Source organism: Sphingobacterium olei, from assembly GCF_005048855.1.
In the GTDB taxonomy this organism is placed as follows: Bacteria; Bacteroidota; Bacteroidia; order Sphingobacteriales; family Sphingobacteriaceae; genus Sphingobacterium; species Sphingobacterium olei.
This window is the reverse complement of the sequence record NZ_SUME01000004.1, coordinates 1-57671: the sequence shown is the minus strand read 5'-3', so window position 1 is coordinate 57671 and position 57671 is coordinate 1. Positions and strand designations below refer to the sequence as shown.

34 protein-coding genes (1 of these 34 running past the window's edge) are annotated in these 57671 nt (G+C 43.1%); 10 read left to right on the top strand and 24 right to left on the bottom strand.

Annotated features, from left to right (window positions below):
• Positions 1 to 133, top strand: the 3' portion of a protein-coding gene (locus tag FAZ15_RS10335) for a helix-turn-helix domain-containing protein (protein ID WP_136901245.1). It extends 671 nt beyond the left edge of the window; the window shows 133 of its 804 coding nt (coding positions 672–804); the start codon falls outside the window, past its left edge; it ends in the stop codon at positions 131 to 133.
• 4 nt (positions 134 to 137) lie between these two features.
• Here FAZ15_RS10335 and FAZ15_RS10330 read toward each other — a convergent pair whose 3' ends face one another.
• The 6 genes from FAZ15_RS10330 to cobA all read right to left on the bottom strand — a co-directional run bounded on the left by FAZ15_RS10330 (position 138) and on the right by cobA (position 7717).
• On the bottom strand, positions 138 to 2960 hold the full coding sequence (locus FAZ15_RS10330) for a hypothetical protein (protein ID WP_136901244.1): 2823 nt from the start codon (positions 2958 to 2960) through the stop codon (positions 138 to 140).
• An 18-nt stretch (positions 2961 to 2978) separates the two neighbouring features.
• Positions 2979 to 4061, bottom strand: coding sequence for a hypothetical protein (locus tag FAZ15_RS10325; protein ID WP_136901243.1), 1083 nt, complete (start codon positions 4059 to 4061; stop codon positions 2979 to 2981).
• Positions 4045 to 4863 (bottom strand): fimbrial biogenesis chaperone, encoded by an 819-nt coding sequence (locus FAZ15_RS10320; RefSeq protein ID WP_136901242.1) that lies wholly within the window; start codon positions 4861 to 4863, stop codon positions 4045 to 4047. Before FAZ15_RS10320 ends, FAZ15_RS10325 begins: the two co-directional genes overlap by 17 nt.
• An 88-nt stretch (positions 4864 to 4951) precedes the next feature.
• Complete coding sequence (locus FAZ15_RS10315) at positions 4952 to 5548, bottom strand: hypothetical protein (RefSeq protein ID WP_136901241.1); 597 nt, start codon at positions 5546 to 5548, stop codon at positions 4952 to 4954.
• A gap of 505 nt (positions 5549 to 6053) precedes the next feature.
• Complete coding sequence (locus FAZ15_RS10310; protein ID WP_136901240.1) at positions 6054 to 6590, bottom strand: hypothetical protein; 537 nt, start codon at positions 6588 to 6590, stop codon at positions 6054 to 6056.
• 347 nt (positions 6591 to 6937) lie between these two features.
• Positions 6938 to 7717 carry a uroporphyrinogen-III C-methyltransferase gene (cobA, locus tag FAZ15_RS10305; protein WP_136901239.1) on the bottom strand — a complete coding sequence of 260 codons (780 nt, stop codon included), beginning with the start codon at positions 7715 to 7717 and terminating at the stop codon, positions 6938 to 6940.
• Positions 7718 to 7946: 229 nt separating this feature from the next.
• On the opposite strand from cobA, the gene nirB reads away from it, so the two are divergent.
• The 3 genes from nirB (at position 7947) to FAZ15_RS10290 (ending at position 11355) form a co-directional block, all read left to right on the top strand.
• Positions 7947 to 10472 (top strand): nitrite reductase large subunit NirB, encoded by a 2526-nt coding sequence (nirB, locus tag FAZ15_RS10300; RefSeq protein WP_136901238.1) that lies wholly within the window; start codon positions 7947 to 7949, stop codon positions 10470 to 10472.
• A 22-nt stretch (positions 10473 to 10494) separates the two neighbouring features.
• The gene (nirD, locus tag FAZ15_RS10295; RefSeq protein ID WP_136901237.1) at positions 10495 to 10839 is read left to right on the top strand and encodes a nitrite reductase small subunit NirD; all 345 of its coding nucleotides are present in this window, start codon (positions 10495 to 10497) and stop codon (positions 10837 to 10839) included.
• A 111-nt stretch (positions 10840 to 10950) separates the two neighbouring features.
• Positions 10951 to 11355, top strand: a complete 405-nt coding sequence (locus FAZ15_RS10290; protein ID WP_238387216.1) for a hypothetical protein — start codon at positions 10951 to 10953, stop codon at positions 11353 to 11355.
• Between the two features lie 22 nt (positions 11356 to 11377).
• Here the strand turns inward: FAZ15_RS10290 and FAZ15_RS10285 are convergent, their stop codons facing one another.
• From FAZ15_RS10285 to FAZ15_RS10270, 4 genes are all read right to left on the bottom strand, one after another.
• The gene (locus FAZ15_RS10285) at positions 11378 to 12994 is read right to left on the bottom strand and encodes a beta-N-acetylhexosaminidase (protein ID WP_136901236.1); all 1617 of its coding nucleotides are present in this window, start codon (positions 12992 to 12994) and stop codon (positions 11378 to 11380) included.
• Between the two features lie 149 nt (positions 12995 to 13143).
• On the bottom strand, positions 13144 to 14607 hold the full coding sequence (locus FAZ15_RS10280) for an efflux transporter outer membrane subunit (RefSeq protein ID WP_136901235.1): 1464 nt from the start codon (positions 14605 to 14607) through the stop codon (positions 13144 to 13146).
• The gene (locus FAZ15_RS10275; RefSeq protein ID WP_136901234.1) at positions 14594 to 17770 is read right to left on the bottom strand and encodes an efflux RND transporter permease subunit; all 3177 of its coding nucleotides are present in this window, start codon (positions 17768 to 17770) and stop codon (positions 14594 to 14596) included. Before FAZ15_RS10275 ends, FAZ15_RS10280 begins: the two co-directional genes overlap by 14 nt.
• A 53-nt stretch (positions 17771 to 17823) precedes the next feature.
• Positions 17824 to 19005 (bottom strand): efflux RND transporter periplasmic adaptor subunit, encoded by a 1182-nt coding sequence (locus FAZ15_RS10270; protein ID WP_238387215.1) that lies wholly within the window; start codon positions 19003 to 19005, stop codon positions 17824 to 17826.
• A gap of 362 nt (positions 19006 to 19367) precedes the next feature.
• Between FAZ15_RS10270 and FAZ15_RS10265 the strand changes: the two genes are divergently transcribed.
• From FAZ15_RS10265 to FAZ15_RS10245, 5 genes are all read left to right on the top strand, one after another.
• Positions 19368 to 20045, top strand: a complete 678-nt coding sequence (locus FAZ15_RS10265) for a response regulator transcription factor (protein ID WP_136901233.1) — start codon at positions 19368 to 19370, stop codon at positions 20043 to 20045.
• 2 nt (positions 20046 to 20047) lie between these two features.
• Complete coding sequence (locus FAZ15_RS10260; RefSeq protein ID WP_202912369.1) at positions 20048 to 21382, top strand: sensor histidine kinase; 1335 nt, start codon at positions 20048 to 20050, stop codon at positions 21380 to 21382.
• 69 nt (positions 21383 to 21451) lie between these two features.
• Positions 21452 to 22726, top strand: coding sequence for a TolC family protein (locus tag FAZ15_RS10255; RefSeq protein ID WP_136901232.1), 1275 nt, complete (start codon positions 21452 to 21454; stop codon positions 22724 to 22726).
• A 3-nt stretch (positions 22727 to 22729) separates the two neighbouring features.
• Entirely contained in the window at positions 22730 to 23839 is a 1110-nt protein-coding gene (locus FAZ15_RS10250) for an efflux RND transporter periplasmic adaptor subunit (RefSeq protein ID WP_136901231.1), read from the top strand.
• An 11-nt stretch (positions 23840 to 23850) separates the two neighbouring features.
• Entirely contained in the window at positions 23851 to 26958 is a 3108-nt protein-coding gene (locus tag FAZ15_RS10245) for an efflux RND transporter permease subunit (RefSeq protein ID WP_136901230.1), read from the top strand.
• A 25-nt stretch (positions 26959 to 26983) separates the two neighbouring features.
• Here the strand turns inward: FAZ15_RS10245 and FAZ15_RS10240 are convergent, their stop codons facing one another.
• The 8 genes from FAZ15_RS10240 to FAZ15_RS10205 all read right to left on the bottom strand — a co-directional run bounded on the left by FAZ15_RS10240 (position 26984) and on the right by FAZ15_RS10205 (position 39903).
• Positions 26984 to 28942, bottom strand: coding sequence for a family 20 glycosylhydrolase (locus FAZ15_RS10240; protein ID WP_136901229.1), 1959 nt, complete (start codon positions 28940 to 28942; stop codon positions 26984 to 26986).
• Between the two features lie 7 nt (positions 28943 to 28949).
• Positions 28950 to 30110, bottom strand: coding sequence for a sialidase family protein (locus FAZ15_RS10235; RefSeq protein WP_136901228.1), 1161 nt, complete (start codon positions 30108 to 30110; stop codon positions 28950 to 28952).
• A 5-nt stretch (positions 30111 to 30115) separates the two neighbouring features.
• Positions 30116 to 31300 carry an AGE family epimerase/isomerase gene (locus FAZ15_RS10230; RefSeq protein WP_136901227.1) on the bottom strand — a complete coding sequence of 395 codons (1185 nt, stop codon included), beginning with the start codon at positions 31298 to 31300 and terminating at the stop codon, positions 30116 to 30118.
• Positions 31301 to 31400: 100 nt separating this feature from the next.
• Positions 31401 to 32630 (bottom strand): MFS transporter, encoded by a 1230-nt coding sequence (locus FAZ15_RS10225; RefSeq protein WP_136901226.1) that lies wholly within the window; start codon positions 32628 to 32630, stop codon positions 31401 to 31403.
• A gap of 20 nt (positions 32631 to 32650) precedes the next feature.
• The gene (locus FAZ15_RS10220; protein WP_162304919.1) at positions 32651 to 33748 is read right to left on the bottom strand and encodes a Kelch repeat-containing protein; all 1098 of its coding nucleotides are present in this window, start codon (positions 33746 to 33748) and stop codon (positions 32651 to 32653) included.
• A 43-nt stretch (positions 33749 to 33791) separates the two neighbouring features.
• Positions 33792 to 34715, bottom strand: coding sequence for a dihydrodipicolinate synthase family protein (locus FAZ15_RS10215; RefSeq protein ID WP_136901224.1), 924 nt, complete (start codon positions 34713 to 34715; stop codon positions 33792 to 33794).
• A gap of 230 nt (positions 34716 to 34945) precedes the next feature.
• A complete protein-coding gene (locus tag FAZ15_RS10210) occupies positions 34946 to 36499 on the bottom strand; it encodes a RagB/SusD family nutrient uptake outer membrane protein (protein ID WP_136901223.1) in 1554 nt (517 codons plus the stop codon).
• Positions 36500 to 36519: 20 nt separating this feature from the next.
• The gene (locus FAZ15_RS10205; RefSeq protein ID WP_136901222.1) at positions 36520 to 39903 is read right to left on the bottom strand and encodes a SusC/RagA family TonB-linked outer membrane protein; all 3384 of its coding nucleotides are present in this window, start codon (positions 39901 to 39903) and stop codon (positions 36520 to 36522) included.
• A 126-nt stretch (positions 39904 to 40029) separates the two neighbouring features.
• Between FAZ15_RS10205 and FAZ15_RS10200 the strand changes: the two genes are divergently transcribed.
• Positions 40030 to 40743 (top strand): FadR/GntR family transcriptional regulator, encoded by a 714-nt coding sequence (locus FAZ15_RS10200; protein ID WP_136901221.1) that lies wholly within the window; start codon positions 40030 to 40032, stop codon positions 40741 to 40743.
• 119 nt (positions 40744 to 40862) lie between these two features.
• On the opposite strand, the gene FAZ15_RS10195 is transcribed toward FAZ15_RS10200, so the two are convergent.
• The 6 genes from FAZ15_RS10195 to FAZ15_RS22480 form a co-directional block, all read right to left on the bottom strand.
• Entirely contained in the window at positions 40863 to 42818 is a 1956-nt protein-coding gene (locus tag FAZ15_RS10195; RefSeq protein WP_136901220.1) for an OmpA family protein, read from the bottom strand.
• A gap of 69 nt (positions 42819 to 42887) precedes the next feature.
• Entirely contained in the window at positions 42888 to 43898 is a 1011-nt protein-coding gene (locus tag FAZ15_RS10190) for a PorP/SprF family type IX secretion system membrane protein (RefSeq protein ID WP_136901219.1), read from the bottom strand.
• Between the two features lie 102 nt (positions 43899 to 44000).
• A complete protein-coding gene (locus FAZ15_RS10185) occupies positions 44001 to 45593 on the bottom strand; it encodes a T9SS type B sorting domain-containing protein (RefSeq protein ID WP_136901218.1) in 1593 nt (530 codons plus the stop codon).
• A 111-nt stretch (positions 45594 to 45704) separates the two neighbouring features.
• The gene (locus tag FAZ15_RS10180; RefSeq protein WP_202912368.1) at positions 45705 to 46205 is read right to left on the bottom strand and encodes a hypothetical protein; all 501 of its coding nucleotides are present in this window, start codon (positions 46203 to 46205) and stop codon (positions 45705 to 45707) included.
• A gap of 58 nt (positions 46206 to 46263) precedes the next feature.
• Positions 46264 to 55032, bottom strand: a complete 8769-nt coding sequence (locus FAZ15_RS10175) for an RCC1 domain-containing protein (RefSeq protein WP_136901217.1) — start codon at positions 55030 to 55032, stop codon at positions 46264 to 46266.
• Positions 55033 to 55152: 120 nt separating this feature from the next.
• A partial coding sequence (locus FAZ15_RS22480) for a hypothetical protein (protein WP_202912367.1) occupies positions 55153 to 57671 on the bottom strand: 2519 nt, incomplete at its 5' end.

The following is a 57671-nucleotide window of genomic DNA, read 5'->3' as shown; positions in this document are numbered from 1 at the left end:
TGATTTGTCTATAAAGGAGATTTCCTATCAATTGGGTTTTGAAGAGGATAATAATTTTAGCGCGTTTTTTAAAAAGCATACCGGTCGTACACCCCGTGCCTATCGAGACGATGCTATTCAAGGCACAGTATGATGTATTAAGGCTTAGTCCCGAAGCGTTTTACTTCTATTTTTTTCGATTTTACGTTGAGCTGAAATACGTCTAGTATAAGCGTCTTTCCAATCTCGACTTTACCTGAACGAGCATTATCTTCGATAAATATATTTTCAGGAAAGTTCGCATTATCTAAATAAAATGTATAATCACCCTGTGGAAGACTAAGCTGGAATTCACCTTTTTGATCCGTATGCGCTTCGAAGGTCTTGTCATTCTGATTCTTGGCAACCACTTTATAGATATCAAGTTCTAGATTCGTGCTTAAGCTGAGATTCGCATCATATTCAAGGCTTACACGCCCCTTCGCAGTACCTACTTTTTGTAAAGGGATTTCAATTTCCATAGAATTCCGGTTCATCAACAGCAACTTTGATATCGCCTGATAACCACTGTACAACGGAAAGAACAAGGTATACTCACCATATGGCATTTTTTTGAACGATGCATTTCCACGACGATCCGTTACAAAAAGGATCTCTCGCACCATAAAACCATACCCTGTAGCCGCCTCATCACCCTCATCAAAGATATTATTACTGTTGTTGTCGTAAAAGCAAAACACCTTGAGATTTCCCGTTTTTATAGCCGGACGATCCAGATTCTGACTTTTTAAGTTCTGGCGAAAACCTACACACAGATTGGTAAAATCATAATTATACCCTGTCACACCTTTAGTATAACTATATTGAAATACCCCCGTCAGCAACGTATTTTTAAGCACACGGTAGCTTGTATTGATATTTGTATTGTACGAATTACCAAAATCGGAACTTAAATTACTCATAATATTAGCATTCCACGCCAATTTCTTCTGTAAGATATTTCCACCGTAAGAGGCACCAAACGAAAGCCTATTGCCGACAGGACGGTCAAGTAACAGACTGTTCAACACTTCATAGGCTTGAAAAGCTCCCTTTTGATACGAGCCGAACAAACCCAGCGCGCCATAATTATATGAAAAATTTCCCCTCAGCACAAATTCATCCTGTGTATAATCTCTAATTGAGATGAGTCCCGTTTCCATCGTGAGAAACATATTGTGCTTGAAGTTCTTGGAGCGCATATTAGCCGAACTCAGCAATTGCCAAGAATGTGTAGATACATCAAGAATGCCGCTTTGTGAAAAGTAGCTACCATTTTCCTGGTTATAATTAGGCTGTACGCTGAGACTTACAAAAGTTGATATGGGCATATTGAGGCTCGCATCTAATCTCGAGGTGCTGTTGCTATAGGATGCAAAACGCGAGTTTAGGTATTCCGGTTCGTAACGTGAATAAAAATAACCCATTCCATAATTGAGCTTTTTTATGCTTCGATTTACACGTTGCGACAGCTGCAAGGCACCTCTTCGATTTCCGGTATAATAGGCCGTACTGAAAAAATTGTCACTGGAATATGTCCAACGTCTTGAACGTCCATTTAATTTTACACCCATTGCTGCCGAAGGTTGAACACCGTCGCCACTCTCTAATTCGCCCCAATAGCGATTCACACCACCTGCTAAAAAGCCTCTTATTTGTATCTTATCGGCCAATTCTTGCCTTAGCAGATCAAAAGTATTGGTCCATAAAATGCTTTCGGTACTGTCCATTTTGTTATTGTCGTAGTAAGCCTGTCCTTCATAACGCTTACGTTCAGATTGTTGGTCGCCCAACACCAATCGTGTAAAGGCCGTAAATCCAGGGTTGCTAATACCGTAAAATCCCAGCAAGTCATTAGATTTCTCTACAATCCCTGCCTCCAATACGTCATATTTTATGCTATCCCGAAAAGCCACTTTTACACCACGTCCATACAGTGGTGCGTCGAGGCTTTCCTGCAGATTGCCTAAAGTTACCGTGGTATTCTTTCGTTCATATTCCACAAAGGTGCTATTGACATTGGGTCTACTTGCCAGATCGCTCATCTGATTAACATAGGCACTATAACGGATTTTCCCCTCATGCGTACGGTATTCACCCTCAGAACGCAAGTAATACATACGTTGTTCTTCTAAAAGATTATTAACTTGTAGATCAATATAATTTCTGGAATAGACGGCAGCATTATTATCGAAATTAAACATCCGTTGATAGTTGCGGTTAGACGCAATATTGGAAAAAAGAATCGTAAAATTTCCAAAAACATCGCTATTTTCATACATGGCACTGACTCTTACAGTGTACTGTGGAAGATCTAGCATGTATTTTTCAACGACAAACCCTACTTGTATAAGTGAATCCTTTCCCGAGGGCAGCAACATTGATATGGATTGAAAATCCCTGTCGCCCACCCGGTCGGGCGAAGAGAGTAGTAAGCGGATCTGTTCGTCCGTCGTACCACTATTTATGACCCGCATCCGCACATATACCGAATCGCCTATTTGACGAAGATACTGCATTTCCGAGTTATTCTGAATAACCACTGAACGTTTCTCCGGCACCTCGATATCAACCATCTTTTGCATAAGAATCTCTCCTCGATGATCGATTAACTTTACCGGAAATGTTCGACCTTTCAAGGTATACAAGGCATTACTCCGCAGTTTGACAGAAAGAAAACGTTTTTTACCGGCCGAGATATGTACGGTCACCTGCGTACCGCTTAGGCTGTTGAGCTCTTGGGGCAGATCAAGCTGTATGATACCTTCAAAATCTGTAGAGCCATTATTTTGCAACTGAATATCGAGTGTATTGATACCAGCATTTAATACGACAAAAGAGTCCAGCTGCATCTGCACATCCTGATTTACCTGCGCTATGGAAGAGCTGCATAGGCCAAAAAAGAGCACAAATGAAATAACCGAAAGAACAAATAGTTTCATGACTTTGTTTGTAGCAGGTTATTTAGGTATCAAAAGATACAACAGCGAGACAGAATAATTGCCCGGTTTGGCCGATAAAATCTGGGGCTGTGTAAGACTAGCCTTATAGTGCAGGTTAAAATGCTGTGCCGTTTTATTGTTATCCGAGGTTCCCGAGAGTAACACCCGTTCATCCGTAGAAAGCGTAACATTAGAATTGGAGGTAATCCCTTTTGCGCCGTGTCCAGCAGTTAATTGCGTCGATAATATGGAAAGTGGCAGTTCGCCTCCTTCTGCACGCACAAGTTCTGTATCCAGTGATTTCACCCGAAGCTCAAAATTGGTCTTCGAATTCACTTTGACTGCATTGTCAAAAGATAAAGACACCCCGTCGGTATAATCCTGAAGCGTAAAGAAACGCAATATAGCATTTGTAGCCGGGGCACCTATCTGTAAACTATATTCCGGTTCCACATCAACAAGGTGGCCATCCGTTAATGTGGGAAAAATTTGAACTTGATAGTCAATTGCTCGCGTTCCCAAAACATTTCTATCTTTATCATATAAGGTATAAATCAAAGGAATGCGATATTGAATATATCCCCATTGATTCGCGCTCTGATAATTTTCAAGATATTTCCCTTGCGCAATCTTGATTGTGCCATACAAAAAAATCTGCGTCGAATGATTGCCATAGGATTGCAAGGCCGTATTGGATCGATCGATCAACATCACCTCGTTGGCATTTTGCAATAGAATATCATTCCGGCTTGCACCAATCGTTTGGAGGTTGATATTCGGATTTCCATTATCATTTGTCCAACGAAAGCTGATTTTATCCAATGGAAATGTCTGTCCATTTCTGCTTGGTGCCGCTTCAACAATCGATACTGGCTGCAATAGCCGCACCGACAGCGACCAGTTTGGAACATTCACATTCAGTCCACTCCAGTCAAATTGGAAAGTATTCGCTCGCTCGCCCCCTTCTTTTCCTAAATAGGACGTAATCTGATAAAATGATTCCGTAGCATGCGGGTTGAATGCAATTTGTCCGTAAAGAGATGACTTTGTCATCAATAATAGAACAAAAAATGCAACAGCTATTTTATTCAGCTGGATCATAATCAAACTCTAATTCCGCAGCTTTGACCATATCCTCTTCACCATAGAAAAGCATAACCGATACTAGGTAGTTTCCCTTTGTAAGTTCCTTCGGTACTTGGATATATTGTTTACGTTTATCACCTGGAAGACAATAGAAAGCCATATTATCCAATACTATTTTCTGACCCGTTTCCTGATTAATAAATTCAGCTCGAACTTTTCCCTCCATCCAAATGTTACCGGTAACATCAAATGCGAGCTCTAAAAAGTCTCCTACACTATCCACATGCATATGTTTTAGATTAGTTATCTCCAGATCTGCTTTATCCTTGCCATTAAAACGGTGATAGATCTTTATCCCCGAACGGACTGCAATTTTTATGTTAGCACCCTCTTTATCCACACCTTGTCTCGGATTAAGCTGCGTCACAAAAAGCATGCTTGTATGTACGGGAACAGAATCTGTATAAGAAACCGTTTGCGGAACGGCTAGATTAACATTTAATCTTTTCGTTTCTCCTGGCTTTAGTGAAAAAAAAGGTTCCGAAATGGAGATCCAGGATGCGCCACTATTTGTAAAAGTACCTATTGGAGCCATTTCATTATCTCCATAAAGTGTATAACGCCAGTCTTCAAGAGAAACCGAAAGGTCTAAGGTATAATCTTTGCTCGGATTCGTCACATCTACCGTTTGGATCTGATTTTCGCCTGCATTCGATACAAAAAAGAGTCTTGGAGGCCCGACTGTTATGCCGGTTTGAGCATATCCAAAAAAGGTGTATAGAATTATAGTAAAAAGGAGAGATAGACGAATATTCATAGTATTACAAACTTACTTGTTTCTTATAAAAAAAGCAAGTGCTTAAGATATAAGCACTTGCTTCCCTTTTAACTTCTTTAAGTAGTTATTATGGAGTTGTTATTGTATATACCACATCAGTCGTGTACTTTACAGCCTGCTTACCATTGTTATCAAGATAAGTAGAAATTTGTTCCGCACTAAGTGCTGCCGACTTATAGGTTACATCTATTAATTGTCCTGTAGTAGAAGTCGACGCACCAGCTGTGTTAGTACCTACTAAAATCATTTCCTGACTGTTGCTAAGTAGATCTCTTACGTTTTTAGCGGCACTACTATTTAAGGCAATAGTCACTAATGTACCGTCAAAACCACCCTGAGCTCCACCACCGGTTACACGTGATAAATTTTGGCCGGTTCCATTGAAAGCTTGTGCAGAAATTTTAAAACCAGATCCGATAGACGTAGCTTTTAAGTGTCCTGCAATCGACTTTGAAACTCCTGCTGCGTAATCCGCGGCTGTCTTATATTCTAAGTTCACCACGTCAGCATAACCTGCAATTGCACCTTGGTCATGTGTACCGATTTCTAATGATAGCACTGGATTCAAAATTACATTTAATTGAACTTTTGTAGAAGCAGTTTGTGCATTAACTCCAATAATTGTTGCAAAAAATAATACGATTGCAATTGATAAATTTTTCATGTTTTTTATTTGTTTAATTTTTTAGTTTTTCTATTTCTAACAAGCAATATTCCGATTGATTGTTGAGCAAAAGTACAGCGGAAAAACACACCAGAAATATGAAATTGCGCCCAAAAAATATAAAAATGTTCAAACATCTAATCCGTTTTGCGGTAACGAGACAATTTTTAGAGAAGAGATAATTGTTAAAAACAAAAAAAACACAACTAGAAGAGGTTTAAACTATGTTTTTTAAGATTATGAATGCATAAAAAGAGTATTATTTATTGCTCTTTTCGGATGTAGTGCTTTAGCTACAGATACAAAAATACGGCTCTATTTTCGTTAGAAAATATTTTTTCAAGATCCATTTTGTTACTTAAGACCCAAATAAAACAGCTAAAAAGCACTCAGAATACAACCGGAAGAATCCACTTACCTTGTACAAAGATCAAGATAAGGTAGACATACGGAAGTTGCCAACAAGGTTATCTATGGCAGAGCGATAGGGATTGCGATAGGGATTTTACTTAGGCTCTAAACTGTACAATACGTCATTTGAAAAAACAACGGTTTTATTTTCCTCGGCGTATTTTAAAAATTCATTACTTCCCGGACCTTGATAAGAAACATCAAACGTTGTATTAAAAGAAGGCGCAGTACTGGAAATCAAATTATGATTAGCAATCCCGAGAGCCACGGCAGGCGAAAACGTAAGATTTAGACCGGGATTTGCTGAGGAGGATGTAGCAGCCACCTTAATATTAGGAAGAGATATATTCTCATTATTTCCTCCACCGATCTGTGCAAAATCCTGATTAGCTAGTTTTACATTAAGCACATAAGCGCTTGTACTAAATACAGTAAGATGTTCCTTTTGAACAACTTTCACACCATTCCTATAATCTTCAACGGTATTATAAGAAAGCGTTGTTACAGCTTGTGAAGGATTAACGACCAGATGATTCACATGGTTTAACACCACGTTTAAGCGAACGGAATTACTTTGGGCATATAACGCAGTAATAGACGATAATACTAAAAATATAATTATCCTTCTCATAGCTCAATTTTTTTTCTGTATTAAGCTGCTTCTGTATTCGTCGGATTTCTGACGAACACGATCCTATACTTTTATAATACACCAATAAATCTAACAAAAAAACACGAAAGAACGAAATCATAAACGTAAAAATCAGATCTACATCATAGAATCCTACAAAAATACGTATAAATCAACTTATGAAACATCATTTGAGGCGTATAAATTTGATCCGTACCACGTATAAAAGCAAAAGGAGATGACGCTTCTTTCCAAAACACATGGTCACTATTAATATCTTCTGAAAGAGAAAAATTTCAAATAACGGCCCCGGGCTACGCACTTCGACGACGAGCTTTTCCTTGTCGTTAATACATGTTACACTGAAAGCTATCGACAAAGTTATAACGATGCGCCGCATAAAGCCTCACGACCTCACCAATTACAATAATAGCCGGATGCGACAACCCACTACCTCTTGCTGCATTGAGTAAATCACCCACCTTACACACCACCTCTCGCTGAGTAGACAGGGTCGCATGTTGTATTATTGCCGCAGATGTATCACCTTTTCCACACATCACATAGGTACGAGCTATTTCATCCAGCTTTTTCATCCCCATATATATAACTACGGTAGAATTACTCTGTATCGCTAGCTGAAGATCTGACGAAAGTCGCCCGTCTTTTTTTGTACCGGTAAGCGCCCAAATACCATCACTTACCCCACGATGTGTTAGCGGTATATGGTGAAACCCCGTGCCCTGCATACTACTTATACCTGGAACATACCGTACCTCAATGCCCAATCTTTCCGCAAAAAGCAGCTCTTCAAAACCCCGACCAAATATATACGGGTCGCCTCCCTTAAGCCGTACTACAGCACCATATTCTCGACAGTAGTGTGCAATCAGCGTATGGATATCCTCTTGAGGGGTAAAATCAGCATATGGCTCTTTACCTACATATACTTTTAAGCAAGAATCCGGCACAATTGAGAGCATTTCATGATTAACAAGATGATCAAAAAGCAATACTTCCGCCTTTCGAAGCATTTTATACGCTTTTATTGTCAAAAGATCAGGATCTCCTGGACCTGCACCTATCAAATACAGAATATTTCTTAAATTTTTTGTCTTAGCACCCATAATCAAAAAAAAATTATTAAAAATTCAAAAAAATATATTCATTTAATTGAAAAATATAAATAAAAATACACAAATATGATATTAACATACCACATGCATTAAAAAACAAACCAAAAATATCAAAATATATGATAAAAATCATAAAAAATGTTTGTAATATTCAAAATATTACTAATTTAGCAGTGTTAAACATTGAAAATTTCGATGAAAGAAACACAAAACTTCAATTATGGCAACAAAAACAATAATTATAATAGGAAACGGGATGGTAGGAAACAAGTTTTGCGAAAAACTACTTGAAAAATCAACCGATTTTAAATTAATTATATTCAGTGATGAGCCATATAGAGCTTATGACCGGGTACATCTCAGTGATTACATCAACAAAAAGCCTCTGGAGGAACTATATATGTGTTCCGAAGATTGGTATTCATCAAAAAACATAAGTCTTCATCTCAATGATCCTATTGTTCATCTTGACGTGACCAAGCAATACGTTGAATCGGGAAGAGGCATTAAATTAAACTATGATTATTTAGTTTTTGCTACCGGATCTTCCGCATTTGTCCCCAATATACCCGGCATTGAAAAAGAAGGTGTTTTCGTATACCGCACGATTGAAGATCTTGATCTAATTAAAGCATATGCTGGCGGGGTACAAAAAGGAGCTGTAATAGGCGGTGGTTTATTAGGTCTCGAAGCAGCAAAAGCGTTAATGGATCTCGGTATTTCAAAAACTAGCGTCATTGAGTTTGCGCCTCGTTTGATGCCGAGACAAATAGACCAAGCCGCCAGCACGGTTCTCCAGCAGAAATTATCTGCGCTGGGACTAGAAACCCTCTTGAGTAAAGCAACCGCTTCTATCGAAGGAGATCAAAAAATACAGCATTTACATTTTACCGACGGAACTATATTAGAGGCTGATATGCTTGTGATCTCCGCCGGTATTCGGCCCCGCGACGAACTGGCGTTAAAAAGTGGAATCGTAGTTGGTCCCCGTGGCGGTATTGTCGTCAATAAACACATGCAGACCAGTGAACCTAATATCTTTGCTATTGGTGAATGTGCACTCTTCGAAGAAATGATCTACGGACTGGTAGCGCCAGGTTATGAAATGGCAGAAGTGGCAGCCACTACCATATGTGAAGGCGACAAATCATTTAAGGGTTTTGACATGAGTACCAAACTGAAGCTTATCGGTGTAGACGTAGCCAGCTTTGGCGATCCCTTCATTGAGGAACCCTATGCGCGAACCATCGTATTTGAAGATAAAAATAAAGGTATATATAAGCGTCTTAATTTAAGTCCGGATGGCAAACATTTACTTGGTGGCATGCTCATCGGCGAAGCCAATAGCTACAACATGCTATTACAAACGGTGAACAACCGCTTGGTACTGCCTGAAAACCCAGAAGATCTGGTATTTGGTGAGCGCAGTGCTTCAGGACAAAGCGCATCGACGGGTATTGCAGCGTTACCCGATGATGCATTAATATGTAGCTGCGAGGGAATAACAAAAGCACAAATCTGCCATGCAGTAACCGAACAAAACTGTGAAAATGCCGATGCCGTTAAAAAATGTACCAAAGCCGGTTCGGGCTGCGGCGGATGTGTGCCAATGGTCAAAGATTTGGTGACCATGACCTTAAAACAACAGGGTAAATATATTCGAAATGTAATCTGCGAGCATTTTCAATTGAGCAGGCAAGAACTTTACGATCTTGTCAAAATACACGAACTTAAAACATATGACGAAATCTTAGACGGCCTAGGTAAAGGAGATGGCTGCGAAGTCTGTAAACCTCTCGTTTCTTCCTTGTTAGCAAGTACATGGAATGAAATGATCCTCCAAAAAGGCAACGACACCGCCCAAGACAGCAATGACAGGTTTTTAGCCAATATCCAAAAAGGTGGAACCTACTCTGTAGTTCCGCGTATTCCTGGAGGCGAAATTCGCCCCGACAAGCTTATCGTGATTGGGCAAGTCGCCCAAAAATATGGACTATACACAAAAATAACCGGCGGCCAGCGCATTGATATGTTTGGCGCACATCTCAATGATCTTCCATTTATCTGGGAGGAATTGATTGAGGCAGGCTTCGAAAGCGGCCATGCTTACGGCAAGGCCCTACGAACCGTAAAAAGCTGCGTGGGGAGCACATGGTGTCGATTTGGGTTACATGATAGTGTGTCTTTCGCCATCCGCATCGAAGAACGTTACCGTGGCATACGCGCGCCGCACAAATTCAAATCTGCGGTAAGCGGCTGCATCCGCGAATGTGCAGAAGCTCAAAGTAAAGATTTCGGTATCATCGCGACCGAGAAAGGCTGGAATCTATATGTTTGCGGTAACGGTGGCAGCAAGCCACAGCACGCATTATTATTAGCAAGTGATATAGACAGCGAAACCTGCATACGCTATTTGGATAGGTTCCTTATGTTTTACATCCGCACAGCGGATCCGCTTACCCGTACCGCCACTTGGCTTAATAAAATGGACGGAGGTATCGATTATTTACGGAATGTCATTGTGAATGATAGCTTGGATATGGCACAACAATGGGAAGAAGAAATGGAGAAACTGATACTTGCATACACTTGCGAATGGAAGGCAGCAATCGAAACTCCGCAGATTCGCAAACGCTTTTCTCACTTTGTGAATGTACCAGATGAAAAAGACACTTCCGTCCGGTTTGAAGAAATGCGAGGACAGAAAAAGGCAGCAGACTGGAATACCCCATCCATCACATCCTAAAATTATACTAAAAACAAATACTATGAAAACATTAACCAACACCAAATGGTTGACAGCCTGTCATGTCGACGATGCAGTAGAGAACGGCGGCGTCTGTATAAAACATGAGGACCAACAAATAGCACTTTTTTATTTTACCCGCAGGAATGAGTGGTTTGCCACACAGAACGAATGCCCACATAAGAGACAAATGATCCTGAGCAGGGGTATGATCGGTTCACTCGGCGAAGAGCCCAAAGTAGCCTGTCCGTTTCATAAGAAAACCTTTTCCCTTCGCACGGGAGAATGTCTCTCTGGTGACGAATGCGCTATAAAGACCTTCCCTGTAAAAGTTGAAGACGGTCTAGTGTATATCGGTGTAGAATAAATAACCGAGCTTGCTAACTCACAACATAAATGCGAAGCATTCATGAATTCAATTGAATACAAGTATAAATGAATCACCGAGCTTACGAGCTCACGAAGTAATTCTATACCGATGAAAGTTACATACCAGATTTATATCCTGATCATCTTGATCTGCTCACTTTTTTCCAAAGACGGAAATGCCCAGACTACAAAGTTAAAAGCATCACTATTCGAGGGCATACTCGTTGGAGGATATACCGATGGAGGTGCGTATATCAATTGCACAGGTCCAGCCGTCAAATACGTAGTCAAAAAAATACCTATAATGGCGGGACTGTTACCTTCATTAAAAATAAAAAAGGATCAAGCCCAAGACGGGGCTACACACAATTCAATAATCACACCCACATTAGGCTTTGGTTTAACAGCATGCTATAAGCACTTGGTTGTTCAGCTTCCGGCATTTTATTCCGCAAAAACAAGTACATCGGATGGCCTATGGAAATTAGGAGCTGGAATAGGCTATAAGTTTTAGAAAAGCACGGTATTTCCCATCTTTAATCGGGGTTATCTAAATATTTTTTTTTAAAAATTTCTACTTTGGGTTCACTGTGGATTTTATTAAATGGATCATAATAGTAGATACGGTCGGCCTTATATAGCTGCATATGTTTCGCTAAAACCTGTTGAAAATCTCCAAAATTCTTACGGTCATTTTTTGTCCAAGCTGTTTCAGCCAAAGCCGCAATACGTGGAAACACCATGTAGTCTAGCTTATCAGCTGTCGCAACACGTTCTGTCCACAAATTTGCCTGTACACCCAATATTTGGCCCGTATACTGTTCCTTGATTTTTAACTGATCCATATCATAGTTATAAACGCTTTCAAGCGGATTAAATGCACTCCCCCATTTTCTACCATAGCGATCCTTTTCATCTTGTACAAAATCAAAATAAAAAGGAAGACGCGGACAGATCACAGTGGCATATCCATTCTTCAGTGCCAGTTCCAGCTGGGGAATTTTATCATGTCTCCACCAGTACTGGATTGTTTTATCCTTCGGAAGGCCTGCATCCGCCATTTCGTCCCACACCACTAATTTGGCTCCCATATGGTATACCGAGTCTGCCATACGTCGCATGAAATGCGTTTCCACCTCTTTATTTGTTTTGTAGTTATACGTTAATTTCATCTTTTGGATACTCGTATCTGCATTCCATGCCTCACTTCCAAAGGAAACTTCGTCCCCACCCAAGTGCAGCATATTAGAAGGAAAAAGCACGTTTGTTTCCTTCAATATGTTAGTTAGGTATTCATACGTACCTTCTTTAGCCGGATGGAATGTAAAATCGGGGTGATCTTTCGTTCCACCACCACTAAACTGCGGATATGCCCGATTCGCTGCTGTCGCATGGCCAGGCATATCTATCTCGGGAATCACGGTTATGAATCGTTCGGCAGCATAGGCGACAATTTCCCGAATATCCTCCTGTTTGTAATATTGTGCGGGGGTTAGTGGATTCGTATACGAACCCACACCACCTACCAATGTCAAGAACGGATATTGTTTGATCTCGATCCGCCAGGCAGGTTCATCTGTAAGGTGCCAGTGAAATTTATTCAGCTTATAAAACGCCATCCAATCCAGGAGCTGCTTTACCTTCTCTTTACCAAAGAAGTGACGCGATTCATCCAACATAAAACCGCGCCAACCATACGCTGGAAAATCCACTATTTTCAGGTTTGGTATCTTTAATCCGGCTGGGGTTTCGTAAAAGGCCATTAACTGAAGAAGGCTATTTACACCGTTAAAATACCCATTCGGATGATTTGCTACGATCGTAATTTTGTTATCCGAAATATAGAGTTCATATGCCTCTACATGTATCCCTTTAGCTGCTTTCAGCTGCTTAAAGACGATCTGCGCCACTTTATCCTTATTTATCGTACTATAGATTTGATATTTATCCGCCAATGCATGCCGTAAATATTGAACCGTTGCCATTTCTACCTCACTATTAGTAGAAAGATTCATTACCTTCCCGATAAACAGACTATCTTTCAGAACCGTCACCTGTTGAGGTTGAGGGATAATACCGATATGTTGCGCAAATAGCGATTGTCCTGCGATGAATAGCATCGGTACAAAACTGAATACATTTCTTAACTTCATTACTACACGTTTATTTTACGAGTTTGCCCGCTCGTTTAAATTGATCATTGCTTTTCTTATTCTAAAGATAAAGAATAATAGTTTGTATTGAATTCGGACAATCGTTTGCTCAATTTCCGAAAACGATGTAGTAATGGTGTTTTTGTTCGTTATTTCCAGCCACCGCCCAATGCGCGATATAAATCCACATGCGACTGTACATGTTGCTGACGGAGTTCTACCAGATCCAAATCACTGCTCAAGGCGCTGCTTTGTGCAGTAATTACTTCGAGATAACTGGCATATCCACTCTTAAAGAGCAAAGTTGCATTTCTAACCGCTAGTTGCGAATTTTCAACCCGTCTTCTGGCATATTCTAGCTCCTCACGTTGCTTTTCGATCGTAACAACCGCATTGGACACTTCGTTGACCGCTTCTACTACTGTCTGTTGCAGATCAATTTCCATTTTATCACGCTCCAACCGTGCAATTTCATAGCGTGTCTTCAGCGTCCTATTTCTGAAAATAGGAGTAGTAATATCTCCAGCAATACCTCCCAATAATGCTCCTGGTATATTGAACCAGTTTTTAGGTAACATCGCATTAATTCCCATAGATCCTCCGATATTCAAGGCGGGATAACGCATAGCCTGTTGTATATTAGCATGTGCATTCGCCGCGATCAACTGAAACTCTGCAGAACGAACATCTGGACGATTCCGTATTACATCTAACGGTGTCGCCAATGTAAACATCATATTTTCGGCAAACGCCTGCGTAAAACCAGCTTCTCTAGGTATAGAATCTGGCATTTGACCAGCCAAAACACGCAACGCATTTTCTTGCACAAAAATCTCTCTCTCCAATTGCGGCACTAAAGATGCCGCCAACAAACGCTGAGATTCCGTTTGTTGAATCGCCAAAGCCGTAATCTCTCCTGCATCATATTGGAGCTCTATCATGCGTAAGGTACTATCATTGAGTCTTACGTTACGCTTTGCTACTTCAATTTTCGCATCGAGCATTAGTAAATTGAAATAACCTTTCGCTACGTTAGCAATCAAGCTGGTTTGCACAGCATTTTTTGCCTCAAAAGTATCAAGGTATTCTGCCAGTAGCTGATCTTGTCTGTTACTAATCTTTCCCCAGATGTCTAATTCCCAACTAAAACTTATCTCCGATCCAAACTGGGAAACAGACATAAACATATCCTTCGGCGCATCTTTTTGTTCGGTATTGTACCATTTCGTAGATGGTCCCGAGTTAAAGTCGGAAGAACGCCATTGCCTGTTGGCGCTTCCTATTGTCGCATCGACTGTAGGCAGATAATTTGCTCGATTTTGTCGCAATTGTCGATTTGCAATTTCAAGATTGAGCAGTGCCGTCTTCATGTCATTATTGTGCACTAAAGCCGAATCGATCAACTCCTTTAAGATCGGATCTTGGAAGAACGCGTTCCATTGTATCGTACCCGTATGCGCAGTATCTACTACACCGTTTATCGTATCTCCTCTAAATTCATCCGGCAGGGCCAAATCAGGTCGGACATACTGTTGCCCTACCTTACAACCTGTAACAAATCCAAGGACTACAACCATCGCAATCCACCTCGATTTTGATTTATTCACTTTCATAATCCCCTTCTTTGTTAAACTTATCACTAACCTTTTCATCCAGTGTTTTGAATACGACAAACAATACCGGAATTACAAAGACACCTAAGATTACGCCGACCAACATACCTCCGGCGGCACTGAAACTGATAGAATGATTACCGATAGCAGACGGCCCAACCGTCCACATCAAGGGAATCAATCCAGCGACAAAAGCAAAACTGGTCATTAAAATGGGACGCAGACGTAATTTAGCACCTGTAATTGCTGCATCCACGATACTTAAGCCTTTATTTCTTTCCTGAACTGCAAATTCGACAATCAGTATCGCATTTTTCGCCAACAGCCCGATCAGCATAATCAATCCCACCTGTACATAGATATTGTTTTGTAAGCCCACCAGGGCTATAGCGCCATATACCCCTACCAAACCCACAGGAATAGACAATAATACGGCCCACGGCAAAATATAACTTTCATATTGAGCCGCCAGCAGAAAATACACAAAAAGGATACTCATAGCAAAGATTAATATCGTTTGCGAACTTGATTGGCTCTCTTCAAAACTCATCCCTGTCCACTCGAATCCATAATTTCCAGGAAGCTGCTCTTCGGCCAAACGTTGAATCGCCTCCATGGCATCTCCGGTACTGTAACCATCTGCAGGAGCAGCGTTAACCGCAATAGCGTTGTAGAGATTGTACCTTGTTATTGTTTCAGGACCTATAGCTTTTTCCAACGAAAGTAAGGTATTTACCGGCACCATCTCTCCCGATTTGTTACGCACAAAAATCGAATTGAATGATTCCGGATCCTTGCGGTAATCAAAATCAGACTGTACGTATACCCTATACTGGCGTCCAAATCGACTAAAATCGCCTGCCTGCACCCGCGCAAAATAGGTCCGGATAGTCGACATCAGATCTCTGATATCAACTCCCAGTGTTTTTGCTTTTACGGCATCGATATCCACGGTATATTGCGGGAAATTTGCTTTAAAAGTAGTATAAGCATTACCTATCTCCGGGAGTTCATTAAGCTGGCTGATAAAGGTATCTGCAATAGTCGTGAAGTTACGGATATCTCCATCCAGCCTATCTTGCAGAACCAGCTCTATTCCTGCAAAATCACCAAAACCTTGTACCGTAGGTCTCGGGAATACGGTAAACTTTGCCTCATGTAATTGCAATAAATCGTTTCGGATTGTATCCATGAATGCATTGATATTTGTGATACCTTTCCGATCAGCATGCGGAGCAAGATTGATATAACCCGCGGCAAATGCCGCACTGGAACTACCATCCAACGCATTATATCCCGATACCGTCGTCATACTCACTACCTCTTTCCTTTGGCGCAATATACTATCTGCACGATGCAGCACCTGGGTTGTACGCGCGAGCGAAGCGCCAGGCGGCATCGCTAAGTTATAAGTTATAAAACCATCATCTTCTGTTGGAATAAAACTTTTTGGTGATTTCAGCATTAAGAAAGCACCTAATAACGTGACAACCAGTAAACCTGCCCACGCCATCCCCTTATTTTTAATCAAGAATACCACGCCTTTGATGTATCTGCCTGTCAAACGATCAAACGAAGTATTAAATGCGGTAAAGAAGCGTGATTTAAATGCCGCAAATTTGCTTTCCTTTACCACTGGTGCATCTTTTTCAGGATGCATATGTGGGGGTTTGAGTAACAGTGCACACAACGCAGGGCTCAGTGTCAAGGCATTAAGTGCCGATATCAAAATTGCCGTCGCCAGTGTATACGCAAACTGTCGATAAAATACGCCCGCCGGCCCTTCCATAAAACCTACTGGCAGAAATACCGCTGCCATCACCAAAGTAATCGATAATATCGCACCTGTAATCTCCGACATCGTGATTAACGTTGCGGCTCTCGCTTTTAGCCCTGTACTGTGCATTTTCTGATGAATTGCCTCGACCACGACAATCGCGTCATCCACTACGATACCAATGGCGAGCACCAAGGCAAACATGGTGAGTACGTTGAGCGAGAAGCCAAATAACTGTAAAAAGAAAAAAGTACCTATCAAGGAAACTGGAATTGCTATTGCTGGAATCAACGTAGAGCGAAGATCCTGCAGGAAGATAAATACAATAATAAATACCAGTATAAAGGCTTCAAATAACGTGTGTTTCACCTGATCAATCGATTCATCAATCTGATCCCTTACCGAATAGGTGATATCATATTTTATACCTTCAGGAAAAGATTTAGCTTGTTGTTCTAGCAGTGCCCGCACCGCCACGTCTATATCATGTGCATTTGATCCACTCGTTTGTGTCAAATTAAGCGTTAAACCTGGATAACCATCTACCTTGTTATCCGAATTGAGATTAGTTGCACCAAATTCTATCCGGGCGATATCTTTGAGGTACAAGATAGATCCGTCTACATTTGTTTTAATGACCACATTCTCGAATTCCTCCGGTTGGCTAAAGCGTCCCTTATGCCGGATGACTGTTTCGAATACCTCATCTGAAGTTTCACCAAATTTTCCCGGAGCAATCTCAAAATTCTGATCCTTTATGGCATCCATTACATCCTTCGGCACGAGATTGTATAAGGCTAGCTTTTCTGGATTCAGCCATAAGCGCATCGCATAATCACGGGCACCCAAACGGGACACCTGCGCTACGCCATCTACCCGAAGCAAAGGTCGCATCAGATTAATCTGTGCATAAGCCTGTAAAAAGGTTTCGTCGTACAGACTATCCGTATGATCAGAATACAAGTTGATGGTCATAATGACACCACTTTGCCTCGGCATTACTGTTACACCCGCCTCATTTACTTCGGCCGGTATAGAACTGATTGCTTTAGAAATCCGTGTTTGTACATTAACGGAAGCAATATCTGGATTTGTACCCGCTTTAAAGAATACCAAGACCGTTCCTGATCCCGAATTGGACGCTGTAGATCGGATATAGGTCATATCTTCCACACCATTGATTGCTTCTTCAATAGGGAGCAATACACTTTTGGCGACCGTCTCCGCATTTGCACCCGGGTAGCTTAATGACACCACCACACTGGGTGGCGCTATTTCCGGGAAACGCGTTACCGGCAGCAGTTTCATGGACACTAAGCCCAGAATAACCAATAAAATAGAGATCACGGTAGCTAATACCGGACGACTAATAAATGTTTTTAGCATAAATAGTATTTACATCGCCTATTCGCAGATTTGCGAATAGGCATTAACGAATGTTACTGAGCCTGATCAACAGGCATGACCAACGATCCGTCAGTTAACTTATCAAATCCACTTAAGATCACACGATCACCTTCTTCAATACCGCTAGAGACAATATATTTATCTTTACTTTGCCCAGCAATTGTGATGTTACGGCGTTTAGCCCTGTTGCTGCTGTCTACCACAAATACAAAAGTCTTATCCTGAAGCTGTGTCGTCGATACCTGCGGTATCTGCAAAACGCCTTCTTTAACTTCCGAAATCTTTAGTGTGCCGCTACTGCCCGAACGCAATATATTATCCTTATTCAAAAAGGTGGCACGCAATGAAATCGCACCGGTAGCCCGGTCAACCTGGCCATTAACCGCATCAACCAATCCCTTTCTGGCATATTCCTCCCCGTCGGCCAACACTAAGGTAACCTCCGGAAATGTTAGTTTTTGGTGTTGATTATACTGCCGTCCTTCTATACTATCTTTCCGGGCTTGTGCTTTGGAAAAATACAAAAAGTCGGATTCGTTCATCGCAAAATAGACATATACTTCTTGAATATCGGACAAATATGTCAACGGTTCTTTATCTCCCTTGGTCACCAAATTACCGATACGTTTAGGTATACGGCCGATATAACCACTAACCGGAGCTGTAATCACAGTAAAATCTTTGCTAATCTGTGCGGTTCGTACAGCTGCTGCTGCCTGATCCAAAGTGGCTTTTGCCACCTGATATTCCGCTTTGGCAGCCGCCAACCTAACCTCTGAGATGACCTCATTAGCAACCAAAGGCTGCAAACGATCTACTTCGAGTTTGGCATTTTTCAATTTAGCTTGCGCTACCTGTTCCGTGGCGACCATATTATTTAGGTTTTCCTGATAAGTAGATGGGTCCACCTTAAATAATTTTTGTCCTTTTTGCACATATGCCCCTTCATCTACATATATCTCTTGCAATAAGCCCTCCACCTGCGGACGGACTTCTACATTGACCTTTCCTTCGATTGTACCCAAATAATCCTTTACCGTCACGGCATCCATTCGTTCTACCACATAGACGGGAAGGGCTAACGCCTTGGTCGATTCGGTATTTTCTTTTGACTTCCCATCAGTACAACCAACCGTCAGGAACATCGAACTAAATAAAATAAATGAGCTTGTTAATGTTAATAAAATAATATGCTTCACAATATGTTTTTTCAAAGTTACAGACTCTTATGTAATATATTTATTACACAACTTCCCTATATTAACGTCCCTTTTCACAATTATTATACCACTTAACATTAATTAACAAGATGTTTTGTTTGGCATATATCGAGGCAAGTTAATAAGCAACTGTTTTATAGAAAATTACAACAAAACGCGCGTTTCTATGTCAATATTATTTTCTAAATCCGTATCAATTTTTATTTATCCGGTCTAGCCTTCTGATTACAGGTGCATTTAATTTAATACTGGTTTCCGACAACAATACATGCTACTATTAAAAAGTAAATTAGAATTTTCTAATCTCTCTCTATTGCTTAACAAATTCGGTAAATTTGTATTTGATTTACAAGGCAATGCAGATTTTGGTAATTGAGGATGATAAGCGAATCAGTGATTTTTTGATTAAAGGTCTAACAGAAAATGGCTATTTGGTCACGTTATGTGCAAGTGCAGAAAAAGCCACGGCAGATTTTCTACATCTACCTTGGGATCTGTTCATTATCGACGTCATGCTTCCCGCCATGGATGGTATACAGCTGGTCGAAATTATCCGTTATAAAAAGATTAAGATCCCTATATTGATGCTAAGTGCGTTAAATGCTGTCCAGGACAAAGTTAGCGCGCTTGACTATGGCGCAGATGATTACATTACGAAGCCTTTTCATTTTGAGGAATTACTTTCACGTATCCGTGCACTCACACGGCGTTATCAACTGGATATTCCTACAACGCGATCAAATCAGCTACATTTCGGAAATCTTCTGATTGACCTCAATCAGTTTCAGGCCTTCTTACGACAGAAACCTCTTGAGTTATCTCCCAGGGAGTTCAAACTATTGATTTATCTTACAGAAAACAATGGGAAGGCCGTAAGTCGTACACACATATTAAACGCCGTATGGGGAATAAATTTCGACAACCAAACCAATGTAGTCGACGTATACATTTCCTATTTGCGCAGCAAAATCGAAAAAGAGGGAGACAAATTCATTTATACCGTCAAAGGTATAGGATATATGTTCAAAAAGTAGCGATGAAGTTAAAAGACCGTTTGTCCCTCTACGCCGTAACGGCATTCTCCATAGTGATGCTTCTTGCGTCCACGCTGATCTATATATCATTCTACAAATGGATGGTGCACAACCAATTTCGGGAGCTCCAAAATAAAACCCTGCTAGCAGCCGTATTTTATTTAGAAGCAGACGAACAGAGCCATCCAGAACGAGAGAGCGTTAAAAACCAGTTACAAAAAACAATCTCCCGGACTAATATTGCTATTTATAACAACTACAACATACAGAAAGCAGGAGAAATGAATGTCGATACAGCTATTACCACGGCATTTATCAACAATACCCGCGACCAACATAAAGGTAGCCTCGTTACCCAAGACCATTTCTATCATGGTATCTTCTATCAAGACAATGAAGGTGATTTCGTCGTCATTACACGCGAATGGAAAGGAAACTTCAACGCGCAGATGCAGTCTCTTTTATACATTCTTATCGCTGCCTTCATCTTTGGTATTGTTCTTATTTATATTTTTTCACAGTTCCTCGGTCGGGTTGCATACGATCCCATCCTGAAAATGATGAAGCAGATCAAGGATCGAGACGAGAAGAACTTCCAAGAGCCATTAATTCTTCAAAACTCCTACGCGGAAATCACCGAATTAGTTCAAACCTACAATGTTTTTATCGAAAGGCTGGGACAAACATTCGCTATACAAAAAAACTTTATAGACTACATATCCCACGAACTACGAACTCCTATCACCGCCCTTCTCGGAACACTAGAGGTTACCTCTAACAAGCCCCGAACAGACGAAGAATACAAACAAGTGATCAAACAACTGAAGCAGTACACCTTGGATCTGGAAACCAGCCTGGACAACATGATGCTTCTTTCGGGAGCAAAAACCAACTTCGAATTCAAAAGTATACGTGTCGACGAAATTATCTGGAAAGTAATAGAGGATGCATATCTATATCACAAAGCCCAAATACAGGTGACAATGGATGTGCAGGAACCCAATGCGCTAAACCTCTATGGAAATGCCAGGTTACTAGAATCTGCCATCAGCAACATCATAGAAAATGCGATAAAATATTCAAGTAATCAACCTATAGAAGTTCACATGAACATGGTAAATGATCGATTAGTCGTACGTATCATCGATAAGGGCATAGGCATTCCATCTACCGAGCTCAAAAATATAACCCAAAACTTCTATAGAGGAACGAATACAAATAACTTCCAAGGGAAGGGAATTGGTTTGTCCATGTCGGGCGTTATCTTCACGTTACATCAGATAAAAATGGAAGTGAAATCCGATTCAACCGGTACGCGTATAGCGTTGACATTCTAATCCAATTCTAATTCAGTTAAAATCGGCCCTTAATAGTAGGACTTTACTTTTGTACCCATATAAAAGAATATGGCACAAAAGTATATAATTGCATTTTTGATTTTTTGTCTGCACAGCTCATTGCATGCACAAGAGTTCAATTCCGACAAGCCTCTTGAGATCACTGATCTTGAGGGAATGTTTTTGGAACGCAACTATCAATTATTAGTTGCGAAATATCAAATCGACCAAGCAGATGCTCAAATCTTACAGAGCAAATTGTTTCCGAATCCCAGATTCGGCATCGATGAGGCGAATCTTTGGTCTAATCCAAGCAGCGAACGCCTGCCTTACCTATTTGGTCCGTACGGCAGTCGGCAACAGATTTCCCTAGAACTCGAACAACTAATCGAAACAGCCGGAAAACGCAAAAAACGGATTGCGTTAAAACAATTAGAAAAGAACACCGCTCTTTTGGACGTTGAAGAAACCTTAATCAGTTTACGTCTCGATTTGCGCAACACCTTCATTTCCCTACAAAAGTTAACAGCACAAGAGGTAGAAGTACGTCAAATGGTCGATTACCTAACCCGATTAAAAGAGCAATATACCCGGCAATCGAAATTGCAAACCATCTCAAAAGTGGACTACTACCGTGTACAATCTGCTTTAATTACATGGAAAGAACAGCTAACCAACCTCACTGACGAACAGATACAGAAACTTAGTCGACTCCGACTGTACACCCAGCAACCGCTTGAACTCGCACACTTAGCCTTATCCACAAAAAGACTACATAATTTAAGTCTGCGGGTGCCTATGGACCTCATGGAGATAGCACTTTATAATCATCCAGCAATTAAGCAATCAGCAAATGACCTTTCCATATCCCACGCGGAGCTTGCAATTGAAAAAGCGGAACGTATCCCCGATATTACCTTTCAAGTTAGCTACGATAGAGGGGGAAATATCATGCGGGATTTCGTGGGCGTAGGGATCAGTGTAGATTTACCTCTCTTCCATAAGAATCAAGGACATATCAAAGCGGCTCAAATCGGAATCAAACGCGAACAAGAAAAAAGAGTTGGTCTAGCATTTGAACTGAACAATAACCTACAGCTACTTACACGCCAGTTGAATCTTTACGAAAAAGAACTCCTCGATTACACGAATGGATCTCCAGATGACTTTAAAAACATGATAGACACCTATGCACAAAATCTCACAAACAATCAAGTAACCCTGATGGAATTTATCGATTTCTCAGAAAGCTATATTGCAGCCAGACGTGCTTATCTCGAGTTACAGGAAAGATATTACCACACATTTGAAGAACTGCAATACCGTATCGGAAAAGATTTATAATTTATGAAAAACACACTGTATTTACTAACATTCGCCATTACTTGTCAATTGACTAGTATTTCATGTCAACGCAATAACTCCCCTACCCAGGCGCCCTCACCTGCCGGGGATGAGGAGTTTTGTTTCCCCGAAGACTTAAAGCAAAGCACAACCATAGAAACCGTGCTTTATCAACCCATACAAGAGCAGCTTACCTTAACAGGAAAAATTGAATACAATGAAAATGATTTCATCGCGTTCAAGAGCCTCCTGGAAGGCATCGTACAAGAGGTCAACTTTGAGCTTGGAGAATATGTCCAAAAAGGAACGGTATTAGCGGTTGTACGTTCGCATCAGATTCAGGAGCAATATCAACAAAAGCGACATCTTGAAAATCAGTTAATTCTACTCAAAAAACAATTAGAGACCAAACGAATGCTCCTTTTAGATGGTATGGCTTCCAATCCCGAAATACTAGAACTTGAACATACAATTGAGAGTACACGGATAGAGTTAGAAAAGATCAACCAAGGCCTGCTCCTTTATCGTGCAGATACAGAGACGGGCAATTTCAATATCGTAGCACCGAAAAATGGTTATATCGTGCAAAAAAAAATCAGCTCCGGCCAACCTATTGGTGTAGAGGGAGACCCACTGTTTTCCCTGTCCAATCTAAAGCAGGTCTGGGTTATGGTCAATATCTACGCCAGCAACCTCAAATATATCAAACAAAACGACCCCGTTAAGGTCAGCACGATTGCATACCCAGATCAATATTACAGCGGAAAAATAGACAAAATTTATCCGGTATTTGATGATGATGAACACGTTCTCAAAGCACGGGTTGTGTTGGATAATCCCGACCTCCGCCTCATGCCCGGACTTAGTGCCGATATACATATCGACAAGACCCGGTCCTCCGATTACGGTTATGCTATTCCTAATAAGGCCATTATATTTAGTAAAGACAAGCAATACGTCGTACGTTATCATTCCGACTGTGACCTACAGCTCTTTCCAATCGTGCCTATCGCATCCAATGCACAGTATACTTTTGTAAAAGAGGGGTTTTCAGAAATGGACAAAATTGTGTGCACCAATACCTTATTGATATTCGAAGAATTAAGTAAATAAAAGAACCCGAGATGCAAAAATTCGTACAGCATATTGTTTCCTTCTCTTTAAAAAATGCGCTATTTGTACTTTTAGCAACGGTTGCATTATTAAGCGGCGGAATCTACAGCTACATACATACCCCCATAGAGGCGTTTCCCGATGTGACTAATACACGCGCCCGTGTGATCACCCAATGGCCCGGACGAAGTGCCGAGGAGATCGAGAAACTCGTCACCCTTCCCATATCCAAAGTGATGAACAGCATCCCACGAAAGACAGATATCAGGTCCGTTTCACTCTTCGGGCTTTCGGTCGTGACGGTTCAGTTCGAAGATGGCGTGGACGACTTCTATGCACAACAATATGTCTCCAATAAATTAAACAGTGTGGAGCTTCCCGCTGGCGCGGATCCCAGTATCGAACCTCCTTCTGGAGCAACAGGAGAAATCTTTCGCTATGTCATTCAAAGCGATCTTCCGCTGAAAGAGATTACTGCCATACAAGATTGGGTCATTGAACGGGAACTGTTAAGCGTGCCTGGCGTTGCCGATGTCATTAGTTTTGGTGGAGAAGAGAAGATCTACGAAATAAAGATTAATCCCACCGAGCTGAAGAACTATGACTTATCTCCGCTCGATGTGTACGAGGCCGTTTCAAAATCCAACATCAATGTTGGAGGTGATATTATCCAGCAAGGTAGTCAGACCTATGTCGTGCGAGGCGTTGGGCTATTGGATAAAATTGAAGACATCGAGAATATCACGATCCAATTGAATGGCTCTACCCCTATCCTCATTAAAAATGTAGCAGAGGTCGAGGTTGCACATAAGCCTCGTCTTGGACAAGTTGGACTAAACCGTCAGGACGATCTGGTACAGGGGATCGTCGTTATGTTACGGGGCGAAAACCCCTCAGAGGTAGTCGCTCGCCTTAAGGATAAGATAGAAGAGCTTAACCAACGCACGCTACCGGAAAATGTAAAGATTGAGACGGTCATCGATCGTACGCAATTAGTGAACAATACAGTGTACACGGTATCCAAAAACATGATCGAAGGAATTCTATTGGTTTCCCTTATTGTATTCGTGTTTCTTTATAACTGGAAATCAACACTTATTGTTGCTTCGGTAATTCCCTTATCCTTTCTTTTCGCTATTATCATGCTGCGTATACAAGGGCTTCCCGCGAATTTAATTTCGATGGGTTCGTTGGATTTCGGGCTTCTTCTGGAAGGCACGCTTGTTATTGTAGAGACTGTATTCGTCGCGTTGGCTGCAGCTTCCCATAAGGTAGGTGCAGCACGATTTGCCAAGATGAGTAAGATGGGTATCATTAAAAAAAGCGCAAACAGTGTAGCTTCTCACATTTCCTTTGCCTTATTAATTCTCATCGTTGCCCTGCTGCCCATTTTTTCCTTTCAGAAAGTTGAAGGGAAAATGTTTACCCCACTTGCATTTACCCTGGGTTACGCCCTATTGGGCTCCTTGCTGCTGAGCCTCACCTATGTGCCAGCAATGTGCAAGCTCTTATTTACGAAAAACATCCAAGAGCGGGAGAATGTTGTTACCCGCTTCTTTCAGAAAACAATCTATGGATTATATAGGTTCGCTTTTTCACATGGTAAAGCCACCATCGTCATATTTTTGGCCGTTCTTTCGATTTGCACCATTCGGTTTGTCCATTACGGATCCGAATTCTTGCCCAAGCTCAACGAGGGTGCTATTTATATCCGTGCAACCTTACCCAATAGCATCAATCTTGAGGAATCAACGAAGTTGACACAGGAGATGAAAAATCTTTTGTTAGACAATTTCCCCGAAATCCACTTTGTGCTCACCCAAACCGGCAGACCCAATGACGGAACAGATCCAACCGGATTTTTCAACATTGAATTCAATGTGCAGTTAAAAAATGAAAAAGATTGGCTTCGTAAAATTTCCAAAGCTGAAATTATACATGATATACGCGTCTTATTAAATCGCTATCCGGGCATTAACTTTGGTTTTAGCCAACCTATTCAAGACAATGTGGAAGAGTATGTTGCCGGTGTCAAGAGCGCACTGGTCATCAAGATATTCGGAGATGAATTAGCTGAGCTGGAAAAATACGCCGACCACGTTGCTCATTCGATCCAGAAAGTCCCCGGAATAACGGATATCAATGTGTATAGAAATCTGGGACTGCCGGAATTACGAATCCAATTACACGACTCCAAAATGGCCAAGTATGGTGTGAGCACCGCCGATGTACAGGCTGTCATAGAAATGACGATCGGCGGACAGTCGGCAACCAAATTCTTTGAAAATGATAGGCAGTTTGACGTTGTCCTCCGCTTCGAAAAGCAATATCGCGATACCCCGGAGAAAATCGGTAATATCCTTATTCCCACGAGCAATGGACGTGGAGTGCCCCTGCAGGAAATAGCAAGTATAGGATATAAAACAGGACCGGCCTTTATTTATCGAGAGGGTAATAGCCGCTATATCGGAATAGGATTTAGCATCGAAGGCCGTGATCTTGGAAGTACCATTACCGAGGCCAAGAAAGTTGTAGCAGCCGACGTTAAGTTGCCAAAGGAAAAACATATGGAATGGGCAGGTGAATTTGAAAGCAAAGAACGATCTACCAAACAACTGGCGACGGTTGTTCCACTATCCCTCATGCTTATTTTAATCCTTCTCTATGCCAATTTCGGGAACATGAAAGATACATTGATCTCCTCGATCACACTGCCTTTTGCTTTTATCGGAGGATTTATTTCGCTTTGGATTACGGGTACTGTATTTGGTATTTCGGCCGGAATAGGTTTTATCATCCTCTTTGGAGTAGCCACCATTGATGGTATTGTTCTAATTGGTGTCATGAAAAGCAATCTTCAAAAAAAGATGTCGTTAATCAGCGCCATCGAACAGGGTGTAAAAAGCAGAATACGACCCGTTGTTATGATCGCTTTATTAGGTTCTATGGGTTTATTGCCTGCGGCATTATCACATGGCATGGGTTCCGAAATACAAAAACCTCTTGCGATAATGATAGTTGGAGGGTTATTGATTTGCCTGATTCTTTCCTTTATGGTATTACCCGTATTGTTTTATTACGCCTACCGCAATACCGGTGATAAGGGTAAATTAGGATAGCTGTGCTATCCTAATTTACCTTGAACTATTTGGTCAATGGAATAAATGTAAACATCCATTTGACCGGGTTCTCCCAGTCCTTTCCTTTAAAACTACCCACTGGTAATTTAATTAACACGTTGTTCCAGCCTTTTTTCATACGGATGAGGGTTGGTTCTCTAAATGAATATCCTTCGTCGATCATGGGTAACTCCAACTGTCCTTCCTTGCCCGCCTGCTGCCAATCAGGCGGATTGACCGGTAGTCCGTTTACCCAAACAAGGCTTTTTCGATTGTCCCAATGTCCATAGATCGGAGAATCACTTGCATACGATCGTGACAAGTTATCAAACCCGATCCAAAACGGCCGATCCTCTTCCCGATCGCTCCATATCTGCGTCCGCGCATACCATGTCGTATTCGGTTGCGGATTGTCAATCACACCTTTTAAGACATCCGACCACCAATGCCTTAATACTACTGTACCACCCTCAGCACTAAAATGCGGCTCCAAGGTAGTTTCTGTTACACTTTCCGGATCAAAAGACCTTGCCAGATCGCCTTCATTATCATAGGGACCTATAAAGTCCCACTTTATATCCGCTTGTCGTACATAAGGAAAAGGAAGTGCAGAGAAATAGCGTGTTTTATGCACTAACAATCTATCTTCAAACGCCCTAAAGTCGGCATACTCCGGTTTATCACGGTTTACGATGTTGCAAACCCAGCCGGGTTGTCCGCCACCCCGCCATGAACGTTCAGCAAATGCAAGCAGTCCGGGGTATACCGCATTTTGTAAAAAGACATCCCTCTCATGCGACACCGCACGATCCGGCCAGGCACACAGAATCCCGCCCAACAAGTTAGCATTACCTGTTGTCTGTTCACCAATTTGCCGGTGAAACAAGGTAACCACCGTTTCGAGTGGATCCATATGATTAATATAAAGATGTTTCGAGTCTACAAATCTATTCTCCAGATCCGGCGTAATAGGTTTCGGACCACCCATCCACAATTGGCGGATCGTATGCGGGCTTAGGTTTCCTCCCGGATCCCATCCAATCGTCTGTTTACCCAAGCTGTCGATGAATGCAGTCATCTCGGGCAAAAAGTGCTGGTTTGTAATCTTAACCTCGTCGCCACCGATATGAAGATAGGGAAGTTCAGGATAAGTAGCTACGAATTCTCTGACCAGATCTTTCACAAGTCGCGTTCCTTCCACAGATTGCATATCCACCTGAAATACCCTTCGAAAAGCACCACTGTGTCCGGGCATATCAATTTCCGGAATAAGCGTAATATGCCGATCCAAACAATATTTAATCAACTCTTTAAAATCCGCCTCTGTATAATAATGTCCAGCCCAACGTAACATATTTGTAGACTGTGTTAACTCAGGATATTTTTTACTGACCAGTCGCCAGGCGATATCCTCCGTAAAGTGAAAATGAAAAATATTCATTTTATACCGTGCCATCACGTCGATTTGCTCTTTAAGAATCTCCATGGATTGGTAATTCCGGCCTACATCCACGAGATAACCGCGCCAAGCATACGAAGGCCAATCTTCGATTTCGCAGGTATAAACCGACTGCTTCCCACTATACAACTGCCTTAACGTATGGAGTCCATGATATATTCCCACAGCATTGCCAGCGATGAGATGGATTTTTTGTCCATGCACGGTCAGTTTATAAGCGCCTTCGGCGCGCCAGAATTTTTCAGCGGCATCCAATTGCAATACTACGGAAGTTACTTTGTTCGCCTTCTCAGTCGGTGATCCCAGGGAGATCCCCCATTCCTCACAAATTTCCGTTAAAAGCCGTATTTCATTCGCCAGTTTTACTGTATCATTTGCATACAGTTGCAATCCGTTCGTTAAATCTATGGTTACGTTTTCCCATTGCACCTTTTGCGGCAAAGGAATCAGCGAAGGCACGGATTGTGCATAGGCCGAAAAACAGATTCCCACCCAGACCCATACATACGATATAAATTTTAACATATACTTACTATCTCAAATTCACCGGTACAAATACAATTTCTTTATAATCATCCTTCTCATAAAGTACACCTATTTCCTTTTTGCCGATTTTTACGATATCAGAATAAGCGGCAAAAGACCCCTTATATCCAGCGGGAGATTTAGCAATTACCTTTTCAAGATACCAGGTTTTTCCCCCATCTTTGGAGAGGCGCAACGTTAAATTGTCCCGATATTTTTCATCTGCGGCATTGCACACCGCTAAGACGTACTTACTTCCTTTTTTCCAAGATAGTGTACTACCCTGATTAACAGGATCAGGAAGATTTTTATCATAGAATGTCGTATCCCAGGAGGCTCCTCCATCGCTGGAATACGACACAATACGGGTTCTTACATTTCCCTGTTGATTGCGCGTATTCATATACAATCCATTTTTAGAGATCTGTGCCGCCATGGTTTCATTTCCCCCTTCGAACGTAATTTTGTCCGCGATCTTAAAAGTTTTCCCATGATCGTCCGAATAATAGGCATGTGCATAATAATCACGTCCGGCAGATTTTGGTTCACCTGCAGAATGATTTGCAGGAATATATATCCTTCCTTTATATGTACCCGAATCAAATTGCAGACCATGACCAGGTGTATTTGCATAAGCTCTCCAATCCGCATCAAAATTATATGTTGCGTTCAGTTGCGGTTGTTTGGGACGGTGTACTTCTGTAGTAATGTTGGCCGCTTCAGACCATGTCTTCCCGCCATCCGTTGATGTAATATACCAGGCCTCGCGCAGTCCATTTCCTTTTCTCACCTCTGCTTCATGGTTGTTACCGGTATTGTAAAACAAGAAAATACGACCATTTGGATATGCCGGATCCAGCAAGTCCACTATAGGAGCAGCATTTCCCGCTTGCAGTTTATCATAGTCAACAGCTATATGTAATTTACCCCAAGTTTTACCGTTATCCGAACTGATTTTATATACAATATCCACATTGCCATAATCACCAGCATGATCTACACGGCCTTCGGAAAAAGCCAATAAGTCTCCATTCTTATGCTTTATGATAGCTGGTATACGATAGCTTGCATATCCTTCCTCTCCGGATCTAAACACGACAGATTCCTGTGCAAAAATACTTGTACACAAAAACATCAGGCCCAATAGCCCAGTCATTGATTTCTTCATATCTATTACTTTTTATTAATATACTGTTTCAATAGCTGTAGACAATACCATTCCTGTCTAGGTAAGTGAAAGGGACCTTTAAAAAGGTTCCCTTTTGCTGTTTGCGCAATGGAGCCATTCCGATGCAAATAACCGAACCATTCACCGTGTTCCTTATCATGAAAATGTGTATATGCATATTCATGTATTGCGCGGTGCATTTCCGCATATTTTTCATCTCCCGTCATCAAGAACGCCAATAATGTAGCAATGATGGTTTCATTTTGCGGCCACCAAAATTTCATATCCTGCCAATATTCCTGTACCGGTTTGTTAAACACATCCCTAAAATACAAGATACCACCGTGTTCTTTGTCCCAACCACGTTCCCACATATAATCAAGCATACGGCAACCTAAGTCTGTTAGATGTGGATCATGATTTCTATACTTCGCTTCATGTAATATAAACCAGGCCCCTTCAATCGCATGCCCCGGATTTAAAGTCCTTCCGTCAATGTGGTCGATTATAGATCCATCCAATGCCACTTGTTCCATTACGCATTGGATATCCTCTTTCACAAAATACGTTTCAATTTCTTGTATCCAACCGGCAATTGCATCGTCACACCGACCATCACCGATGTTTTCACGCAGCTGCTGTGCGGTATTGATCATGATCATCGGGATACCTATCCCTTTTGTCGGCCGTGTATCTTCGTATTTAGACGTCATGCGCTTTTCGCCACTTGCATATGCGATACAAGTACCGAATATCTCACGGGCAAGCTCAGCCGCATTTTCATCCCCAGATGCCTTAGCATACGCTGCAAAAGCGATTACCGCAAATGTTTCTGAAAAGAAGTACCTACGCATACGAATCGGATTACCCCTCTGGTCGACGTGAAAATAGAGTTTACCCGCAGCGTCAAAACACTTATCACGGATAAATTCATAGCCCAGTTTCGCACCGTCCAACCATTCCTGCTTTGACTCTACCGTATTATATAAAGTCGCCAATAGCCAACAAGCCCTTCCCTGTATCCATACCGCTTTATCCGTATCTATCAATGTACCATCTGCATCACGCATTAGGAGGTATCCCCCATTTTCCGTATCGTATGACCGTGGGAACCAAAATGGAATCGTATCATTTACCAATTGGTCTTTATAAAAAGAAGCCAATTCTTCTAATTGTTGTTGCGAATACATATCTAATTAATCTTAAAACTAAACGTAGAGACTGGCACACCGGCCTCATTTACCAAGTTTGCACGGCTAAATGGGGCACAGTAAATCTCCTGTACCGCCATTAAGCAGCAGGTTCATTTCTTTTCGGTTTTAGTACGACAAGCTGAATAACAAGCACGACAAATACGACTATGGCCAATAAGGCAAAGTCGTGTCCAAGCTGCCCCGAATCGGCCGATGCGCCCAGCACTTTGGTAATATACGCGCCTGCCATTACACCCACCATATTCATGATTCCATAAGCCGTAGCGCGGTATTTAGCAGATACAAATTGACAAAGAATAGGCATGTTATTGGCATCAAACATGCCAAATCCAAATCCAAATGTCAGACCCGCGGCCACGATGGCGAATACGTTATTACCATAGCCAATCAAAAACATCGCAGGAATGGTAAGTGCCAATCCGATCGCGCTGGTATAAATACGACCCCGAATATTTTTTTGCACCCATCTATCCGATAAGATTCCACCTAATATAACGCCTAAGAAAGATGAAAAAGCAATGGTAATGGTGGATAGCGGTCCAGCTTGTGCCATAGGGATATTCAAATTATCCGCAAATAAGGTTGGCAACCAATTTTTCGTAGCCCATCCCGGTAAGCTCGGAACAGCGAAATACAAGAGGATCACCCAAAACGAAATGTTTGATAAAAGAACAGCAAAACCCTTCAATATCGAAACTTTCACGGTACTCTTGAAAGCTGCCCCTTCGGTGCGTTGATTGGTTTCAAACAGGGTAAAGACCAACAGCAGTGCATAAATTATACCTACCAGGCCAAAAATTTTAAAGGTAAGGTGCCAAGAATAATGTGCGGCGACTGTTGCACCGAACCCACCAAGTGCCTGTCCAAAGTACAATCCCGTCATATGGATCCCAATAGCGAGAGAACGTGTCTTATCCGAGTGATAATCCGCAATCAGGGAGAGTCCAGCGGGAATATAAATTGCCTCGCTCACACCCATCATGGCGCGAAGGGCATAAAGCTGGTCATATGTTCTCGCGTACCCCATTCCAAAAGTCACTGCAGACCAAACAAACAAGCTCCCGACGATCAGCCATTTGCGGTTAAATTTATCGGCCAATATACCCGACACCGGACTCATTAATCCGTAAATCCACAAAAAAACAGCCATCAGATTCCCAAAGATAGCGGCACTTTCGAGCTCAAGGATATCGACTGCCATCGACGGACGCATTGTCGACAAGATCTGCCGATCCATATAGTTCAGAAGCGCCACAAACCAGAGCAATCCAACTACTATCCAAGGGTAATTCTTGCTGTTTTTCATACAATCTATTTTTTTACAACTCAATTTATATTTCCGACAAGGATATTTGATGTACGCACTCCCGCTTTAATTTCTCCCGACGGAATAAACACCCGATCCTGAAACATTACGGCGGTGGTCGTTACCGGCGATCCCTCGGGTAACGGACTCAAGCTGTACCATTTATTGTCCTCCTCACCATACTGCCATACGTCTTTTGTAAATCCAGGATGCGCACTTTGCACATCTGCCTTTTCGTTATTTAAGCTATCTTTCTTTAGCGGATCAGGTTCTTTATGAATGGCTAAAATAAGCTTTTCCACCCGATGAAACGTCTCTCCCTTATCTCCACCTATTAGTATCATACGACCTTTATAATCTACAAAACCCGTTCCCGCAGCAATTCCGTGGGGTAAGGCCGCAATCCCAACAACATTTTTTTCTACCAAATCGATCCGATAAGATTGATTGTATAGTGTACTTACCGCACCTTCATTTCTTTTTCTTCCTCCGAATAGATATAGCTTATCGTTATTTATCAACGCCACGGTATGGGTCAGCGGTAGAGGTAGATCCAAAAATTCGATCCATCCGTTTGCGAGGGCTTGCAAATCCAATACATAGATTTTATTTGAAACAAGATTCGCATTCTCTCCTCCTATAAAATAAAGTTTGTCATCATACACCACCAAACTTCCGTTTGTCAGTGGCAGCGGTAGGTTTGGCAAAAAGGAAGATTCAAGTTCATTACGGTCTGTATTCCATTTATATGTCATTGCTGTCGATGTAGCTCCCTTGATATCCTCACCACCTACCGCGTACACAGTATTATTTGCAGAATAATTTGCCGTATAAGCTACTGTAGCAGGCAATAATGATACTTTGAATAATTTTATATTTCCATCATTAATTTTGTAGGCGTACACGCGGTCATGGTACCATTTAACACCTCCCTCCCACGGCATTTTATCAGGAAAGTTAGCTCCTCCAGCAACAATCAAGATGCCATTGCTTACACCGACGATCGGACCAGCGAGACCTTTATGCGAATGACCTGTATTATCACCTGGTAAGGAGCTTCCATTTTCCCATTCTATCTGAGAGAGTTCAGCATGTTGCATACTACTTGTGCAATTCATAAACAAAAGACTACTAAGGATGATGGAAAAAAAAACGTTCATATTAAAATTTGGATTGAAATGCTGAAAAATGTAAAGAAGATACATCTTTTTTAAAGCTTTCAAAATCTTCTTTGGACATATTTCGTACAGGCAACCTAAATTCACCACAATCCAACCCCAATACCTTCATATATGATTTACCAACCGAGATTCCACCGTACTTGCCGAGCAGCATAATCATGTCGATCGATTTTTGCTGCAACGCATTAGCTCGTTCCATATCTCCGTCGTCGTATGCTTTTATCATATCAAGATACAGGGGAGCAGCATAATTATAGGTACTGCCTACGGCACCACGTGCACCCAACACCAAAGAAGAAAGCATATTTTCGTCCCTTCCCCAGAGCATATCGTATTTTCTATTTGCAAAATTCATGCACGACAAGAAGTCCATGAAATCTTCATGCGTATATTTTATCCCCGCAAAGTTCGGTATCTTCCCATCAATAGCCTTCAACAAATCCAACATTGCAAAGTTGCCTCCCGTCAATACAGGAATGTGATAATAGTAAAAAGCCGTATTTGGTGCAGCTGTTGCGATTTCAGCACAGCATTTTGCAAGTTGAGCTACGTTCGCTGGTTTGAAATAAAAAGGAGAGGTAAATGAAATACCATGCAGGCCTAATTCTGCTGCTTTTGTAGCCAGCGATTTTGCTTCTCTGATATTCGTACCGCCTACCAGCATGATCACCTTGAAATCAGGATTGGCTTTACTTGCTTCGGCCCAAGCAGACATCACGGCTACCTTTTCGTCAAATGTAATGGATACCCCTTCTCCGGTAGATCCACATATAAAAGCACCGACCACCTTATTTGCCTTTAACAGCTCGTAATAAGAAGGGATAGCATCTATGTTAATTTCTCCATTCACGGTCATCGGTGTGAATGGTGCGGCAATAAGGCCTTCGATTTTCTGAATATTCATCTTTTTGATTTTTTTCTAACTTTTATAGTAAGGATCCTGCTAAAATTTAAAATGCAAAACATCGTCGTCATTGCGAACCGGAGGAACGATGGTGTGGCAATCTATCAACATAAAATGTAAAGACTGCCACGTCATGCTTCCTCGCAGTGACGAACACATAGTAAAGTCATTGCCTGCCTACCGCAGGCAGGCGAACCGAATGAACGATGGTAAAGCAATACTCCTCCAGCTTAGGGTTTAGTTGTTTGATACCCCGGTGTCTGCTCAACCAGTGGGTCATCTGTCCATACATCTCTACCAATAGGCCACAGCGATTTATAAGCTTCTGTATTCTTATCAAGTACTCCATACGTATGGTTGGATGACTTAAATACCAAGGGATCACTACCATATTTCATGCGTCTGATATCATACCAACGTTTACCTTCCCAAATGAATTCCTTTGAACGCTCCTCAAAAATTGCCAGTTCATTTGCATCCTTGGTACCATTTACAAACGGTGTCGGATCCACTCCTCCAAAAGCACGGTTTCGTACCGGTTGAATAAAGCTTGACGGATCGGCACCTTCCGCATTTGCAATCTCGGCTAGCATCAGCAGACGATCTGCCTCGCGGTATATCGGCCAATCGTCCGTGTAGTTTCGTATATTATTGTTTATTGTTCCCAAGAACTTAGTTAGCACAATATTACGAACAGTCACTACTTGAGGGGTTACCGCACGATCAATCGCATAAAAGTCGTAAAAGGTAGCATCTCTACGCTGGTCATCTGCTTCAAAGGATTGAAATAGTTCGTATTTGTAAGCATAACGCTGTATAACCTGGGCAGTGGTTTGTTGAAGTATTAATGGGTCAACAAGTGCGGACGCATTGATATCAACGGTATCTTTGTAATATAACCCACTAAAATTAGGCAGGTCATACAGGAATGCTGCGGACGATGTTGCTTGCGCCTCATTGAAAGCAAAAGGTAAAGTAAAGATTATCTCCGCATTACGCTTCTGTTTGATCACATTGGTAAAGTTGGGTAGGAGACTATAACCTGTAACCGCATTTAAAGCCGCTTTAGCTTCAGCAAAATCGGCCGTGGCACCATACATCTTTGCTGACCATAAATATATTTCGCCTTTTAGCATTCGTGTAGCATTTAAGCTCCAGTAAGCTTTGTTAGTCCCTTGTTCCGTTCCGAAATATCCTAAGGATTTAGCCACATCATCTTTTACAGCTGTCAATACATCGGCCTCGGAAGAGCGAGCCAAACGTAAAGCAACGGGATCAGGTTGATTATTCAGCACATCGGCGGTAAGGCGTAACGGTACGCCGCCATAGGTTCGTAACAAATGGAAATAATAGAATGCTCTCATTCCATGCGCTTGGCCAAGAAGTTCGTTCTTTTTTACATCAGAAAGGAAGGAAATTCCATTTACCCGTTCGATAAAGAGGTTAATTTGAAGAATAGTGTTCATAAAACCTGCCCAAGCCGACAAACCAGGTGACACCTCGGTCATATTATGTTCAACAATGTTCAACTCATTCAAAGAGACCGGAAATTTCGGTACATTTGTCAATCCACCGCCACGCATTTCCCCCAGTCGAAAAAACTGAAACTGTTGCGCACGTAACTGGCTGTGAATACCGGTCATAAAATTTTCTACCTGAGCTTCATTTTGCCAATAGTTTCCATCTGCAAAATAATCTTCGGGAACAAGGTTTAAGTCTTTGTTACAGGCGGTCATTCCCAAGAGAGAGAAGATGACGGCCATCATTTTTATATGCTTTTTCATCACGTTATTATCCATTTAATTTAGAAAGTAATTTTTCCACCGAAAATCAACATTGTCGGAATGGTGTAAGCACTGTTTTGGAAGCCCGTACGCTCGGGAAGTGCATTCAATTTATTAGAGATATATCCTAGATTTTGTCCCGTAGCGGTCAATGTTAGTCCGGCTATTCTAGCCCTACTTATCCATTCTTTGGGTACAGCATAACTTAGGGAAACTTCTCTAAAAGCCAAATACCCAGAGTTTACATAGAAGAGGTTGCTCGGACGGTCAAAATTTTTCATATTCAACTGATCGGCCCACACATATCTTGGGTATATTGCATTCGGATTTTCGGGTGTCCAAGTGTCGTTTACGATAGATCCAGCGTTAAACTCGCCCTGCATATAGCCTAAAGACCAGACATTCTGGCGATCCATCTGGATATGGCCTAAGGCAAAATCAAGTCTCGTAAACAATGAAAACCCTTTGTAGCTAACAGTTGTGTTAAACCCACCCGTCCATTTTGGAAGTTGATTACCCAATTTGACACGGTCATCTTGATTGATAACCCCATCTCCATTGGTATCATCCCACATGGCGTCCCCAAGTTGAGGTGTTAAGAAACCCGTTAATCCTTGCTCATCAATTATTTTTTGACTGGCTACTTTTTTACCCGCAGCCGCACCGATGCTATAGCTTTCTCCTGCAGCATCGTCCCGGACGTTATAATTAGCCAGATCCTCTTCATTCCGGATGACACCTACCATACGGAAGCCGTATAGATCTCCCCACTCCATACCTTCCTGATAGCCTTCTACCCAAATTAAGGAATTACCGGTAGGATCATATACTTGCGTCCCTCCCTGTCTGTTCCGCTCGTTGCCGTTATAGGGTAACTTAATGATTTTGTTACGCACATAGGCCGCATTCGCATTAATGGTCCACGTAACGTCGTTATTTTGTATCACTTTATACCCTGCTTCCAATTCGATACCGCGGTTGCGCATTGTTCCATTATTCGTACGGATGGACGGTATACCAGCCGAATTGGGCAAATTGATATAGGCCAATTTATCTGACGTAATTCTATTGTAATATGCAGCAGAAATGTTCAACCGATTGTTCAGAAGACCGATATCAGCACCAATTTCGGTGGTCTTACTTTTTTCCCAAGTCAATTCTGGCAGTATCGGATCAGAGAACAAGAAACCACGAGACTGATCATAAGCAGTCTGTACAGCGTAGCCCCCCTGCACTTCATAGATACCGATCGCATTGTTCGTACCGATACCTATATTACCATTCTTACCCCAACTTGCACGAATTTTCAAAAAGTTCAACCAAGGTGCATTTTCTTGTACAAATTCTTCCCTCGTCGCCACCCAGCCAATAGACGCTGCCGGGAAAAACCCCCATCGATTGTTGGCCGCCAAACGAGAAATGCCATCGTTACGGAAAGTCGCGGAGAAAAGGTATTTGTCGGCATAGTCATAGTTTACATTTCCGAATTGCGAGATGATACGGTCATTGGAGTGCGAAGACGAAGCCCCGCGTGTCGGATTTTCGGCCGTATTGGTTGTTAAGCCCAATGCCATAAAATCGTCGGTCGGAGCCAAACTCCCCGACGCTCCCAATGAACGGTAATAGGCATCAAAGTATTCAGCTCCCGCGAGGGCAGTAACATTGTGCTGTCCAAATGATTTATCGTAATTCAACACTGCGTTATAGGTCTGACGGATATTGCGCCAAAAACTTGCCGAACTGCTACGTTCCCTATTCCAACCCGCATCTGGATTCGTAAGGCTCAAAAAACCGGTTCTGAAATCCTTATTGAAGGACTCGTGATATTCTTCTTCGTAGTATAAAATTCCTTTTACCCGTAGGGTGAGCTCCGAAAGAAGATTCACGGTCAGCCCTTGATTAAAGGTAAATTTATCATTCTGACTTCGCCGGATATATTTATCGATATTAACTAACGGATTACCATCGCTCGCATCACGACCGAGGATCCAATCGCCCGTGACCGGACTTTTACTCCGTAGTGTCGGTGGAGCAGAAAGCATACGACCCCAGTAATTCGCTTCGCCATTTGTCAGGGATTGATCACGCCAATTTGCACGTGTAAAATTAATTCGAGATTCGGAAGTTATCCAGTCTTTTAATTTGTAATCTGCATTTACTGCAAAGTTGTATCGACGGTCGAAGGTATTTAGCGAAAGTCCCTTTTCGTCGTAGATGCCCACATTGCTATAATAGGTCCCTCTATCATTACCTCCAGAAAAAGAAAGGTTGTAGTCTTGAGAAGGAGCCGGCGATCTAAAGGCTAAATCGCCATAACTGAAGTCTTCGTAGATTAGATCATGAAGTTCTCCGTTTGGGTCATAGTTTCCGGCCATGTTAGTAGGAACAGCATCTTTCATCGCTTTCCAACCTTGATCCAACAAAAACCTGTTCTGATCCGTCAAGCGCATTAAGCTCCATCGACCAGCATTCACATAGTTCCCGTCCAGCGGAGTAACACCATCCGTATCGAAGTACGCATTGCCTGTACCGCGCGGACCTGGCGCACCCAAGGTGTTATTTCCAAGAGTTCCTTGCTTAATAGCTTCAGCAGCCCCTAAACGGCTCCATTTGATATAACTTTCAGAGTCTAAATAGTCATAAGGAACGTTCAAGTAGTTGATCCCTCTGTTAGCTTTAAAGTCAAGCGAGGATGTTCCAGCTTTCCCTTTTTTAGTCGTAATAATGACCACACCATTCGAGGCTCTGGCACCATATATAGCGGTAGCGGCAGCATCTTTTTGTACATCAATGCGTTCAATTTCTTCTGGATTGATATCCGATAAACTACCCCGAACTTGCCCATCGACTAAGATTAGCGGACTACCCGACCCATCGAAGTGCGTACCTCCCCGTAAAATAATAGACGGCATAGCACCTGGACGACCAGACCCGGTAGAGACACGTACTCCCGGTATCGTACCAGCCAATGCCTGAGCCGGATTGGCCCGCATCCCCGTTTCCAATACTTTGTTATCCAGTGTAGATACTGAGGCAGTCATCTTGGTACGTTTAACGGTACCATACCCCATTACTACTACCTCTTCGAGTTCCTCATCATCCGGTGTCAGCACGATCTGAACATTAGTTGTACTATTAAGGGTTAATACTTGGTCGGCATATCCCATATAGGTTACACGAAGTACATCCCCGACTTCCGCAACCAAGGTGAACTCTCCATTAATATCTGTGGAAGCGCTGTTATTTTGCGCTCGGTTTGTAACATTTGCACCATTAATCGGTACATTGTCAACGCCTACGACCTTGCCCTTAATGGGGCTCTGTGCCATTGCCATAGCTTGTAACAAACTGAGAAAAAGTAGTAGGTTAAGCTTTTTCAGGCTGAAGATTTGCTTTTTTATCATAATTGTATAAAACTTAAAATTGGGTTATGTTATACATAATACTTTTCAAATGTATAACATAATACTTTAGGTATCAAATTTTTTTTGATATTATTGTATCAGATTGATAAGACATAAAAAAGTACCATGGCAGAAAGTTCGTTTAGCACATTGGAAGGCATAGATACGTCTAGCCTCGTTGATAAAGTTGAAGAGAAAATTATTTCTTTGATGAAGACAAGTGGGATGAAGGTTGGAGATGCTTTACCTAAGGAATTGGACCTGGCGGAAAAATTAGGGGTCAGCCGTACGGTCATAAGAGAGGCACTCCTTCGGCTGCGGACCGTTGGCCTCATAGAATCAAAGAAACATCGCGGGGCAGTCTTAACCAATCCCGATATTTTGGTTCCGTTTCGCAAGATATTTCATCCGTCGATTCTAACGCATGATACCTTAAAAGACGTATTCGAAATGCGACTCGCCTTAGAAGTGGGTATGGCCGATTTCATTGTCGATAGAGTTACGGACGAAGATATCGCCGAATTAGAAAACATAACCTATTCAGGAGCTACAGGAGAAACTGCCGATCCTTTTAATATTGAAGATGAAATACTGTTTCATGGGAAACTGTACCGTATTTCACAGAATAAAATGCTACTGGAACTGCAAGGTATGCTGTTACCTGTATTTCAATACGTGCATCGAAGTGGATTACTCGAAAAACCTATACTGAATAATGACTTCATTTCCCACAAAGAATTAGTAGCGGTTCTTAAAAAAAGAAATCCTACAGAATTTAGGGATGCAATGCGCAAGCATCTCAACAATCATTTTTTACGAATTCTTGATTGTATGGAGTAATTGATACTAAAGTAGGTGCTGCTTGGGGAGCAGCACCTACTTTCTACTTATTATGGAAAACAACAATTGGGGATCATTGTATACCTTATGAATTAAAATTCGCTTTTAAAACTGCTGTTTCAGTACGCTAATACCTCTACTTCAGTACGTCTGTTCGCCTGGTGATCTGCGACAGAGCACGGAACACCGTTGCTACATTTATTCACCAATCGCGTCTCGCCATATCCTTTCGCAACCAACCTATCGCGCGCTATACCGCGGGTCACGATGTAGTCCACCGCACTTTGTGCACGCCGCTGTGACAGCTTCTCGTTGTAACTATCGCTGCCCCTGCTGTCCGTGTGGCTTGATAGCTCGATCCGAAGTGTCGGATTGTCACGCATGGTGGCCACCAGCTGGTCCAGGATCAGGGCAGCATCCTTACGGATGTTGTGCTTATCAAAGTCGTAGTAGATATTCTCCAAAACAAACTTATCGCCCACCTTATGGACCGGATGTAAATTCATTACGACCCGTACCGTAGTGTCCCGTGCTGGAAATAAACCCTCAACACTTGTCGAGTCCGAGTGGTAGCCCGGTTTTTCCGCCAGCAAACGGTAAGGCTCACCCTTATTTAGCGTAAACGTAATCCGTCCGTCCTTATCCGTAACACCTTTGGCTGCTATCTCTTTACCCTTATGGAACAACGTCACGCTAGCGGACGGCAACAGCTCTCCTGTTTCCCTGTTGCGGGTCAATCCCTCCAGAACGATGATAAATTTAGGCTTCGCAAACGTGAACGAATAGATATCATCCCCACCCTTTCCCCCCGGTCTATTTGAAGAAAGGTATCCGTAGATGACATCCTCATCGCTGACCCCTACGACGTAGGCGAAATCATCACCTGCCGAATTCAGCGGATAACGAAGGTTTTCAGGGGTACTAAAGGTCGAGCGGCTGCCTATAGACCTATATATATCCAGGCCGCCCATGCCTACCCAGCCGTCACTCGAAAAGTACAGGGTATCACCCGACACGTTCGGAAACATCTCGTCTCCCCCACTGTTAATCCTAGGTCCCGCATTCTTTGGGGCTCCCCAGCTTCCGTCTCCTTGTAATTCACTGTACCAGATATCCACACCCCCATGCCCGCCCGGCATATCAGAAGCATAATATAACACCTTTCCATCGCTGCTCAATGCGGCATGGCCCAGCGAATATTCCTTCACATTATTATGGGCAAAGTCCTCTTCTGCCCAATCTGTTCCGTCCTTTCTATATATTTTTAGTTCCAGGTTCTGTTTGCGCCACTTCAATCCATCCGACCGGTAGTTCTCGCCCTCTTTCCCCGGGTACGTACGTGTTACGTACAGAACGTCCTCCGCCGAATTTACGGCGACAGGACCAATATGGTACAGCGCATTATTGAAGGCATCTCCCATCACATTGGGACCGCTTAATTCCCCATCCCTTGCCCGGTCTGCAGCATACACCTTCAGGTAAGATTGTCCAGTCATCCCACTTTTGTTGTTTAACAATCCGTGGGGCTCACCCGCATAGATAACACCTCCGCTCGTGGATACCAGACTGAATTCCGAAAGGTCTGTATTGATAGCAGCCTCATTCTTCAGGCTGTGCAAAGTCGGGCTCTTCATCCATAACACGGCCGAGTCGGCCCCCTGTATATAACGCGTTATGTTTTCCGCGCTCCCGTATTTCTCCTGATAGGCCCGGTACTGCTTACCCGCTTCGGCATAGCGCCCCCTCTTCTTCAGCACCTCCGCATAGTGCAGCAGTGATTCCTGTTTATGATCAGGTTGTGCGACCACGCGCGAATACCAGTTCTCTGCCAGCTCGTACGCATTGATTCTACGGTAACTGTCCGCCAAACGTTCCATATCTCCCGTCCGCGGCTTTTTCACATCTACCAGTTTCTCATAAGCTGCTGCGGCATTCGCATACTCCAGCTTATCATAGAGCAGATCCGCACGGCCCCTACGGCTGGGCTGTTCCTGCGCCAGGGACAGCTCAGCCCCTAAAAGCAGCAACGAAACAGCCAGTAACCGAAAGCTCCCTATATAATATCTTCTTTCCATAATTTATCTGTCTTAACAATGATCTTTCTATTCATGCAATCTCCAGTTCCTACGGTCCACTTCCGTTTCCTAAAAATAGCGCGGACTCAGGATCTGGCGCGCCAGACGGCCAAAGGTCACGCCCAATGTTACCTCGTGCGTACCCTGCTGCAGCCCCCCCATACGGTTCAGCATATGGTCATACGAATAGCCTATCCGTAATGTAGGGCTAACATAAAACTGTGCGATCCCGCTCACCGAATTCAGCGAACTCAATTTATTTGCAGAGTAGTCGGTATAGTCGCGGTCGAAAATACGTGACCGCGTACGGTAACCGCCCCCGATCCAAAATCTATCGTTGAATATAAACATCGCATTTACATCCAGGGAAGTGGGGCCCCTGAAGTCGTCCTTAACCAAGATACTCGGCCTCAGCAACAGGCCCGGATCAAGCTCAAACAGTACGCCTGCGATAAGATAGCCGTGCGTATTGCGTGCAAGGCTTTCCAGTGAATTCTGGTTGAACTGGAAATCCTCGTCACTATCCGTGCCCGCAAAAAGATCCTGTACCGATGCCCCAACGTACCATTTCGGGTTGCTATAATAAACCCCAAGACGTACATCCGGCCTCCAGGTCGAGATCTTCCCTTCCGGAAGCACCTGGTCCCCCCCGTCAATGGCGCTAAGTTTATTGCCGTCAAGACTGTACTGCGTTACCCCTCCCGCGATACCCAGGCTCAGTCTATGCTCATCGGAACGATCAAGCTGCAGACGAAGCGCATAGTTGGCGTAAACACTGGTGGCGGCCTGAGCACCCAGCTGATCCCCGATTACCACCAGGCCTACGCCATGACGACGTTCCTCAGGATCCAACACGCCGTCAACAGAGATCATGCCCGTCTTGGGAGCTCCATCCCATCCCGTCCACTGGCTGCGTAACCCAAGCTGACCGAACCACTCCTCTTTATATCCCGCATACCCCGGATTGACACTGATCGAATTGAAAATATACTGTGTCATCTGGATGTTCTGTTGCCCCTTCGATTCGGAGCCAAAAAGAACAAACAATACGATCAAAAATAATTGTAAGGACTTTTTCATTGTTTAAAATTATACTTTGATGAAAGTAGAGACGTAAAATAATTGTCGTAAAACAGTATACATTACGTCTCTAGAAAATTAACGATCCTAATACATTTATTCTTACCGGCGCTTAATCAAAACATTTCCTTTGAACACGCGGGTTTCCGTACCGCTATGAGCTGTGATCAGATAGAAATATGTACCTTCATTAAGACCAGATCCATCCCACTTGTCATGGTAGTCAGAATCACTATAAACTTCATTCCCCCAACGGTTGAGAATAATCAAATCTATCCGGTCAAATCCTTCGCGACCAACTATCTCAAAATAGTCATTGACACCATCTCCGTTTGGCGTGATCACGTTTGGAATGATCAGATCCCGTGGAAGTACATTTACCGTAACCCAAGCCGTAGACCTTAGGCCGTTCTCATCTGTGATCTCATACTCAAAACGATCCTCGCCTACATATCCTTCGTTCGGAATATAGGTAATACTGCCGTCTGGATTAACTTCTGTACGCCCATTCAACGGCGGTGTAATCACTCGTACTGATTGAACAACAATCGCACTCGACCCCGCTTCATCATTCTCCAGTACATTGATCGCCGGAATTTCATTCGTATTGCGACCGTAGGTAATGTTGACAGGACCATCATCATTCGCCGTCGGACCTATTAACGATAGTGACTGTTTGGTAAACCAAGTTCCTGTCAAGGTATTGCCTGTTCGGGTTTCGATATCCTCCCGTGTATGTATACCCTCACCATTAAATATCGTTACATCGCCAATCCAGTTACCACCATCAGCATTCTGAACAATCCGCGCGTCTGCATCTACATATGCGACACCGTGGGTTGCCATATTATGCTGTAGACGGTAGGTCATCTGTAAAGACTCGTCCGCATAGATATTCCAAACACGATCCATACCCAGATCAATATCTGCCTCGCTAAAGTCGATGCTAGCAGCGGCCCCATAGCTCGTAACAGTCACATAGACCTGACGGCCTGCTGTAGACGGTGTCAGTGTCGCGGGTGTGTAATCCTCTGCAGCGATCCCGACTGGAAACAGAAATGCCGACACACCCAGATAGTTCTTTATCAAATGTCCATCAACACGGTCATCGGTTACCACCATCCGGTCACGGCTTGCATACAATATATCCGACGCCGTACCCAGTTCAAAATCATGACCGTTCAGGTAAATATTCGCTCCGTTTACAGCAAGATCTATAGATTTATTGATACGCAAAGCTGCTGTCTTGGAGGAGGAAGGAAACGTACCCCCTTCTGGATAAGGACCCTCAATGTTTTCTAGGATCATTCCATGATCGTTATTCAAAACAATCGTAACATCAATAGACGCTATATTATTATTACCATCTACTACTGTAGCCCCAGCAGCCCACCCTTCATACATCGGGTTAGAAGCAGGACTATGTAGGGTCAACTTACCGCTACCATGAATACGCGCCGTTGGCGCTATCCATATATTTCGGGAATAAATTATTAGATCGCCATCCAACTGCACATCTGCATTTGGACCAAAATATAAACTTTCCGAATAGATTACTTCGAAGGTTCCAGAAGAAATCGTCTGCGGTCCGTTATGGGTCACAAATGAACTAAGACCTGTCTGGGCTTGTGTAGTCACCGAAAATGATATCAACACAGCCACGAAGGCTATTATATTTCGTAAACGCTTTTTCATACACGCTATTTATTTTTAAGAGTCACCATTAGTCATATCTTATTATAGGCACAAGCTCGAGAAGATTTCATTTAGCTCATTATTATAAAAATCTTCTCGAAGCCCAATGACTTACTTCCAATAGCTCCACACGGTACCATCATAGACAGCCAATGCCTTGGCGTCTGTATCATAACACATCATTCCCGGGTATGGACTGGGTACATTCAAATGAGGAGAAGCTACTTTCGGAAGTACCAATGCCTTATCCGTCGCTTCCAATACCAGCACGCCGTCAACAGCTGTACTTTTGGCTCCTATTACCGTTTGCGTACCAGCAGCCGTGCCCGAATAAGGCAATACAGCACTGTTGTCCCCCTCGTCCGAAAGGTTAACCCAAGCCCCATTTGCAAACATCTTCACCATTTGGGCATTCTTGTCATACAGGAACGTGCCATTTGCTGGTGTGGTGGGCAGGGTTTCTACAGCAGGTAGGATAATCCCCTTGGTGGTGCCAGATGCAAAGTCCAATACGCCACCCCCATCTACCGTTAATTTCTCAATGGCCGTTTGACCATGAACCACAGTCCAACTGAAGCAAAACCCAAGTAGTAACAAAGCCGGTATTTTCATGATTTCTAAGTTTTGATGTACGCTATTCTTGATTTATACAAATTAATATCCTTCTCTATTATTCATTACAACCCCTTTGGATACAATTCCAGGTTGTTCCGTTATACAGCTTGATACATGCTTCGTCGGTATCATATACCAACATTCCTTCTACGGCATCAAGGGCATTGATTTGCACTGTGGTTAAACGGGTAATTACAAAGCCTTTATTTTCCGATTCGATGGCGATGAAACCATTCGGAATGTTTTGAGGCCAGTTTGCAGTCATTCCTATTCTGTCAGCAACCCCTACCTTGGTAAACTCTGTTGGCGTTCCTGTTGCGCCCGGTTGGGTACAGTATCCCTGTTCTGCCGGTGCACCACAAAGGTCTATCTCCGGGGTGTCTCCAAAGTTATATTCGTTCTCATTCTCATCTACAGTTGATCCATCGCCCATACTTCCGTTAATCCTGTGCCCTACATAGCCGTATTTTTTACTATTATCTTTTACGGTCATCGAGGTATGCCCGCCGGTCTCTACGGCAATCACCGTGTCTGTCCAGTTCAGTTTACCAATATCGTAAGGGTCAGTGGAAGGAATACTGCCGGGCATCTCGGTGGGATCCATAGGGTTTGTAGGTCCTCCAAGCATTTCTTGGTGATTACCTCCCCAAGCCCATAGCCTGCCGTTTTCCGTGAGTACATTGATGGAAGCGTAATTGGAATCGTGCTCTTGTGGACTGATCCAGACCACATTGGTAAGGTAGTCGCCCGGCGTTGCTGATTGTTGTGCCTGTATCCAAGTGTTACTGCTTGTCGTGCTAAAGTTACCCAACTGTCTTTGACTGCCTTCTCCCATACTATAGAGATTGCCGGCGGTTCCCAGTATATAATAGGTAGAATTGTCAAGACGATTAGTGACTCCTATCATTTTTGGGGTCACGCCTGTCGGCAAGGTCATTGGGGACGCAAATGCTCTGTCTGTAGCAGCACTGCCATCTCCCAACCTTGTACCGGTTCCCCAGGTATATACCTCGCCGGTAGCGGTTAACGCCATCAGTACACCGCCACCATTTCCACGTACGGCAACTACGTTGTCGAGTGTTGTGGTTGCATTAGTATGCACACGGTGCCATAACTGATGGTTTGCAGCAGAACTCGTTGCCCCATCGCCGTATAGATTTGCATCTTGTACCAAAACCCAGACTTCGCCGGCGCAGGTGCTCAATGCCAATTTTCCGAAAGAACCAAACAACATTTTGACATCTTCCGGAGCTACGCCGTCAGGTAACCCGTCTGCCTTTGGCGCCCCCCCATTAATACCGTAAGTTCCTACACTTACCGACTGAAAGGCATTGCTGCTTGTAAGATCTGTATGGATCACTCTCCCTTGCAATCCCCAAACAAACAGCCCATCAGTTGTTAAAACGATGTTTTGAGAAGAATTATTACCTCCACTGGTAAACTTAAGGATATTGCCGGTCAATGCCGGGTAGTTGGTACTGTTGACCTCGGTTGGCACCAATACGTGAGAACCGTTATGTGCCATTGATTGCCCCCATACCATCAAAGCTCCGGTTGTTGCGTCGCGCATCATAGTGTTATGGAAGGCGCTTACCATATTGTCATACTCTATGGTGTTCGGGTCTGAAGTGTTTAAAAAGGTATTTGGGTTACAGTCGCCAGTAACACAGTAGTCCTCCTGCGGACAGGGCACGCTGTTCAACCCACTTCCACGTCCATAGATATAGGTAGAGCCAACTACCGATTGTGTTGCTACGATCGTGTTGGGTGCTCCATCATTCCATGTAATAGCATTAAAACTATTACCGTTACTCAATTCCAACAGATGCAACTCTCCACCGGAAGTCTTGCTTCCATACATAGTAACATTTCCATTAGGGGCAATAACAACACGGATAAGAGGTGCTGAAGCGTTACCCGTCATCTGCCATATCGCAGCAGTATTGGTTTCATATTCGTCACCGTCAGCGAACCGTACATTGATACCGCTTGTCCCGGCAGACTGGAACTCAATTTCCTGCGTAGCCAGCTGTACCCCATTGATTTCCATATTGAAAGAATTATCTAAGGAATGAATATCAAACTGGAATCCATAATTGGTAGCCGGCTGGTTGAATGTAATCGGAACTCCCCCATTGGAAGAAAACGCACTTCCTTCTACTTCTTCCGTACAGACCTCAGGATCAACACCAGGACAGGCCTCTAATGTGATCACATTGGACAGCATCGATGGGTTTTCTACCGAGCAAGGATTATCCGGATCTATGACCAGTTCAAAGAAGCTTGAAGCAGCATCTTCATCCGTGAATATTTCACTGGTAATATCCAATGTCACGGTAATGGAACTTTCGCCGTTCGGAATTACCAAATCATCGATCTCAATATAGGATTCACCTGTAGGATCAAATCCGAGTACACCCGAGGTTCCATTGTTGAAGGTAACTGAAGTGATATCCTGACCCAGCTCATAATACACTTTCAATGTTGCTCCGGTGATTTCTGGATCTTGGTTGTCAAAATTCAAGGTATAGGTTACCTGATCTCCCTCGTCCAGACAAGTAGCATCTACTTCATAAAGGAAGTTTAAATCCGGCGCGGTGAAGCTACTGGCAACAAAACCTACCGTACTAAACTCGCCTGCTGCCGGATTGATACTACTATATGAATTACTTGTTTCAGTTACTGTATAATCACTTGATGTATTATACACTGTGGTCGTACCATCCGTGCTCCTTACGTTGATGTACAAGAAGGTAGTACCTGATGGAAGTTCGAGTCCATTGAGTGTAAAGGTATTGGCGTTATACGTATACGGTGTCGGAGAACCAAATTCCGAATCGTTGTACGTGCCTTCCACAAACTCCAACCCAGCAGGCAGTGTTTGGGAAACATTAACTGTCCTGGTGTCACAATTGCTGTTGATGAAACGTAATCGCATCGTGGTTTCTATACAGCTGGGCACTTCTTCGCTTTGCGTGAAGTCCTGTATCATCGTCACATTATCCACAGTCGGCGGCAACGGAGTCGCACATTCGAATGAAATATCCCCTATATCCAGTGACCTGAGCGTCTGGCGGGCATTCGTTCTTTCCACATCAAAAACAATTTCTATTCGCTCAATTGGTCTATTAAACCTCACATTAGCGGTAGAATGAAGGAATGTAAGCCCTCTATACGCTTTAGTACCGACCACTTGATTACCTACGATTTCATAGGTAGTCGCTGTTGTAGGATTGGCCGCGTGGGTAATTTTTGGCATCACCACATTGTCATCACAGTCATAGCCTATTATTGTGAATTTATTGGCATTCTTGAGATAGGTGTTGATATTGGAGATCTGGAAACTTGCGCCGGCCACCGTTTGGTTCAGGTTAACACTATGGGTTACCTCCACATTTTGGTTGTCCCGTCTTCTGGACAAGAACCATCTGCCGTAAGGACGCGGGTAAGCATTTGGACCATATTCAACACCGACAGGGTAATCCGCCGACATATTCACAATCAGATCGCCTTGGTCTGTAGATCCTATAATCTCCGGATCCATCACATTATTAGTTCGCTCAGCAAGTGTATTCCAACTTCTACCTGTTTTGAATACAAAGGTTCCTCCGGTACATACATCGCAGTCGCTAGGAGAAACTATCCCCGCGAAAGTCATATACTTAACCCCTTCGGTAAACAAGAAGTTGAAAGAAGCCAAGCCACCTGCATAAGAAGCCGCCGGCAATCTAACCAGATTAGTGCTGAAATTTTCATCATCAGCCACCCAAATTTCTATACTAGAATTGAATGTATAATCATTAAGATCAGCCTGCAACCAAATTGGCTCAGGGTTGCTTGTAGTCTCTACACGCCACACTTTATTGGCTCTCGTAATGGCAGGGTCCAGTGGAAGTCCTGTACAAGGATCCGTAGTCGCCTCGGTCTCACCGGTAGCGGCATTGTCGCCAAACATAATATACTGAGAATTTCCAGTAAAATTAGTTCTTCCTGCATCATCGTTTGCCGAAACAAAATCATTGGTTGTAGTAACAATTAAACGTCCCGAACTTACTACATTCCGTGTTGTTGACACACGTTGATTAAAGAGACCTATATCTTCTCTGGCCAATCCAATAACATCGTTGTGATAATCCGGATTCGTATTGCCAGACCAAACTATATTGCCTGCTGCATTCAAGTAATCGAAAGTTCCGGTGTGATTACCTCCTGCCGGAATATCATTTCTTAGTGTCACACCATATTTAATTGCTAGATATGAATTTACCCTGTCTCTTTCTTCTGGGGTTAGGTTTCGATCATACACCACTTTTTCAGTAATACTTCCTGTAAATCCGCCATCATCACCTCCCATTCCTGTTGCAGCACCAGAGTTTGTACCAAAATACTGTCCTCCTCTCACCCAAGCGGTATTATTTCCACCTGCGAGATTCATTGTCGCACCAAAGTTAGAGCCGTTTATACTTCTGTTTAATTCATCTACATTAAATCTGGAATAAGCTATTCGGGTAATCGCTCCAACAGTTTCATAAGTGGGCACAGGGTCTCTGAATGCTAAACCGCCTCCTGTATTATCTCGATGTATAATATCTCCATTTCGTCTAAAATGTGGAGAGTCCCAGTTGGTTCCACTATTGGTTACATTATCTCGACCAATACCAAAGAATGTAGTACCAGCGGAAACATTGCCCAACACAGAGAATATATCAAAAGTATTGGTTGTGAGGATAGATTCAGACCGTTGACCGATTACCTGGTTGGTCGCTGTGAAATTCACCGAAGGGTTGAAATTGAATTCCTGACTAGCAGCGCCAAATGAAGGCAAAGCAGCTGTTCCCATCTGGGAAACCTGATAACCATTGGGCGACATATCATCCCACGTACTTACCTCGGTGCCAGACAAAGCTATTCCAATATCAGCCCGGTGCCAAATAGCCAAATCAGCAGCCACACCACCCGGCGCATAGCCAAATCCGGCAAAGGTGAAGAAATCTCCATCATCGAAAGTAATGGTTGCGGTATTGTAATCCTGTCCATTGATGCTTACTACATCGTCCATTGGGACAAAATTGTCGGTATCATCAAATGTTTCGTCTGTAGATCTCACCAAGTACATATTTCCAACGCCCACCGGCCAAGCTACAGTTACCGTTCCTACATTTCCTGTGTTCTGTACTTTCCATACAGATTCAAAACGGAAATTGGTTTCACCATTGCTTCCTGTCAAATAAGCAAGTGGAACACTCAATCCCTGTTTCAGGCCATTGTCACCTGTTAATAAAAATTGACCTTCGATTAAGTCATTGGTATTATCGGCATTACTTTCGAATAAGGAGCTGCCGTGACCAATAACTAATTTCTGATTTACACCTGTACTGGCAGCCTGTTTTTGGTGCAATCCAGATGTATTATCTCTGACAACACCAAAGATATTGTTGTTGTAACCTGCGTTGGTGGTTATGTCCCATACCGTACTACTATTGGCTGTAAGGTAATTTTCTGCTAAAGTGGCACCGTTTTTCAAGGCGAGATAAGAGTTAACTCTCGATTGCTCATTAGCTGTTAGCGGACGTTTGTACCAAACAACCTCCATAATATCACCAGGGAAAGGACCAGGAGCAGTCCATGCCCCATCACCTACTCTTAGGCGTTGACCTTGAATATGAAACCTGTTAGAACTTGAAGTATTTGGGTATATCTTATATACACCATTCACTCCCAGCACTCTTTCCCCTCCGGCAGAAGTTGACGTTCCTCCAGCAACGATAGGGTTATTCCCTATTCCTGAAACTATATTCGCAGCACCAATCTTGAACGGTTCTTCATCAAATTGATCTGCATTAGCTCCACCGCTAAATTTATATAACCTCAGTCTTCCTCCTTCAATAGAAAACCCCGGCTCGGCTCCGTTTCCGTCATCATCAATACCGATAATGCGTCCTGTTCCGGCAGAAGTTGGTCTTACTGCCGAAAAGATAGAATGCGATACATTATCTAGTTGCCCATTGGTAGGGTTCAATACCGAAGTAAGATTACTAAAATATTTACTACCCGTATAACCTGTGGTATACGGATGAAAGTTGTGTGCCCTATCTGCCGGAGTAAGCGTCCATGTACCCACGACAGGGATATCATTGGCATATGTAGAATGATCTTTCCAAGCAGTTTCTATGGCTCCCGCATCATCCGATTTTACCCAGAAGTCAGGATCAACCACCCCTCCAGGAGCAAACTGATATCCAGCAAACGTAAAGTAATCCCCATCATTGAAAGTAACTGTTGCTGTGTTATAATCAACACCATTTACAGTAACGGTACCTGTCATTGGCGTGAAAGTATCTGTGTTGTCAAAAACCGCGTTTGTCGACTGTACCAAATATAGATTGTTGATACCTGCCGGCCAAGCCACGGTTACTTGTCCTACACTATTGGTATTTTGTGCTTTCCAGATCGACGCAAAACGGAAGTTGGTTTCGCCGTTTGCCCCTGCCGTATAGACCAGCGGTTCGCTAAGGGCTTGTTTTAAGCCATTGTCTCCGACCAATAAAAACTGACCTTCCGTAAGATCGTTGGTATTAGCGGCATTGTTGTCGAAAAGGGAACTTCCTGCACCGATAATTAGTTTTTGACCGTCATTGATACTTCTGGACTGACGTTGGGTCAATCCACTGACTGCATTAAACCCGAGACCAAAGATATTGTCTATGTAGCCCGAGTTGGTTGATAGGCTGAATACCACATCCGAATCTGACTTCAAATAGTCTTCGTTCAAGGTAACACCGTTCTTAATAGCTAAATACGAATTTACTCGCGATTGTTCGTTAGGAGTAAGTGCCCGGCTGTACCAAATCACTTCCATAATATCTCCCGGAAAAACGCCGGCTCCTGTTCCAAAAGTACTATATCCTACTCTTAAATAGGGGCCGTTAAACTCAAAACGGTGGCTGGAGTTGGTGTATGTAAAGTCTTCATACGCACCATTTAACCCCAGGGTAAGCTCACCTCCGGCGAAGCTTGACCCGCCCCCGTTGGCTATCGAGTTGTCTGCCACGGCGGAGAACAGGCTGGTTGCGTTGAGGGTAAACGGAGTACCGAAGGTCTCAGATGTTGTTACTGCATCATAATCATAATATAGCGGGGTACCGCTCGATGTTGCAAGAGACGGGTTTGACCCATACGTTGTACCGCCAGTAGTACCCATACCTGTGATACGACCCGTTCCATTAGTAGTGGGTCTTACCGCAGAGAATATGGAATGTGGCATCGGGTTATCCCCTCCACCCGGATTCAACAATGTACTGGCATTATAGAAATTCTTCGTAGTCGAATAATCTGTGGTGTATGGGTGGAAGTTATGCGCTCCATCGGCAGTAGACAATGCCCAAGCGCCCAAGGCAGGGATGTCGTCCGCATTTGTCGAATGGTCTTGCCAGGCAGTAGCAATATCTCCTGCCATATCTGACCTCACCCAAAAACCCTGTCCAGCAACGCCACCCGGAGCCATCATATATCCGGCAAAGGTGAAATACGCTCCATTACTCAATGTTATCGTTGCTGTGTTGTAGTCTACTCCGTTTACCGTAACAACGGCAGTCATTGGCGTGAAAGTGTCTGTGTTGTCAAAAACCGCGTCTGCCGACTGCACCAGATGTAAATTAGTAATCCCCACAGGCCAAGCAACGGTTACAGTACCTACCGTATTTGTATTTTGCACACGCCAAATAGCAGAAAATCTGCTGTTGATTTCCCCTCCGGGGGCGGTATGTATCAGTGACTCTAATAATTGTTTTTGCAATCCATTATCTCCCCATACCAAAAATTGTCCATCGGTAAGATTATTTGTATTGTCTGCATTGGTAGCAAACAAGCTGCTACCATTACCTATCAGCAATTGATTGCCTGCGTTTTGGGACATGGATTGTTTTTGGTGAAGCCCCGAAGCATCATCCCTGCCTATACCGCCGATATTGTTGATATAGGTTGCATCATTATATATAATATTGTTATTTGCATCGACATAGTCGCCTTGCTTGGTAATCCCGTATTTTAAGGCTAGATAGCTTTCTATCTTGTTGTACTCGGCAGGATCGTGTTTGCCGGAGAAAACCACCACTTCTGCCACATCCCCGCTCCAGAAAACAGAATTTGCTCCCGAAGAACCTATCCTAAAGGCCGCAGTATTGGCATACGTCGGGCTTACATTGGTTGTATTGATGACTTCCGCCCAGCTTTGGGCAGCAATATAATTCCTACCGGTAGCTCCTCCTCCATCATATCCAGTCCTTACCAAATTCAACCCTCGGTTGGGCTGTGTGATATCCCAATTGGGTGGAGCAGGAACCATGGCAGTTCCTGTATTGTTTGCAAAACTCGCGGTACCCCTAGTTGCTATGGCTCCGGTAGTAGGTTGTTGACCGCTGTGAAAGCCTGTAGCATCACCGGATGCGCCAATACCAAATACAGCTCTGTTGGCGGTAGCAGCATTGTTTTTTGCTACGTAGTAGTATGTAGTAGGCGTGGCATTGCCTACCGGCCAAAGGAGCTTGGGCGTGAGATTGTTGAACTGGTGAGCAGTAACCCCTTCAAAAGAAGCGACTGGGTTGAAGTTGATCAAAGACTCGCCAGCGGGCGCCGAGGTTCTTTCCAGATTGTAAGCATTCCCCGATTGGTCTGTCCAGAAAGTTCCCGCTAATCCTACATCCCCCTTGTACCAAGCAGCCAAACCGGTGGACACGCCCCCGGGGAATTGCCCGAAAGCCGATGTTAGTACGGCAAAAAATAGCGCTGTAACCCATCCAATTTTCAAATTGTATGTTTTTCTCATGTTTAGTTTAATAAATTACAATCCACTCCATTGATCAACTTATGAAAGATTATCCCGGCCACCTGCGTTGAGACAGGCAGCCGACATATCAGCTTTACCAATACCTTACCTTTCGCCGAATTATGGTACTACCGTATATTCAACAATGATATAATAATCTCCTGCCGGATGTAAGGTGGTCATGGAGCCGGCGGTTCCAAGTATCAAGGTTCTATTGACCTGATCATATTCTATGATGTTGGTACTGATAGATCCTGTGGTCTTACTTATAAATCTGACACCTATCACAGTAGCTCCAGTAGGAATATCACTTCCTGAAAGATCCACTACATTGGAATTGGTTGCCAATGTAATATCACCTACCACTTCAAAAACAGGTTCTCCGCCGATCCATTCTTTACCAGTGTTTTGACTGGTAGCCCGATAATGGGCTGATTGGAGCGCAAGGGCTGAAATATCAGCCGAAAGCATATTGCCGTCTTCATCGGTGTAGAGGATGTTTTCTACCGCTGTGGTGCCGCTATCGTCGCGGGTATTGGGGTATTCGTGAAGTTGAATCTCTCCCTCTCCCGAAATGGTCATTCTTGTTTGGGTAAGTGCTGCGTCGTTGCCCCCAGGGTTGGTGCTGAAACGGATTGGGGCAGCATCAGCGGTGGCGTGTGTTGACAACAATAACTCTGTAGAGCTACCAGAAGCAGTTATTGAAGAACTACTAGCATTCCATTGCTGTATCCATAAATTGGAACCTCCGTTATGAAATCCCATAGCTGCATCAACGGCAGTATTGGTAGCTGTCTGATGTATTCTTCCTTCCGAATCCCAGTGAGTTCTCCGGTCGGTTCCATTAAATCTCAGAGTCTTTCCGTTTAAGCCTAGGTTCCTGATTGTTTCTGTTCCTGTCAAAAGGCCATCGGAATTGTAAATGTTGAGCGGATCCGAAGCCAAATCAGCTACGTCAACCGTTTTCAGTACCCCATCGGCATCGGCCACGACTACTTTGTCTGTATTCGCATTACCTACATAAGCCGGAGTATTGATCTCACGGATACGCACACCGTCTGCACCTATATCCAATCGCTCAGTTGGAGCAACAGCCTCATTCCCAAGACCTAAATTCCCGTTTTTCAACAAGGTCAGTGAGTTTTCTCTAGAGGCATCGTCCAAACCAACACCCACTTGGATGATTGGCTCTGTAGGTATCCAAGCATCTGCACTACCTGTAGTTATTGCATTATATCGACCTACCACCATACCAAAATGGGAGGCAGAAATATTGCCAAGACCAAGCCCAAAAGAATAATTTCCAGAAGAAGTGTTTTCTGCACCTATTGAAGCTGCATAAATACCACTGGACGTGTTCGATCGACCAATACCAACAGCATATTCCCCTTCAAGCATATTACTAGAACCAATACCTGCTGCATAATTAGCATCTGATGTTATTGTATTATTTGATCCCATACCTATTGCATAATCCCCCTGCACATTATTCTGATACCCTATTGCAGCTGCATTGGCTGTGACAGTATTTTCATAACCGGCAGCAATTGAAAAATCAGATCCGCTAGTGGTATTCCCTCGGCCTAAAGCCATTCCATTAGATCCTGTCACTTCGTTTTCTTGACCTGCAGCAAATGCGTAATTACCACTTACTATGTTCTCTCTACCCATCGCAATCGATGCTTCACCCAAAGATTGGTTAAACCTACCAAAACCCATCGACGAACTTCCGCTGGCTATATTTGCCCAACCTATGGACGCCGAAGTCTCTCCTACAGGAAAAGCTCCTGCTTGTTCACTTTGATTGACAACTCCAAATCGTACAGCTCCTTCCACATCAAGACTTACTCCTGGCGCAGCAATATCTTTCCTAATAGCTACACTACCCATGTGGTACATATTCTGATTGTTATCAAAAGCTTTATCGGCAGTTCCTTGAATATTCCAAGGTTCAATAACTAAACTATCCAACAAAACAGTTCTCAGGGTTCCATCAGCCTCAACAGCTAAGATCCCGTCAGTCTCTGAAGGATTCACCAATTCCAACCCTTCAAGTGCCAATGTATTGGTGGCATCGGTTATGATTGTAGTAGGTTCTGTTAAAGTGCCACCTAATACTACATCTCCGTTAGTTCCGTCAATATGCAAACCGTTTGCAGCTGTAACAGCTGCAATGTTCTCGATGTATTCCTCTATCGTACTGTATGTGTTGCCGTTAACCGTAACAGGACCGCCGTTAACCACTTCCTCAAACTGGTTGATAACAGAAGCAGGTACATCGACCACCGTTACCGTACCGTCCTCGCTTGTGTAGGTGTACGTTCCGTCGTTGTTGTCGATCAACGTCGTATTGGTCTCGTTCGCCGCTACGATGTTCTCGATGTATTCTTCAATGCTGGTGTATGTGTTGCCGTTAACCGTAACAGGACCGCCGTTAACCACTTCCTCAAACTGGTTGATAACAGAAGCAGGTACATCGACTACCGTTACCGTACCGTCTTCTGAAGTATAAGTGTACGTACCGTCGTTGTTGTCGATCAACGTCGTATTGGTCTCGTTCGCCGCTACGATGTTCTCGATGTATTCTTCAATGCTGGTGTATGTGTTGCCGTTAACCGTAACAGGACCGCCGTTAACCA

Bases quoted from the DNA above. Each gene is read 5' to 3' on its own strand.
- FAZ15_RS10330 (WP_136901244.1), bottom strand. From the start codon at position 2,960: ATGAAACTATTTGTTCTTTCGGTTATTTCATTTGTGCTCTTTTTTGGC.
- FAZ15_RS10325 (WP_136901243.1), bottom strand. From the start codon at position 4,061: ATGATCCAGCTGAATAAAATAGCTGTTGCATTTTTTGTTCTATTATTG.
- FAZ15_RS10320 (WP_136901242.1), bottom strand. From the start codon at position 4,863: ATGAATATTCGTCTATCTCTCCTTTTTACTATAATTCTATACACCTTT.
- FAZ15_RS10315 (WP_136901241.1), bottom strand. From the start codon at position 5,548: ATGAAAAATTTATCAATTGCAATCGTATTATTTTTTGCAACAATTATT.
- FAZ15_RS10310 (WP_136901240.1), bottom strand. From the start codon at position 6,590: ATGAGAAGGATAATTATATTTTTAGTATTATCGTCTATTACTGCGTTA.
- cobA (WP_136901239.1), bottom strand. From the start codon at position 7,717: ATGGGTGCTAAGACAAAAAATTTAAGAAATATTCTGTATTTGATAGGT.
- nirB (WP_136901238.1), top strand. From the start codon at position 7,947: ATGGCAACAAAAACAATAATTATAATAGGAAACGGGATGGTAGGAAAC.
- nirD (WP_136901237.1), top strand. From the start codon at position 10,495: ATGAAAACATTAACCAACACCAAATGGTTGACAGCCTGTCATGTCGAC.
- FAZ15_RS10290 (WP_238387216.1), top strand. From the start codon at position 10,951: ATGAAAGTTACATACCAGATTTATATCCTGATCATCTTGATCTGCTCA.
- FAZ15_RS10285 (WP_136901236.1), bottom strand. From the start codon at position 12,994: ATGAAGTTAAGAAATGTATTCAGTTTTGTACCGATGCTATTCATCGCA.
- FAZ15_RS10280 (WP_136901235.1), bottom strand. From the start codon at position 14,607: ATGAAAGTGAATAAATCAAAATCGAGGTGGATTGCGATGGTTGTAGTC.
- FAZ15_RS10275 (WP_136901234.1), bottom strand. From the start codon at position 17,770: ATGCTAAAAACATTTATTAGTCGTCCGGTATTAGCTACCGTGATCTCT.
- FAZ15_RS10265 (WP_136901233.1), top strand. From the start codon at position 19,368: ATGCAGATTTTGGTAATTGAGGATGATAAGCGAATCAGTGATTTTTTG.
- FAZ15_RS10260 (WP_202912369.1), top strand. From the start codon at position 20,048: ATGAAGTTAAAAGACCGTTTGTCCCTCTACGCCGTAACGGCATTCTCC.
- FAZ15_RS10255 (WP_136901232.1), top strand. From the start codon at position 21,452: ATGGCACAAAAGTATATAATTGCATTTTTGATTTTTTGTCTGCACAGC.
- FAZ15_RS10250 (WP_136901231.1), top strand. From the start codon at position 22,730: ATGAAAAACACACTGTATTTACTAACATTCGCCATTACTTGTCAATTG.
- FAZ15_RS10245 (WP_136901230.1), top strand. From the start codon at position 23,851: ATGCAAAAATTCGTACAGCATATTGTTTCCTTCTCTTTAAAAAATGCG.
- FAZ15_RS10240 (WP_136901229.1), bottom strand. From the start codon at position 28,942: ATGTTAAAATTTATATCGTATGTATGGGTCTGGGTGGGAATCTGTTTT.
- FAZ15_RS10235 (WP_136901228.1), bottom strand. From the start codon at position 30,110: ATGAAGAAATCAATGACTGGGCTATTGGGCCTGATGTTTTTGTGTACA.
- FAZ15_RS10230 (WP_136901227.1), bottom strand. From the start codon at position 31,300: ATGTATTCGCAACAACAATTAGAAGAATTGGCTTCTTTTTATAAAGAC.
- FAZ15_RS10225 (WP_136901226.1), bottom strand. From the start codon at position 32,630: ATGAAAAACAGCAAGAATTACCCTTGGATAGTAGTTGGATTGCTCTGG.
- FAZ15_RS10220 (WP_162304919.1), bottom strand. From the start codon at position 33,748: ATGAATTGCACAAGTAGTATGCAACATGCTGAACTCTCTCAGATAGAA.
- FAZ15_RS10215 (WP_136901224.1), bottom strand. From the start codon at position 34,715: ATGAATATTCAGAAAATCGAAGGCCTTATTGCCGCACCATTCACACCG.
- FAZ15_RS10210 (WP_136901223.1), bottom strand. From the start codon at position 36,499: ATGAAAAAGCATATAAAAATGATGGCCGTCATCTTCTCTCTCTTGGGA.
- FAZ15_RS10205 (WP_136901222.1), bottom strand. From the start codon at position 39,903: ATGATAAAAAAGCAAATCTTCAGCCTGAAAAAGCTTAACCTACTACTT.
- FAZ15_RS10200 (WP_136901221.1), top strand. From the start codon at position 40,030: ATGGCAGAAAGTTCGTTTAGCACATTGGAAGGCATAGATACGTCTAGC.
- FAZ15_RS10195 (WP_136901220.1), bottom strand. From the start codon at position 42,818: ATGGAAAGAAGATATTATATAGGGAGCTTTCGGTTACTGGCTGTTTCG.
- FAZ15_RS10190 (WP_136901219.1), bottom strand. From the start codon at position 43,898: ATGAAAAAGTCCTTACAATTATTTTTGATCGTATTGTTTGTTCTTTTT.
- FAZ15_RS10185 (WP_136901218.1), bottom strand. From the start codon at position 45,593: ATGAAAAAGCGTTTACGAAATATAATAGCCTTCGTGGCTGTGTTGATA.
- FAZ15_RS10180 (WP_202912368.1), bottom strand. From the start codon at position 46,205: ATGAAAATACCGGCTTTGTTACTACTTGGGTTTTGCTTCAGTTGGACT.
- FAZ15_RS10175 (WP_136901217.1), bottom strand. From the start codon at position 55,032: ATGAGAAAAACATACAATTTGAAAATTGGATGGGTTACAGCGCTATTT.